At 40.7% G+C, this 57671-nt stretch carries 56 protein-coding genes (2 of these 56 running past the window's edge); 20 read left to right on the top strand and 36 right to left on the bottom strand.

Annotated elements, in window-relative coordinates; translation table 11 throughout:
• The 5 genes from CPS94_RS10150 to CPS94_RS10130 form a co-directional block, all read right to left on the bottom strand.
• On the bottom strand, positions 1-627 hold the 5' portion of the coding sequence (locus tag CPS94_RS10150; protein ID WP_112194174.1) for an NADPH-dependent oxidoreductase. The gene continues 129 nt to the left of window position 1, outside the view; only the first 627 of its 756 coding nucleotides appear in the window; the start codon lies at positions 625-627; its stop codon lies beyond the left edge, outside the window.
• 144 nt (positions 628-771) lie between these two features.
• Complete coding sequence (locus CPS94_RS10145; protein ID WP_112194165.1) at positions 772-2016, bottom strand: glutamate-5-semialdehyde dehydrogenase; 1245 nt, start codon at positions 2014-2016, stop codon at positions 772-774.
• Entirely contained in the window at positions 2016-2825 is an 810-nt protein-coding gene (gene proB / locus CPS94_RS10140) for a glutamate 5-kinase (RefSeq protein ID WP_112194163.1), read from the bottom strand. Before proB ends, CPS94_RS10145 begins: the two co-directional genes overlap by 1 nt.
• Positions 2826-2876: 51 nt before the next feature.
• Positions 2877-3737 (bottom strand): alpha/beta hydrolase, encoded by an 861-nt coding sequence (locus CPS94_RS10135; RefSeq protein WP_112194161.1) that lies wholly within the window; start codon positions 3735-3737, stop codon positions 2877-2879.
• Complete coding sequence (locus tag CPS94_RS10130) at positions 3724-5031, bottom strand: PTS transporter subunit EIIC (protein WP_112194159.1); 1308 nt, start codon at positions 5029-5031, stop codon at positions 3724-3726. Before CPS94_RS10130 ends, CPS94_RS10135 begins: the two co-directional genes overlap by 14 nt.
• A gap of 156 nt (positions 5032-5187) precedes the next feature.
• Here CPS94_RS10130 and CPS94_RS10125 point away from each other — a divergent pair, with 156 nt between their 5' ends.
• On the top strand, positions 5188-6501 hold the full coding sequence (locus tag CPS94_RS10125) for an NCS2 family permease (protein WP_112194157.1): 1314 nt from the start codon (positions 5188-5190) through the stop codon (positions 6499-6501).
• A gap of 142 nt (positions 6502-6643) precedes the next feature.
• On the opposite strand, the gene CPS94_RS10120 is transcribed toward CPS94_RS10125, so the two are convergent.
• The 5 genes from CPS94_RS10120 to CPS94_RS10100 form a co-directional block, all read right to left on the bottom strand.
• Positions 6644-7597: an ABC transporter ATP-binding protein gene (locus CPS94_RS10120; RefSeq protein WP_112194155.1), complete on the bottom strand. Its 954-nt coding sequence runs from the start codon at positions 7595-7597 to the stop codon at positions 6644-6646.
• 17 nt (positions 7598-7614) lie between these two features.
• Complete coding sequence (locus CPS94_RS10115; RefSeq protein ID WP_004050815.1) at positions 7615-8703, bottom strand: ABC transporter ATP-binding protein; 1089 nt, start codon at positions 8701-8703, stop codon at positions 7615-7617.
• An 8-nt stretch (positions 8704-8711) separates the two neighbouring features.
• Positions 8712-9737, bottom strand: a complete 1026-nt coding sequence (locus CPS94_RS10110; RefSeq protein WP_004050816.1) for an ABC transporter permease — start codon at positions 9735-9737, stop codon at positions 8712-8714.
• A 5-nt stretch (positions 9738-9742) separates the two neighbouring features.
• Complete coding sequence (gene opp3b, locus CPS94_RS10105) at positions 9743-10672, bottom strand: oligopeptide ABC transporter permease (protein WP_112194153.1); 930 nt, start codon at positions 10670-10672, stop codon at positions 9743-9745.
• Positions 10673-10788: 116 nt separating this feature from the next.
• Positions 10789-12426: a peptide ABC transporter substrate-binding protein gene (locus CPS94_RS10100; RefSeq protein ID WP_004050822.1), complete on the bottom strand. Its 1638-nt coding sequence runs from the start codon at positions 12424-12426 to the stop codon at positions 10789-10791.
• 396 nt (positions 12427-12822) lie between these two features.
• On the opposite strand from CPS94_RS10100, the gene hflX reads away from it, so the two are divergent.
• Positions 12823-14082, top strand: a complete 1260-nt coding sequence (gene hflX / locus CPS94_RS10095) for a GTPase HflX (RefSeq protein WP_112194151.1) — start codon at positions 12823-12825, stop codon at positions 14080-14082.
• Between the two features lie 211 nt (positions 14083-14293).
• Positions 14294-15613, top strand: a complete 1320-nt coding sequence (locus tag CPS94_RS10090; RefSeq protein WP_112194149.1) for an APC family permease — start codon at positions 14294-14296, stop codon at positions 15611-15613.
• 180 nt (positions 15614-15793) lie between these two features.
• Here CPS94_RS10090 and CPS94_RS10085 read toward each other — a convergent pair whose 3' ends face one another.
• The 3 genes from CPS94_RS10085 to CPS94_RS10075 form a co-directional block, all read right to left on the bottom strand.
• Positions 15794-16609: a MurR/RpiR family transcriptional regulator gene (locus tag CPS94_RS10085; protein ID WP_112194147.1), complete on the bottom strand. Its 816-nt coding sequence runs from the start codon at positions 16607-16609 to the stop codon at positions 15794-15796.
• Between the two features lie 75 nt (positions 16610-16684).
• Positions 16685-17377, bottom strand: coding sequence for an N-acetylmannosamine-6-phosphate 2-epimerase (locus CPS94_RS10080; RefSeq protein WP_004050830.1), 693 nt, complete (start codon positions 17375-17377; stop codon positions 16685-16687).
• A 15-nt stretch (positions 17378-17392) separates the two neighbouring features.
• Entirely contained in the window at positions 17393-18265 is an 873-nt protein-coding gene (locus tag CPS94_RS10075) for an N-acetylneuraminate lyase (protein WP_004050832.1), read from the bottom strand.
• Positions 18266-18516: 251 nt separating this feature from the next.
• Here CPS94_RS10075 and CPS94_RS10070 point away from each other — a divergent pair, with 251 nt between their 5' ends.
• From CPS94_RS10070 to CPS94_RS10050, 5 genes are all read left to right on the top strand, one after another.
• Entirely contained in the window at positions 18517-19380 is an 864-nt protein-coding gene (locus CPS94_RS10070) for an ROK family protein (RefSeq protein WP_004050834.1), read from the top strand.
• A gap of 154 nt (positions 19381-19534) precedes the next feature.
• A complete protein-coding gene (locus CPS94_RS10065; protein WP_004050835.1) occupies positions 19535-20272 on the top strand; it encodes a sugar phosphate isomerase/epimerase family protein in 738 nt (245 codons plus the stop codon).
• 11 nt (positions 20273-20283) lie between these two features.
• A complete protein-coding gene (locus tag CPS94_RS10060) occupies positions 20284-21444 on the top strand; it encodes a cation:proton antiporter (RefSeq protein WP_004050836.1) in 1161 nt (386 codons plus the stop codon).
• 25 nt (positions 21445-21469) lie between these two features.
• The gene (locus tag CPS94_RS10055; protein ID WP_004050837.1) at positions 21470-22972 is read left to right on the top strand and encodes a sodium:solute symporter; all 1503 of its coding nucleotides are present in this window, start codon (positions 21470-21472) and stop codon (positions 22970-22972) included.
• Positions 22973-22995: 23 nt separating this feature from the next.
• Positions 22996-23958 (top strand): acetylxylan esterase, encoded by a 963-nt coding sequence (locus CPS94_RS10050; protein ID WP_004050840.1) that lies wholly within the window; start codon positions 22996-22998, stop codon positions 23956-23958.
• Between the two features lie 51 nt (positions 23959-24009).
• Here the strand turns inward: CPS94_RS10050 and CPS94_RS10045 are convergent, their stop codons facing one another.
• The 4 genes from CPS94_RS10045 to CPS94_RS10030 all read right to left on the bottom strand — a co-directional run bounded on the left by CPS94_RS10045 (position 24010) and on the right by CPS94_RS10030 (position 26524).
• Positions 24010-24912 carry a DUF6681 family protein gene (locus CPS94_RS10045; RefSeq protein WP_004050841.1) on the bottom strand — a complete coding sequence of 301 codons (903 nt, stop codon included), beginning with the start codon at positions 24910-24912 and terminating at the stop codon, positions 24010-24012.
• A gap of 11 nt (positions 24913-24923) precedes the next feature.
• Positions 24924-25394: a hypothetical protein gene (locus CPS94_RS10040; protein ID WP_004050842.1), complete on the bottom strand. Its 471-nt coding sequence runs from the start codon at positions 25392-25394 to the stop codon at positions 24924-24926.
• A gap of 79 nt (positions 25395-25473) precedes the next feature.
• On the bottom strand, positions 25474-25896 hold the full coding sequence (locus tag CPS94_RS10035) for a Fur family transcriptional regulator (RefSeq protein WP_004050843.1): 423 nt from the start codon (positions 25894-25896) through the stop codon (positions 25474-25476).
• A gap of 49 nt (positions 25897-25945) precedes the next feature.
• Positions 25946-26524: a guanylate kinase gene (locus CPS94_RS10030; RefSeq protein ID WP_004050844.1), complete on the bottom strand. Its 579-nt coding sequence runs from the start codon at positions 26522-26524 to the stop codon at positions 25946-25948.
• Between the two features lie 153 nt (positions 26525-26677).
• Here CPS94_RS10030 and CPS94_RS11445 point away from each other — a divergent pair, with 153 nt between their 5' ends.
• Entirely contained in the window at positions 26678-26845 is a 168-nt protein-coding gene (locus tag CPS94_RS11445) for a hypothetical protein (RefSeq protein WP_004050845.1), read from the top strand.
• Between the two features lie 133 nt (positions 26846-26978).
• On the top strand, positions 26979-28370 hold the full coding sequence (locus CPS94_RS10025; RefSeq protein ID WP_004050846.1) for an APC family permease: 1392 nt from the start codon (positions 26979-26981) through the stop codon (positions 28368-28370).
• Positions 28371-28426: 56 nt separating this feature from the next.
• On the opposite strand, the gene CPS94_RS10020 is transcribed toward CPS94_RS10025, so the two are convergent.
• On the bottom strand, positions 28427-29602 hold the full coding sequence (locus CPS94_RS10020; protein ID WP_039936402.1) for a cation:proton antiporter: 1176 nt from the start codon (positions 29600-29602) through the stop codon (positions 28427-28429).
• Between the two features lie 180 nt (positions 29603-29782).
• Positions 29783-31402 (bottom strand): peptide ABC transporter substrate-binding protein, encoded by a 1620-nt coding sequence (locus CPS94_RS10015; protein ID WP_112194145.1) that lies wholly within the window; start codon positions 31400-31402, stop codon positions 29783-29785.
• A 175-nt stretch (positions 31403-31577) separates the two neighbouring features.
• Here CPS94_RS10015 and CPS94_RS10010 point away from each other — a divergent pair, with 175 nt between their 5' ends.
• Positions 31578-33989 carry a Xaa-Pro dipeptidyl-peptidase gene (locus CPS94_RS10010; RefSeq protein WP_004050849.1) on the top strand — a complete coding sequence of 804 codons (2412 nt, stop codon included), beginning with the start codon at positions 31578-31580 and terminating at the stop codon, positions 33987-33989.
• Positions 33990-34139: 150 nt separating this feature from the next.
• Here the strand turns inward: CPS94_RS10010 and bsh are convergent, their stop codons facing one another.
• Both bsh and CPS94_RS10000 read right to left on the bottom strand, forming a co-directional pair.
• Positions 34140-35099: a choloylglycine hydrolase gene (gene bsh / locus CPS94_RS10005; RefSeq protein WP_039936405.1), complete on the bottom strand. Its 960-nt coding sequence runs from the start codon at positions 35097-35099 to the stop codon at positions 34140-34142.
• Positions 35100-35269: 170 nt separating this feature from the next.
• Positions 35270-36520: an RNA-guided endonuclease InsQ/TnpB family protein gene (locus CPS94_RS10000; protein WP_004050805.1), complete on the bottom strand. Its 1251-nt coding sequence runs from the start codon at positions 36518-36520 to the stop codon at positions 35270-35272.
• 73 nt (positions 36521-36593) lie between these two features.
• Between CPS94_RS10000 and tnpA (CPS94_RS09995) the strand changes: the two genes are divergently transcribed.
• The 3 genes from tnpA (CPS94_RS09995) to CPS94_RS09985 all read left to right on the top strand — a co-directional run bounded on the left by tnpA (CPS94_RS09995) (position 36594) and on the right by CPS94_RS09985 (position 40271).
• The gene (tnpA, locus tag CPS94_RS09995; protein ID WP_112194143.1) at positions 36594-37073 is read left to right on the top strand and encodes an IS200/IS605 family transposase; all 480 of its coding nucleotides are present in this window, start codon (positions 36594-36596) and stop codon (positions 37071-37073) included.
• A 109-nt stretch (positions 37074-37182) separates the two neighbouring features.
• Positions 37183-38859: an IS1182 family transposase gene (locus CPS94_RS09990; RefSeq protein ID WP_112194141.1), complete on the top strand. Its 1677-nt coding sequence runs from the start codon at positions 37183-37185 to the stop codon at positions 38857-38859.
• 746 nt (positions 38860-39605) lie between these two features.
• Positions 39606-40271 carry a helix-turn-helix domain-containing protein gene (locus tag CPS94_RS09985; protein ID WP_238145352.1) on the top strand — a complete coding sequence of 222 codons (666 nt, stop codon included), beginning with the start codon at positions 39606-39608 and terminating at the stop codon, positions 40269-40271.
• 1 nt (position 40272) lies between these two features.
• Here the strand turns inward: CPS94_RS09985 and CPS94_RS09980 are convergent, their stop codons facing one another.
• Entirely contained in the window at positions 40273-41235 is a 963-nt protein-coding gene (locus tag CPS94_RS09980; RefSeq protein ID WP_004048827.1) for an IS30 family transposase, read from the bottom strand.
• A 50-nt stretch (positions 41236-41285) separates the two neighbouring features.
• On the opposite strand from CPS94_RS09980, the gene CPS94_RS09975 reads away from it, so the two are divergent.
• Positions 41286-42134 carry a hypothetical protein gene (locus CPS94_RS09975; RefSeq protein ID WP_238145350.1) on the top strand — a complete coding sequence of 283 codons (849 nt, stop codon included), beginning with the start codon at positions 41286-41288 and terminating at the stop codon, positions 42132-42134.
• Positions 42135-42186: 52 nt separating this feature from the next.
• On the opposite strand, the gene CPS94_RS09970 is transcribed toward CPS94_RS09975, so the two are convergent.
• Together CPS94_RS09970 and CPS94_RS09965 are read right to left on the bottom strand one after the other, a co-directional pair.
• Positions 42187-42903, bottom strand: a complete 717-nt coding sequence (locus CPS94_RS09970; protein WP_004050853.1) for a GntR family transcriptional regulator — start codon at positions 42901-42903, stop codon at positions 42187-42189.
• Between the two features lie 261 nt (positions 42904-43164).
• Positions 43165-44415, bottom strand: a complete 1251-nt coding sequence (locus CPS94_RS09965; protein WP_112194139.1) for an RNA-guided endonuclease InsQ/TnpB family protein — start codon at positions 44413-44415, stop codon at positions 43165-43167.
• A gap of 73 nt (positions 44416-44488) precedes the next feature.
• Here CPS94_RS09965 and tnpA (CPS94_RS09960) point away from each other — a divergent pair, with 73 nt between their 5' ends.
• Positions 44489-44944 carry an IS200/IS605 family transposase gene (gene tnpA / locus CPS94_RS09960; protein ID WP_004050858.1) on the top strand — a complete coding sequence of 152 codons (456 nt, stop codon included), beginning with the start codon at positions 44489-44491 and terminating at the stop codon, positions 44942-44944.
• Positions 44945-45033: 89 nt separating this feature from the next.
• On the opposite strand, the gene CPS94_RS09955 is transcribed toward tnpA (CPS94_RS09960), so the two are convergent.
• The 11 genes from CPS94_RS09955 to CPS94_RS09905 all read right to left on the bottom strand — a co-directional run bounded on the left by CPS94_RS09955 (position 45034) and on the right by CPS94_RS09905 (position 52822).
• Positions 45034-45429, bottom strand: a complete 396-nt coding sequence (locus CPS94_RS09955; RefSeq protein ID WP_004050859.1) for a fluoride efflux transporter FluC — start codon at positions 45427-45429, stop codon at positions 45034-45036.
• Between the two features lie 19 nt (positions 45430-45448).
• Positions 45449-45832, bottom strand: a complete 384-nt coding sequence (gene crcB, locus CPS94_RS09950; RefSeq protein ID WP_004050860.1) for a fluoride efflux transporter CrcB — start codon at positions 45830-45832, stop codon at positions 45449-45451.
• 20 nt (positions 45833-45852) lie between these two features.
• A complete protein-coding gene (locus CPS94_RS09945; RefSeq protein WP_004050862.1) occupies positions 45853-46698 on the bottom strand; it encodes an urease accessory protein UreD in 846 nt (281 codons plus the stop codon).
• A 10-nt stretch (positions 46699-46708) separates the two neighbouring features.
• Positions 46709-47338: an urease accessory protein UreG gene (gene ureG, locus CPS94_RS09940; protein WP_004050864.1), complete on the bottom strand. Its 630-nt coding sequence runs from the start codon at positions 47336-47338 to the stop codon at positions 46709-46711.
• A 12-nt stretch (positions 47339-47350) separates the two neighbouring features.
• The gene (locus tag CPS94_RS09935; RefSeq protein ID WP_004050865.1) at positions 47351-48064 is read right to left on the bottom strand and encodes an urease accessory protein UreF; all 714 of its coding nucleotides are present in this window, start codon (positions 48062-48064) and stop codon (positions 47351-47353) included.
• The gene (locus CPS94_RS09930; RefSeq protein WP_004050866.1) at positions 48054-48509 is read right to left on the bottom strand and encodes an urease accessory protein UreE; all 456 of its coding nucleotides are present in this window, start codon (positions 48507-48509) and stop codon (positions 48054-48056) included. Before CPS94_RS09930 ends, CPS94_RS09935 begins: the two co-directional genes overlap by 11 nt.
• A gap of 102 nt (positions 48510-48611) precedes the next feature.
• Positions 48612-50333 (bottom strand): urease subunit alpha, encoded by a 1722-nt coding sequence (ureC, locus tag CPS94_RS09925; RefSeq protein WP_004050868.1) that lies wholly within the window; start codon positions 50331-50333, stop codon positions 48612-48614.
• Positions 50334-50349: 16 nt separating this feature from the next.
• Entirely contained in the window at positions 50350-50694 is a 345-nt protein-coding gene (locus CPS94_RS09920) for an urease subunit beta (RefSeq protein ID WP_004050869.1), read from the bottom strand.
• A gap of 20 nt (positions 50695-50714) precedes the next feature.
• Positions 50715-51017: an urease subunit gamma gene (locus tag CPS94_RS09915; RefSeq protein ID WP_004050870.1), complete on the bottom strand. Its 303-nt coding sequence runs from the start codon at positions 51015-51017 to the stop codon at positions 50715-50717.
• A 31-nt stretch (positions 51018-51048) separates the two neighbouring features.
• Entirely contained in the window at positions 51049-51567 is a 519-nt protein-coding gene (locus tag CPS94_RS09910; RefSeq protein WP_112194137.1) for an AmiS/UreI family transporter, read from the bottom strand.
• Between the two features lie 46 nt (positions 51568-51613).
• On the bottom strand, positions 51614-52822 hold the full coding sequence (locus tag CPS94_RS09905) for an ammonium transporter (protein WP_004050872.1): 1209 nt from the start codon (positions 52820-52822) through the stop codon (positions 51614-51616).
• 386 nt (positions 52823-53208) lie between these two features.
• On the opposite strand from CPS94_RS09905, the gene cbiM reads away from it, so the two are divergent.
• Genes cbiM through CPS94_RS09890 form a run of 3 tightly spaced genes read left to right on the top strand, consistent with a single transcriptional unit; the run spans position 53209 to position 55762 of the window.
• Positions 53209-54228 (top strand): cobalt transporter CbiM, encoded by a 1020-nt coding sequence (gene cbiM / locus CPS94_RS09900; RefSeq protein WP_112194135.1) that lies wholly within the window; start codon positions 53209-53211, stop codon positions 54226-54228.
• On the top strand, positions 54218-55015 hold the full coding sequence (locus CPS94_RS09895) for an energy-coupling factor transporter transmembrane component T (RefSeq protein ID WP_162626444.1): 798 nt from the start codon (positions 54218-54220) through the stop codon (positions 55013-55015). Before cbiM ends, CPS94_RS09895 begins: the two co-directional genes overlap by 11 nt.
• A 21-nt stretch (positions 55016-55036) precedes the next feature.
• Positions 55037-55762 carry an energy-coupling factor ABC transporter ATP-binding protein gene (locus CPS94_RS09890; RefSeq protein WP_112194131.1) on the top strand — a complete coding sequence of 242 codons (726 nt, stop codon included), beginning with the start codon at positions 55037-55039 and terminating at the stop codon, positions 55760-55762.
• 70 nt (positions 55763-55832) lie between these two features.
• Here the strand turns inward: CPS94_RS09890 and CPS94_RS09885 are convergent, their stop codons facing one another.
• Positions 55833-56705, bottom strand: a complete 873-nt coding sequence (locus CPS94_RS09885; protein ID WP_004050877.1) for an ROK family protein — start codon at positions 56703-56705, stop codon at positions 55833-55835.
• Positions 56706-56973: 268 nt separating this feature from the next.
• On the opposite strand from CPS94_RS09885, the gene CPS94_RS09880 reads away from it, so the two are divergent.
• A protein-coding gene (locus CPS94_RS09880) for an MATE family efflux transporter (protein ID WP_112194129.1) crosses the window boundary here: on the top strand, positions 56974-57671 show its 5' portion. The gene runs 625 nt beyond the window's last position; the window shows 698 of its 1323 coding nt (coding positions 1-698); its start codon is at positions 56974-56976; its stop codon lies beyond the right edge, outside the window.

Genomic DNA, 57671 nt, shown 5'->3' with positions numbered 1-57671 from the left:
ATCATAGTATTGATGGACTAATTTATCGTAGTCTTTAAACTCAGCCAAGGAAAAATCAGCGGGATATTTGTCATCAAAGACTGTAAATTCTAGGGGCAAACGTGGCTTTAATTGGGGACTTTGAGCCGGATGACCTAGCTGGAGTCCTAATATCGGATAGGTCAATTGGGGCAACTCTAGCACTGTAACTAGTTTTTTAGGTTCGTTATTGATGCTGCCTAAAACGACTCCACCTAAGCCCATACTTTCGGCGGCTAACAGCGCATTTTGTACGGCTAAAACCGTGTCATTGACTGCTTGAAAAAAGAGATCAGCCGTCTGTAAACGAGCAATATCTTGGCCCAAGTGCTGTCTGATCTTAGCATTACGATTTAGATCAGCTAAAAAGATCAACAACTCACCATTTCCTCCAACATAATCTTGTTTGGCGATCTCACTTATCGCCTTGCGCTTTGCTTCATCGGTGATCCGTAAAATACTGAACTGTTGTAGAAATTGGCTAGTCGATGTATGTCTTGCCGCTTCATAGATCGCGGTCAGTTGTTCTTTAGCGATCGGTTTTTTTGCAAAAGCTCGAATACTTCGATGGTTCAATTGCGTTGCTAGCGTTTCATTAGTAATTTTCATCCACTCCACCTGCTTACTTTTGGTAATTAAAACGTACTATAACACTTTTGCAAGCGAAATACAAACACACACCTGAAACTAGCAAATAAGCCAGCCCCTACCACAATGCAAAATATAGGCTGGCTTTATTTTGGCGCTAAACCTCTATCTTATTTGTCCTTGTCCACTGATCACGTACTTGGTTGTTGTTAAAGCTTCTAAGCCCATCGGTCCACGCGCATGTAATTTTTGCGTCGAGATGCCGATCTCAGCTCCAAAGCCAAAGACAAACCCATCGGTAAAACGCGTTGATGCATTGATATAAACACTTGAAGCATCAACTTCATTTACAAATCGTTGCCCATTTGCATAGCTATCAGTCACGATCGCTTCTGAATGCTTTGTATTGTGCGCGTTGATATGCACGATCGCTTCTGTCAAAGTATCAACGACTTTTACCGCTAAAATATAGTCATTATACTCTGTATCCCAGTCGCGTTCACTTGCTGGAATGGCTGCATCCCCCAAGATCTCACAAGTGCGCGCATCCCCACGTAACTCGACATTGTACTTAGCCAAAGTATCTGCGAGCTTAGGTAAGAACTCTTCTGCCACATCGGCATGGACAACTAAAGTCTCAGCCGCATTGCATACAGATGGCCGTTGACACTTAGCGTTGACTACGATTTTTTCAGCCATCGCTAGGTCTGCTTGACTATCTACATAAACATGACAATTGCCCGCTCCCGTTTCGATCACTGGCACAGTTGCTTTTTGAACGACGGTTTGGATCAAACGCGCCGAGCCACGTGGGATCAAGACATCTAAATAGCCATTTAGTTGCATAAACTTTTCAGCAGTTTTATGCGAGGTTTCTGTGATGATCTGGATCGCTTCTTTAGCGATATCATTTTCAATTAGGACCTGTTGTAATACTTCAGTTAATTTGATGTTTGTCGCTAAAGCTTCCTTACCTCCACGCAAGATCACCGCATTCCCAGCTTTAAAGCACAAGCCAGCTGCATCGACCGTCACATTTGGTCGCGCCTCATAGATCATTCCCACAACACCTAAAGGAACTCTCCGTTGCACGATCTGAAGTCCATTTTGATTGATCCAACCCTTATCGATATTTCCGATCGGATCGGGCAAAGCTGCGACTTGCTTTAAGCCCTCAGCAATATCTTTGATCCGCGCTTCATCTAAAGTCAAACGATCGACAAAGCTAGCCTTCATCTCAGTTGCTTTGGCTAGATCGACCTGGTTAGCTGTAATGATCGTTGCTGCATTATCCACTAAAGCTTGCGCCATTGCTTTTAAGATCATATTTTTTTGTTCGGTGCTCATCTGTGCTAATTTAAAGGCCGCATTTCTTGCGGCAATGCCCATTTTTTCCAAATCAAGTGCCATTATTTTTCCTCCTTTACAAATAGCGTCCCTAAAGGCTCGCCTTTGATAAGCTCAAAAATGATCGCTGGATCTTGTCCGTTAGCTAAGATCATCATCTTGTCATTTTCAAGCATTCTTTTGGCTGCTTTCAACTTGGTCATCATTCCACCAGTTCCAAATTTAGAACCTTTGCCACCAGCCGCTTCTAAAGTTGTCTCATCGATCTTTGTGATCCGCTCAAAGAGTTTAGCATCGGCATATTTGTGCGGATTCTTATCGAAGAAACCATCAATATCAGATAACATCACCAAAAGATCAGCATCCACGATCGAAGACACGATCGCTGACAGTTGGTCGTTATCACCAAACTTAGTATGATGATCCATCTCATCGACAGCAACCGTATCATTTTCATTAACGATCGGGATCACACCCCACTCCAATAAGCTATTGAACGTATTCAAAGCATTTTGGCGACTCAAAGGGTATTCTAAAACGTCATGCGTTAACAAGATCTGTCCGATCCGTTGACCGTAAAGTGAGAAGCGTTGTTGATACACTGACATCAAACCACTTTGTCCGATCGCTGCTAACGCCTGTTGAGCTGGGATCGATTCGGGTCGTTCGTGTAAGCCCACTTGTCCCATACCGACACCGATCGCCCCAGAAGAGACTAAGACGACTTGTTTACCATCATTGACAAGACCGGTCAAGACGTAACACAATTGGTCAATAGCATGGAAATTGACTTTACCGTTGGGGTGGATCAAAGTGCTCGTCCCCACTTTAACTACGATCCTTTTTGCATCAAGCTGGCGTTTTTTGGCCATGTTTTTTCCTCCAAAATAAAAATTCCTAATTTAATTATACTATATTTTGTGCTAACTGTTTTCTTTTAACTTCCTAGTCTTTTGAGTTTGATCTTGTTCCAAAACATAACGATTGATCAACTCGACGATCTGATCATTTTGGGGTAAGTCAGAATGCTGGGCATCTTTACCAGTCACTGTGATCTGAGTAAAATGCTTCACGACCCCTTGATAGATGTATTTACCCGCTTCAACACTTCGCTCGGGAACTAACCCATCAGAGTCATAAGTCTCCGTTCCCGCGACTACATAGACTAAAAGATCGCTCGGGAGCTTCTTACGATTCTTGATAAAATCCGCTAACATTTGCGTTTTTCGTTGTAGCGAAGTTTCCGAGAAGTTATATGGCGTTCCGACTGTCATCAAGACCTTGGCTTGAATATCATAATTAGGCAGGTAATTTTCTAAAAAGGCTGTATAGATCAAGCCACCATTTGAATGCCCAAACGCTTTGAAGTTATTGAACTCATATTGCTCACTCAACTGCTCAAAAGCTTTATCAAACATTTTGGCCTGCTTTAAGATATTGCTGTAACCATCTTTATTATTCTCAAAACCGACTACGATAAATGGCTCATTATCTTTGGCATTGATCTTGCCTGAATACTTAATCGTGCCATCGTTATAGACTTTGACTTTCAACAAACTGTGCTTTTTTTGGCTTCGACTATTGATCTTTTTGATCAGGGCGTCAAACCGATTTTCGGTAGCCGAACTTCCTGGGATCATGATCACAGGTGAAAGACGCGAATTATGCCACCGTGCCAGATCTTTAACATTTTGCCGCGTCCAAATAAATGAGGGGATCGCTAGCCCCAAAAGGATCAAAAATATCAGTAAGGTCATCCCCATACCACGCTTATTGATCTGCATCTACTTCACCTGCTCTCTTACGTTCATTATCCAAAGCCCCTGCGATCTTCTCTGCAAATCTGACAAAAGGTAGATATAGTAATATATCACAAAGTAACAATCCAAAAGTAAAGATCAAGACGCCCCAAGAACCATTCGTCCCGATAAAAGCGTATAAAACACCTGGTGTTGTCATCAAAACCGGATAGACTGCTGGTGGAACTAAACCACTCAATAACGCTAAAGCTCCAATTACCATATTAAATAGTGGAATAACTAAAAATGGTAACAGATAAAACGGATTGAACAGTAGTGGTAGCCCGATCATAAACGCTGCATTAGTATTGAACATGCTCGGTAAAACGGTCCAACTAGCTAGTTTACGCGTATTTTGACGTTTAGCCACCAGAAATATCGCTAAGATCAATCCCAAAGTTGCCCCCGTTCCACCTAAAGCACCATAACTAAAATATAGCGTATTAGCATTGAACTTCTCAGGTACTTTCGCTAGCTCATTATGACTCAAAGCATAACTCAAATTTTTGAGCGCACTTTGGTCACTATCAAAGGTATTGTTAGTGTACGGGCCACTAAGTCCTAACCAAGACAGCAATAGAGTTATACTAGCAAAAAACATTACCGCCCAAAAACCACTTTGCTTAGTCGCTTGACTCTGAAGCCAACTACCAGCGCCTTCAAAGATCTGATATTTGAACAAAAGGCCTAATAAAATATTGCAAACCACCGCAAATAATAGGGCCACAGTCAATGGTAATAGACTTTTAAATGAGCGGGCTAACAGTTCTTGCCCATGTTCTGCCTTTTTATTTGCTTGTTTACTCAAATATTTAAACACCAGTCCCACACCATAACCGACTGCTAACCCCAAAATCAACCCGGAAAAACCCAACAAATCGAGGCGAAAGTTGAACTGACTGCTATTTCCCAACGATCGCTGATAACAGATAGCTAAAAAGACTAAAAATCCAGTCAGGCTGGCTAATTGTTCGTCACGCTTAAAAAAGCGAGCAGTATACTTCGCTGAAGTTCCCGCAGCCAACAAAGCGATCACACCAGCAGTCAGCATATAAACACTGCCAAACAACTGATTAGCTGCTCGATAATGCGGTAACCATTTATCGATCAAGATCAGATTTCCTAGATAGCCATCGGGATGCAGTAAAGAAAATTCGATCACTTGTGCAAAGCTTCCCAATAGAATAAATGGAAATAACACTGCAAACGTGCGCTGAATTATTCTAAAAAAAGACCATTTGCGAATTCTTAGACCTAAGGCAATAATTCTTTGTTCCATCGCTTTTCCCCCAAAAGTTCATGCTTTGTTCTAGTATAGCTTAATTTACGATGCTTTAACATATGTAGCAGACAAATGAAATCTTGCTTTTTTTAGTAATTACGGTATATTAGATAACGTTGCTTTAAATCAATTTGTATTGTGAGGTATTTTTCAGTGAAAACTGCATTAGATAATTATTTTGATCTGACTGGTCTTAAAACTAACGTAAAACGTGAGATCCTTGCTGGTTTTACGACCTTCATCTCAATGGCATATATTTTATTCGTCAATCCTGAGATCTTAGGCGCTTCTGGTATGGACAAAGGGGCGGTCTTTACCGCAACGGCTCTAGCTAGTGCGATCGGTTGTTTATTGATGGGGCTTTTAGCCAAGTATCCGATCGCTACCGCCCCAAGCCTTGGGATCAATGCCTTCTTTGCTTATTCAGTTTGTATCGGGATGAATATTCCCTGGCAAACCACTTTAGCAGGAGTTTTTGTGGCTTCGGTGATCTTTTTACTCATCACTGTTTTTAAATTACGTGAATTGATCATTGATGCCATTCCAGCTGATCTAAAAGCAGCGATCTCAGCTGGGATCGGCTTGTTTATCGCCTTTATCGGCCTCCAGGGCGGTGGGCTGATCGTTGCTAACAAATCTACGCTCGTTGGCTTAGGCAGCTTTTCTGGCTCAACTTGGGTCACTATCTTTGGCTTGATCGTCGTTTCGATCCTAATGGTTATGCGAGTTCCCGGGGCTATCTTTATCGGGATGGTCCTTTCTGCGATCTTTGGTATCGCAACGGGCAATATTCAAATGCCCCATGCTTTGGTAGCACCTGCACCAAGCATGGATCAAACTTTCTTAGTTGCGCTATCACATCTAAAAGATATCAATACCCTGCAAATGTGGGTCGTAGTGCTCACTTTCTTATTGGTCACCTTCTTTGATACGGCTGGAACTTTGATCGCCTTAGCGCAACAAGCTGGCTTCTTACAAAATAACAAGATGCCTAGGGTCGGGAAAGCTTTGATGTCAGATTCGACCGCCATGCTCTTTGGTTCACTTTTTGGAACTTCTCCAGTGGGGGCTTATGTTGAATCTTCTGCTGGGATAGCAGTTGGGGGGCGTTCTGGTCTGACCGCTGTTACGACTGGGATCTGCTTTATCTTAGGGCTATTCTTCTCACCGCTTTTGACAGTGGCAACTTCACAAGTTACCGCTCCAGCTTTGATCATCGTTGGTGTTTTGATGGCTCAAAGCATGGCGCAAGTAACTTGGACTAAACTTGAGATCGCGATCCCAGCCTTCTTGATCGTCGCTGGGATGCCACTTACTTACAGCATTTCAGACGGCTTAGCCTTGGGGTTCATCGCTTACCCGATCACGATGATCGCAGCGCGTAAGGGTAAAGAAGTCCCAGCTTTGATGTATGTTTTATTCTTTGTCTTTGTGATCTTCTTTTGGGTCTTAAACATCGAAAAATAACCAAATAGACACCCATTTTCGGGTATCTATTTTATATCACGCGGCATTCTTGTCTGGGTGTTTACCAATATGCAACACCAATAAATAAAGCGGATCTTCTCATGATGCAAAACCATCATGGAAAGATCCGCTTTATTTACTTTTATTTTTCGTAACTGGCAGCTTTAGCTTGATACATTGCGATCTCATCTTCAGAACAACGAACATAATGTCCTGGCGTGATCTCATGTAACTTGCGCGGCTTGCCTTTCTTATCATCTTCGATCGAAGCATCGTATTCTTTTTGCTTACGATTGCGTTCAAATTCTGGATCTGGCTCAGGTACAGCTGAGATCAAACTAGCTGTGTAATCATGCAAAGGTTTGTTATACACATCATCTGCCGGGCCCACTTCCAGCAAACGACCATAATGCATAACACCGATCCGATCTGAAATGTACTTCACCATGGAAAGGTCATGCGCGATAAAAAGATAAGTCAGACCTTTTTCTTCTTGCAATTCCTTCAATAAGTTGACGACCTGCGCTTGGATCGAAACGTCCAACGCTGAGATCGGTTCATCGGCGATGATAAACCGCGGTTCGACCGCTAAAGCACGTGCGATCCCGATCCGTTGCCGTTGCCCACCTGAGAATTCGTGGGGATAACGGCTAGCGTGATCTTTGTTCAAGCCAACTGTTTCTAAGAGTTCTTCAACTTTAGCCCGGCGTTCTTCTTTATTTTTAGCTAGACCATGGATATCAAGCCCTTCAGCGATGATATCTTCAACTGTCATCCGGGGATTCAAAGAAGCATATGGATCTTGAAAGATCATTTGCATTTCACGGCAAAATTCAAGGTGATCTTTACGCGAGGTCAACTTGCTGACATCTTTACCGTCAAAGAGGATCTGACCGTCTGTTGGTTCATACAAATGGATCACGCTTCGACCAGTCGTGGTCTTACCTGAACCCGATTCACCAACTAAGCCAAACGTTTCCCCTTCAAAAATGTGGAAACTAACATCATCAACGGCTTTGACCATGCTAGGTTTACCCACGCCGAAGTATTGTTTTAAGTGCTTGACTTCAAGCAATTTTTTGCGTTTTTCTGGCATGTTAAATTCCTCCTGGTCTATTCAACATCTGCATGCTTCATCGCTTCTGCACGCCGATTTTTTGCAACTTCTTCTTGTTCTTGGATCTCACGCCAGATCTTTGCTCGGCGTATGATCTCTGCTGGTGGCTCGATCTGTGGTGCATCTGGATGCAAAAGCCAAGTCGCAGCATAATGCGTATTTGACACCTTAAAGAATGGTGGTTGCTTTTGAGCGTCGATCTGCATCGCATACGGATTACGGGCTGCAAATGGATCACCCTTTGGCGGATCTAAGAGATCTGGTGGTGTCCCTGGGATCGCTTCAAGTTTAGTACTTGAAAGGGTTGGCATCGAGTTTAGCAAGCCCCAAGTATATGGGTGCTTTGGATTGTAGAAGATCTCATCGACAGTCCCATATTCAACGATCTGTCCCGCATACATTACGGCGACCCGATCAGCCATCCCAGCAACAACACCTAAGTCGTGCGTGATAAAGATGATCGAAGTCTCGATCTTTTCTTGCAATTCTTTCATCAAGTTCAAGATCTGAGCTTGGATCGTTACGTCCAAAGCAGTCGTTGGTTCGTCAGCGATCAAGATCTCAGGATAACATACCAAAGCGATCGCGATCACGATCCGTTGCCGTTGCCCACCTGAGAATTGGTGCGGATAGTTATTGAAGCGTTTTTCAGCATTGGTGATCCCAACTAATTTCAAGATCTCTAGTGCTTGTGCCATTGCTTTTTTCTTATCCATGTTCTTATGGACCATCAAAGGTTCTGCAATTTGCCGTCCGATCTTCATGGTCGGATCAAGGGAAGTCATCGGATCTTGGAAGATCATTGCGATATCTTTTCCACGGATCTTTTGCATCTCTTTGTCAGATTTCTTCAAAAGATCTTGTCCTTGGAACATGATCGAACCACCAACTACTTCGGCATTACTTGCTAACAAGCCCATAATACTCTTAGTTGTGACCGATTTACCTGAACCGGATTCACCTACGATGGCTAACGTTTCACCTTTATTCAAATGAAAACTCACATCGCGAATGGCTTTAACATCACCCGCATAGGTATGGAAATTGATTTTAAGGTTTTTAACATCTAAAATTCGTTCAGCCATACTACAACCTACCTTCTAGTTTTTGGATCAAATGCATCGCGCAGACCGTCACCTAACAAGTTAAATGAGATCATCAACACACACAAGACGATCGCTGGATACCACATCTGATATGGTAAGAATTGGAAATTCTTTTGTCCTTCATTCAATAATACCCCAAGAGAAGTTTCTGGGGCTGAGATCCCGATCCCGATAAAGCTTAAGAAAGCTTCAAAGAAGATCGCAGCTGGGATCGTGTACATCGTTTGGATGATGATGATACTTGATAAGTTTGGTACCAAGTGTTTCCAGGCGATCTTAGTCGGAGATTGCCCCAACGTCCGCGCTGCTAACACATACTCTTGGCTCTTTAACTGGAGCGTCTCAGCTCGGATCATCCGTGCCATCGTCGTCCAACTAGAGATCGCGATCGCTAAAATGATCGATCCGATACCTGGTTTAAAGACCAACAACATCAAAACAACGATCACTAAACTTGGGATAGAAGAGATAACTTCGATGATCCGTTGCATCACGTTATCGGTCCTGCCCCCCTTCCAACCGGATACGATCCCATATGTGACCCCGATCGTTAAGTCAAAGAACGTCGCAACTAAAGCAACGATCAAGGAGATCTTTGTTCCATAAACAACACGTTGTGCTAAAGAACGGCCTAAATAATCAGTTCCCATGACAAAGTATTTATCTTTTGCCACACCAGCTTGAGCATATTTATCGACCCAAACATCGCCAACTTTAGCCTTACCGTTAAAGCCATTAATGTTCACCCCAGGGATCTTAGACGGTAAATTAGCATATTGTGGTTGCGATTTTACTAACGTATCGCGGTTGATAAATGGGGTCGACCCAAAGGAAACGACAATCATGATCAAGACGATAAAAAGCGAGATAACGGCGCCTTTATTCTTCTTTAAACGGCGCCAAGCATCTTGGGTGAATGTCAAGGAAGGCGCAGCGATCTTTTCAGCATCAAGCTCTTCTTTTACTTCTAAAGCTTGAAAATCTTTTGGTTGTAATTTCATCTTTTCTTCCATAAAGCTTAGCCCTCATTTCCAGCAAGTCTGATCCGCGGATCGATGATGCCGTAGATGATATCTGTCAATAAGATAACAGCCACTAGTCCCGCAGAATATAGCATTGTAACACCCATGATAGTTGGATAATCGTTAGTCAAGATCGATTTAACGAACTGCTCTCCGATACCAGGGATCGAGAAGATATTTTCGATGACCATCGAACCTGTCATCAACGCAACTGTATATGGTCCGATCAAAGTTACTAATGGGATCAAACTGTTACGTAAAGCGTGATGGTAAACGATCTGGAACTTGCTTAGTCCTTTAGCCTTGGCAAGCTCGATATAGTCGGAATTTAGCACATCGACCATCCCAGTTCGCATAAACCTAGATGTTTCAGCCAACGGTCCCACACCTAAGGCGATCGTTGGTAAAACTGTATAGGCAAAGCCACCCCAATCAGCGATTGGGAACCAACCGAGTTTCAAAGCGATGTAATATTGGAGTAAAACAGCCAACACGAAGTTCGGGACTGATTTACCAATGATCGATAGGATCGTAACGCCAGTATCGACCCAAGTGTTACGGTTGATCGCAGCGATCGAACCAAAGATAACACCAAAGAAGACCCCAAAGATCATTGCTTGGATCCCTAATTGAGCTGAGGCCCCGATCCGACTTGAGATCAAGTACGACACTGGTTGGTTACTGAATTGAAATGAGGTACCTAGATCCCCATGTAACATTCCACCAATGTAGAGCAGATATTGCATCCAGATCGGTTTATCTAGACCGTATTGTTGGTTCATGATCGCGATCTGTTCGGGTGACATTTTTTCTTGGTTTGAATATGGCGTCCCGGGCATGAGTTTCATCAAAAAGAAAGTGATGGTCGCTACTAAAAAGAGCGTCAACGCCATATAGAAAACCCTTTTTAACAGGTATTTCTTCATATTTTATATCCTCTCGTTTCTGAGATGTCTTTTTGCTAAACAACGCAGGATAAATATCCTGCGTTGTTCGATATTTTAAATTATTTTAAGTCTGAAACTTTTCAACGTCAACTAAATTAGTTGCCTGAAATGTAAGTTTCTTTAAAGTTATAGTTTACACCGGCACCGTTGTAGATGATATTCTTAACAGATGGTTTGACCATCCATGGTTGTGAACGTTGATAGATCGGCGCAACCCCTTGATCTTCCATCAAGATCTTTTCTGCTTTGACCATGTCATCCCAACGCTTAGCAGGATCATTTACGTCAGCATTCTTAGAAGCATCGATCAAGCGATCATATTCTTCATTTTTCCACTTACCATCATTTTGGGCGTTATCAGATGTCATCAACTCAAGGAAGGAGATCGGATCAGCGAAATCAGCACTCCAAGCTGTCATTACAACATCAAAGTCACCGGAATCAGAGCGTGCTAAACGTGTCTTGAATGGTACGTTTGAAACTGTGATCTTGACTTTATCAGTCCCAAATGTTTCTGTCATGGCACTTTGCAAGAATTCAGTCGTCTTCTTACCAGCATCGGTATCATCACTTAAGATCTGGAATTCAAGTTTATCACGGCCTAATTCTTTTAAGCCTTCATCAAAGAGCTTCTTAGCTTCTTTTTCGTTGTAATCAACGGCACTCTTGACTTCAGAAACGGTAGCAAAATCTTTACCGTCACGTTCAGCAAGACCACTAGCCACAAAGCCCTTAGCCGGCACAGACGCACCTGCTAAAACTTGCTTGACATATTGTTCACGGTCAACTGACTTAGCGAGGGCTTGACGGATCTTTTTGTTTTGGAATTCAGCTTTTGTTTGGTTGAATTGTAGGTAGAAGACTGCTGGTTCTTTTCTTTCTAAGTAACCAGTTTTACCCTTGAGCTGCTTAGCTTGTTCAGCCCCTAAAGCTGTAGCATCGATCTTACCTGATTGGTAGAGGTTATATGCTGTTTGGTCTTGTTTATTAACTGTGTAGTTGATCGCATCAAGCTTAACTTTCTTCTTATCCCAGTACTTGTCATTCTTAGCCAATGTCCACTTGAGGTTAGAACCTGTCCAGCCTTCAAGTTTAAATGGTCCATTGTAGACCATTGCCTTTGAATTTGTTCCGTACTTATCACCATATTTTTCGACCACTTTTTGGTTTTGTGGGAAGAAAGCTGGGAAGCCCATCAATAACTTGAAGTAAGGAACTGTTTTTTCAAGTTTAACGACTAACTTATGATCGCCTTCAGCCTTGACCCCTAATTCAGTAACTGGTTTTTCGCCATCCGTGATCGCTTTGGCATTTTCGATCCCGTCAAATAAGAAAGCGTATTGGGAAGCCGTCTTAGGATCAACTGTTCTTTGCCAAGAATACACAAAGTCTTTTGCAGTAACGTTGTCGCCGTTTGACCACTTAGCATCTTTACGTAGCTCAAATGTATATGTCATCCCATCATCTGAGACCGTTGTTTTTTTAGCGACCCCTGGTTCGACTTTCGAATTTTTCCCTAAACGATACAAACCTTCCATCGCATTGTTCAACTGATCAAAACTAACATGATCTGTCGCTTTGGAGAGATCCATCGTTGGTAACTCTGATTTTTCGCTCCAGTTAAGTACTTGCTTGCCGCTAGCACTATCATTTGAGCTCTTGCCACAAGCGGCAAGGAAAACAGCTGACAACGCCACAACGGCGCCCGCTTTGGCTAATTTAGCTAATTTCATAGATTCACAACTCCTTAATAATTGCTTAATGCCTCTAAATTACATCCTACTTTAATAACTTTTGACTTAAATAATATATGATATTAATATTAAAATCAAGCATTTATTCTAATTCAAAACGTATAAATATATATATATATAAAATTATATTTTATTCAAAAAAGTTGATATATCAACGAGTTTCCCCTTTATTTTGGCTAATTTTTGTCTAAATTTTTTTTTGTAATTCGGAAATATTTTCGTTTAGCCCTAAATTGGCAGCAGAATAATTCGGAATGTGCAATTAACTAAAACTGAATTCAAAAAAGTATTTTCTCATTTAGATCTTGAACCAACTAATTTACTAGGACAGTGGTATAATTTTAGTAATATCACTTGATAAAGGGGGAACTTTATATGACACCAGTTATCATTGCGGGTATCGAAAATGAACAAGAAAATTTTGATTATGCGATGGCAGAACTCGCTTCTCTAGCCGAGGCTGCCAATATGGAAGTCACCCGCCAGTTCAAACAAAAACTTGAACGCCCGATCGCAGCTACCTATCTAGGCAAAGGTAAAGCCGAAGAGATCAAAACAGCCGGTGCGGTGACCGACAGTCAGATCTTGATCTTAAACGACGAATTGACTCCCACGCAGATCCGAAACTTAGAAAATATCACTGAAATGCGCATTTTAGATCGTACAGCCTTGATCTTAGAGATCTTTGCAGCGCGAGCCAAGACTAAAGAGGCCAAGCTCCAAGTTCAAGTGGCTAAACTACAATACCAATTACCCCGTTTGCATACTGGACTTGCCGATAAGCTCGACCAGCAGACCGCTGGAAATGCTGGTGGTGGCTATACCAACCGTGGGGCGGGGGAAACTAAGCGCGAATTGAATCGCCGAGTGATCGAAAAAAAGATCAGTGCTTTAAATAAAGAACTCAAAACGATCGACAAAGAACATCAGACCCGCCGCAAACAACGGCAACGCTCGGAGATCAAGACGGCCGCATTAGTCGGTTACACCAATGCTGGTAAATCGACTACCTTAAACGGACTTCTCCGGCTATTTGGTGAAACAAAAAACAAAGAAGTCTTTGAAAAAAATATGCTCTTTGCTACTTTAGACACATCGGTCCGTCGGCTCCATTTTGCTGACAACAAAGAGATCTTGTTAAGTGATACGGTCGGTTTTGTCTCCAAGCTGCCACATCAGTTGATCAAAGCCTTTCGCACAACTTTAGCCGAAGCTGCCAACGCTGATCTCTTAGTCCAAGTCGTTGATCTTTCCGATGAGCACTATCAAGCGATGATCGAAACGACCGAAAAAACTTTGACCGAGATCGGTGTAACTGACATCCCGATGCTTTATGTTTTCAACAAAGCCGATAAACTTGCTGTCAGCTACCCTAGCTTAGCCGGCAAAGAATTGACCTTCAGTGCTCAAGATGATGAATCGTTAAAAGTGCTAGCTGAACTATTGAAGCAAGAGCTCTTCAAAGACTATCAGATCCATGAATATCTCATCCCATATGCCAAAGGAAACATCGTTGAAGAACTCAATCAAAAGGCAACCGTGCTTGAAACTGAGTATCTCGCTGATGGTACTAAGATCAAAGCTGAAGTCGCTCCGGCTTTGGCGGGTCGTTTAACTAAATATCAACTCAACTAAAAAATAGACGCATTTCTTCTTTATATAAAAGCAAGAATGCGCCTATTTTTCATAAATATGATCGAATATAGCAAATTTTATCTGCATCAGACTTCCTTATAATTTGTCACTGATTTTGCTTAAAAATCATATGAAATTCTAAAATAAACTTTCTTTAAAATCTAAAATATGCTAACTTTTATCTTAGATATTATAAAAAGGTTGGTAATTTATGGAAAAAAATGAGCAAGTTCACTTAGATCGTTCGATCGATCTATTTTCCGCGTTAGCTTTAGTGATCGGGACCGTTATCGGCTCTGGGATCTTCTTTAAACAAGCTTCTGTTTTAAGTTACTCACATTCAACGACCCTGGCTTTACTTGCTTGGTTCTTTGGAGGCGTTTTGACTTTGACCAGTGGGTTGACGATCGCCGAGATCGGCTCGCAAATGCCACAAACTGGTGGCTTATATATTTACATGCACAATCTCTACGGTAAAGTCTGGGGCTTTTTATCCGGCTGGATGCAGATCACCGTTTATGGACCGGCTGTTATTGCTGCGTTAGGTTCTTACTTAGCGATCTTATTACAAGCCTTCTTTGGCTTTCCCGCTAGCTACACACCGTTTATCGGGGTCTTATCGGTTATTTTGATCTCTGGTTTTAACTTCTTATCTAACCGTTATGGTTCTGCTTTACAGATCGTCACGACACTTTGTAAGTTAGTTCCGATCGCTGCGATCATCATCTTTGGTTTGCTCTTTGGTGATCAAAATGCAGTGGGTCAAGTTTTAGCTGAACGATCAGCTAGTGTGGCGGGCAATTTTGGGGTCGCGATTTTAGCAACATTATTTGCTTATGACGGTTGGATCTTGATCGCTAATATGGGTGGTGAGATCAAAAATCCACAAAAGATCCTACCGTTAGCGATCGTTTTAGGCTTATCAGCAGTATTGGTCATCTATGTTTTAGTTTCCTACAGTATTTTTAAAACGATGCCGGCTGATATGATCGCTCACTATGGTGAAAATGCTACTCCACACTTTGCGGAAATGGCATTTGGCAAGATCGGTGGTAAGATCTTAAACATTGGAATCATCATTTCGATCGTTGGCTGTATGAATGGTAAAGTCATGACCATCCCTCGGATCATGTATGCGATGGCTAAAAACAATGAGTTACCATTTTCAAAGCAATTAGCCTATCTCAACAAAAAGATGCACACCCCAATGGTCTCGATCTCTGTGGTCGCAATTATCGCTTCAGCAATGATCTTGACTGTGGATGCTGATCGTTTGACCGAGATCTGTATATTTACGATCTATTGTTTCTACGTGATGACCTTCTTTGGTATCTTCAAATTGCGTAAAACAACGCCAAGCTCAAAGCGCCCATTTTCAACGCCACTTTATCCTTTAACACCGATCGTAGCGATCTTAGGTGCTGCTTTTGTCTTAGTCAGCGAATTATTTTCTGACTTAAGTGGCGTCGTGATCTCCTTAGTGATCGTTTTATGTGGTCTACCGATCTATTATTATAAGAATAGAGTGTAAGGCAAAGCGAGTAATGACGTATGAATAACGGAAAACCAAACATAATGCGGGGTTGGCATTGGGTTTGGTTTTTTGTTATTCACTAGGCATTGCTTTGTTGCACACGTTTTGATAGAGTGTAGTTTACCCAAATAGCCTAAGAGCTCCGTTTGTGTAGTTGCCAACGGGACTCTTAGGCTATTAGTGTTTGTCAAATTTATTATTGGTGATCAATTCGATCGTTTGATCCATTTTAGTACGGTGATCTTTTTCATCTAAGAGAAGTGTCGTGATGATATCCACAATATAAGTCATCGCAAATTGTGAATTAATGAAGCGCGCGTTATCCACAAAATTACTATTCTTGACTAAAAGCGCAAGATCACTTAATTGGTATAACGGACTATCCTCGATCCCGGTGATCGCGATCAAGGTCGCCCCTTTCTTTTGTCCAGCTTTAGCAGCTCTATTGACCTCGGCCGTGTTCCCAGTTGCGGAAAGCGCCAAGATCACGTCATCTTTTTCCACGATCCCACTACTGATATACATACTATGGCTTTCAGTCATACCAAAAGCCGCGATCCCCATTCGGATCAAGCGTTGGGTCAATTCTTTAGCCGTATACCCTGAACTACCTAACCCAAAAATATAGATCCGACGACATGTGCTGATCTTATTTACGATCTCTAACAAGACCTTTTCATCGATCCGTTGGCGAGTCTGGGTCAAAACTTCTTCATAAAAACGTTGGACTTGCATCGCCAACTTTGATTCACTTTCTTTAGATTCAAGTTGTTCATCACTGACAAGGCGTAATTTAAAATCATAAAAATTAGCACAATCAAGTCGTTTGACTAAACGCGTGATCGTAGCATTGCTCGTTCCCGCTAACTTAGCTAATTCATTGATGCTCAAACGTTGGATCTTTTTGGGCTCCTGGATAGCCTGTAAAGCAACTTTGCGCTCCTGACGTGGTAAGCTAGGATAGATTTTTTCCAACTCATTTAAAATATTCATACTCCTGATCCTTCATAAAAAATAAATAGTTCACTGACTATAGCATATCACATCAGCAAACTACTTATTAACTATTTATTCATTGATCGCTTGAACAAATCGACTAGCGATCTCTAAGGGGCGGGTGATCGCTCCACCGACTACGACTGCATGACAGCCTAATTCTAAACATCGCTTAGCTTTCGCAGGAGTATCGACTTTTCCTTCTGCGATCACTGGTGCATCAGATAACGCCAAGACCTCCTTGAGATAAGCAAAATCGTTATCCGCTAAATTTTTACCCGCTGTTTCAGGCGTATAACCATGCATCGTAGTTCCGACAATATCAAAGCCTAATTCATTGGCCAACTTCACATCTTCTAAAGTCGCGGTGTCAGCCATCAACAATGTCTCAGGAAATTCGTTGCGCATTTGGTCTACAATGTCTGCAATTTGTTCGCCATTTGGGCGCTTTCGACGTGTTAAGTCACAGGCCACGGCTTGAGCGCCAGTAGCTGCAACCGCACGCATTTCCTTTAAAGTTGGGGTAATATAGACGGAGGAATCGGGATAATCGACTTTGCTCAAGCCAATTATCGGTAATTCAACTTCATCTTGGATTGCCTGAATATCGACGACAGAATTAGCTCTGATCCCAGCAGCACCTGCCAGCTGAGCCGCTAAAGCCATTCGTGACATGATAAACGAACTATGCAAAGGTTCGTTTGGCAATGCTTGACAAGATACGATCAACTTACCCTTGACTTGTTCTAAAAAGTTCTCTCCCATGATCCTCACCTCGATTTACTTGAAATATTTTTCGTAGATCCGTTTTGCACCGGCTTTGACTTCAGGCGTAGCTTTAGCCATTGGTTCACGGGTATAACCAGCGTGAACACCCAATTCTTCAAAGACCAATTTCAATGTTGCATAGATCCCGTTGTTCAAAAGATCTGTGATCAGGTCGTTACTTTCATGTTGTAATTGGCGGGCTTTAGCAATATCACCTGCTTCAAAAGCTGCGATCTCAGCTTTTGCCTTTTTAGCATTGATATTAAAGGTCGAACCGATCGCACCATCAACATCCAATGCTAAAGCTGGCAATAACATTTCATCAAAGCCTGACAAGATCAATTTATCTGGGAAACGTTCACGTAAACGTTCTAACAAATAAAAGTCAGCATTCGTATACTTGACACCAATGATCTTTTCATTTTCAAAAAGTTTAGCAAAATTATCCAACGAAAGTGCGACCCCTGTTAGTGCCGGGATCGAATAAACGACTAATTTGGTATCTACATCTTTGACGATCTCATCATAGTAATGCTTGATCTCATCAAAATTGAAGTTATAGTAAAATGGTGTAACAGCTGAGATCGTCTTATAACCTAGCTCTGTCACAAATTTAGCTAGTTCTTTAGCTTCGTGTAAGTTAGGTGAGCCGACTTGGGCGATCAGATCGATATCTGAGCCCTTAGCTTCATCCATTGCGATCTCAAACACGCGCTTCTTTTCAGCTGTTCCGAGCATGAAGTTCTCACCCGTGCTCCCACCTACATATAACCCATCAAGTTGATTGACGTCAATATTGTAGCGCACCATTTCGCGTGTGCCTTGCTCATCAATGTTTCCGTTTTCATCAAAAGCCGTCATTAGGGCCGCATATAATTTTTTCATAGGAAAGTTCCTCCAATTGTTTATTATGTAATAGAAATCCAGATAATTCAACCGACGCCTACAGCATAAACTATGATAAAAATTATTTCAAGTTTAAAAAACGGTAATTATTTTCATTTATTACAAATAACCTTACCTAGATAAGCGTTTACACGGAAATAAAATTTTTTTCTAGTTTTTGATTTGAGAAAATTATTTTCTAATGCTATCATGAAAACGCAAACATAATCTTACGAAAGAAGTGACGTCTTATGCCAAATAAACCACTGCTTGCATTTGATGTTGGTGGCACAACGATCAAATATGCACTGCTCACACCTGAACTTACGCTAGAACAAACCGGTAGTGTGCCGACTAATAAAAATAAAGATGGTCAGATCTTAAAGACCTTACTTGAACTCAGTCAAAAGTTCAACCATGAATATGAACTTGCGGGGATCGGCATCAGTACCGCTGGGATCGTGGCCTCAGATGGTAGTATCCAATATGCCGGCCCAACGATCCTCGATTATCAAGGGACCCCGATCAAAGCACGACTCGAAGAAACAACGGGGCTGTCAGTTTTTGTCGTCAATGATGTGGATGCCGCCCTTTTAGGTGAAGCAGTCCTCGGAGCAGCTAAAAATGCCAAAAGCGCTTATTGTGTAGCTCTAGGAACTGGGATCGGCGGGGCATATTTAGCCAATGGCCAGCTTACTTCTGGAGCACACGGGACAGCCAATTCGCTTGGCTACACGCTCTTTTGCCCTAAAACCCAGACTAATTTTGAACAACGCGCGTCGACTCTTAGTCTAGAGGCTAAACTTGCGCCATTTAATATCAGTGTCAAGGAAGGTTTTGAACTCGCCAAAGCAGGCCAAGAACCTTATCTATCGTTACTTAAAGCTTGGGCTAAAGAGGTCGCTCAAGGCTTGAGCAATATTTTACTGCTCTTTGATCCTGAGGTCCTAGTGATCGGGGGCGCTGTTTGTCAGCAAAAAGACTATTTATTACAACTCCTAAATGAACAATTAGCTTTGCTCCTCCCACCAGGGCTTTGTCAGACCAAATTAAAAGTCGCTACTTTAGCGGATAAAGCACAACTTTACGGTGCTGTCTATCCATTTATAAAATAAAACGTTTACATTAGTTTCTAGTTATGCTATGATCTGTGTGTAATAGAAATCCGACAATTCAAAATAAATAATTCAACCGTACTGATAAAGGCTTACTTCAAGTCCTTTTTAGTGCGGTTTTTGTCTTTTTTACCAACTTAGCGAGGTGGATAAAATGCAAGTCTCACTTAACACAGCTGTCTTTTTACCCCAGTTAGAACGCTCTAAAAGTCAGTTAGCCTGCCTTTTAGCCGTTGATGCTTGGCCAATCGACAATATCGAAGTGCGGGGCGAATTCTTTGCTCCGGCGACCAAAGTACGGGAATTAGAACAAATTGCAAAACTCTGTCAAAAAAACGATTGGGAGCTCTACTATTCAGTTCCTGAAGAATTATTCTTAGGTGATCATTTCGCACCCAAGTTAAAACAACAGCTAGCTCTAGCTGAAAAGGTCGGGATCAAAAATCTTAAATACAGCTTTGGTCACATCGATCTATTGTTCAGTGACGCTAAGCTAAAGCAACTCCACGATCTCTTGGCTAACAGCCCCGTCAACGTGACGATCGAAAATCAGCCCAATGCTAACGGTAAGCTCAGTGCGATCACCCAAGATCTAGCGTTTGATCGTACCGAAAAACTACCTCTAGGCTATACCTTTGATTCAGGCAACTGGTATTGGATCGATGAGGATCCTACAAAAGCTTTCTTGGCTCTACGCGACCAGATCAGTGTCTTTCACCTAAAAGATATCCATGCCAAACAGACCGTTCTCTTAGGTAAAGGCGATACAGATTGGCAACCGATGCTAAAAGCGCTTAAAACAGATGTCCCCGTTTTCTTGGAATATGGGACTGCTGACCTAGACGAACTGGCTGGTCAAGTCGAATTGGTAAATCGCTTATTGGAAAACTGAGGTGATCTTAGATGTCTTATCTGCTCCAATTAGTCATCATCTTATTACTTACCAAACTCGGAGCTCATCTATCAAACATCTTCAACTTTCCTAGTGTGATCGGTGAGTTGTTGGTCGGAGTCCTAGCTGGTCCAGCAGTCTTGAACCTCCTAGCCCCCAATACTTTTACCCACTACTTTGCTGAACTTGGAGTGATCGTATTGATGTTTATCGCTGGGCTGGAAGGTGATCTCAAGGCTTTGCTCCACTATTGGAAGCCTTCCTTGACTGTGGCGATCTTAGGGGTGATCGTCCCGACGGCAAGTGCCTTTTTGTTGTGCTATTACGTTTTTGGCTTTAGTGCTAAGACGGCGATATTTTTAGGACTGATCTTAAGCGCTACTTCAGTCAGTATCACTGTTCAAGTCTTACGCGAGATGCAACGTTTAAACAGTCCCGAAGGCTCCATGATCTTAGGCGCTGCAGTGGCTGATGATATTATCTGTGTTATTTTGCTGGGGATCTGTGTCTCACTTTTTGGGACCACAGCAACTTCACCACGATCGATCTCCTTGATGCTTGGCTTGATGTTATTGTTCTTTGTTCTTGCTCTTAGCTTAGGTAAATGGTTCGTTCCTAAGTTTTTAGCTGTTTTTAGTCGGTTAAATGCAAGTGAAAATGAAACGACCGCAGCTTTGGTCCTTTGTTTTGGTTTTGCTTTTTTAGCAGTCAGTCTGGGGATGAGCGATGTTTTAGGAGCTTATTTTGCCGGTTTGGCGATCTCCGAGACCAACTTTAAAGAACGACTCGCTTTAAAGATCGAACCGATCGGCTATGCGGTCTTTATCCCCGTCTTTTTTGTCAGCATCGGGTTAAATATCAGTTTTGTTGGCATGAGTAAAGATATCTTATTTATCACATGTTTGATCATCATTGCTATCTTGGGCAAACAGATCGGTTGTGGTTTGGGAGCAAGATGTTTTGGCCTATCTACCAACGCTGCAAACATTGTTGGCGCGGGGATGGTCTCACGTGGCGAAATGGCGCTGGTCGTTACTAACGTTGCCTTAAGCACCCATCTGATCGATCAAAATCACTATACGGCAATGATCGTCGTTACCGTCATTACAACTTTGATCGCACCACTGTTATTGAAATATTACATTCAAAGATCCACACAATTAGAAGTTTAAATTCAAATACGAGGTGAATTTTATTATGGAAAAAGTAGGTTTTGGACTGACAAACTGGATCGTCGTTATCTTATATTTAGTCGGAATGTTACTAGTTGGCGCATACTTTACCAAACGTTCAAGTAAAGATACCGATGCTTTCTTCAAAGCTGGCGGTAAGATCCCGGCTTGGGCAGCTGGGATCAGTATCTTTGCGACCACACTTAGCTCGATCACTTTCATGTCGGTGCCTGAGCGGGCCTTTCTCTCAGACTGGTCATATGCGATCGGATCATTAGTTATCATCCCGATCATCCCGATCTTAAATCATTATTATGTCCCTTTCTTTCGCAAGTTAAAAGTCACGACCGCTTATGAATATCTTGAAGCGCGCTTTAGTCCGCTGATCCGTGCCTTAAGTAGTTTGCTATTCATTATTTATCATATCGGACGGGTCGCGGTGGTAACTTACCTACCTGTATTAGCGGTCGCTTCAGTGACTGATATCGATCCTTTACTCGTTGCAGCCTGTGTTGGGATAATGTGTATCATTTATACCTTCCTTGGTGGGATCGAAGGGGTCATCTGGAGCGACGTGATCCAAGCCTTCGTTTTGATCGGTGGGGCTTTGCTCATCATCTTTATCGGGGTCTTCTCGATCGATGGTGGCTTTGCGACTGTTGCCCATACCGCCGCTAGCAACCACAAGATCCTCTCCAGTGCTGACTTTAAGATCAATGATCTAGCAGCTTTTGTTCCATTGATCTTTGTTGGTCAGTTCGTCAATAGTCTGTATCAATACACTGGTAGTCAAGACGTTGTCCAACGCTACCAAACCACTAAATCTTTGAAAGATACGATCAAATCACTTTGGACAACTGGTTTTCTTGGCATTTTGACGATCCCCTTGTTCTTTGGAATGGGAACGATCCTCTACACCTTCTACCAAAATGCTGCTAGCTTACCAAAAGATTTCAACACCAGTGCGATCGTACCTTACTTTGTCATCACACAACTTCCAGCTGGGATCGCAGGTTTTGTTATCGCCGGGATCTTTGCGGCGGCACAATCAACGATCGCCTCAAGTTTGAACTCGATCTCTGCTTGCTTTGTAACTGACTTTAAACAACGCTTCTTTAACAATAAATTCAAGGGGATGTCAGACGTTACTTTAGCCCGTTTGGTGATCATCATCGCTGGTGTCATCAGTACTACGATCACAGTTTACTTCACGATGGGTAACACTTCCGATACTTGGAACGTCTTCTTGACTGTTTCTGGGCTCTTCGGGGTCCCTGTGGCTGGGCTCTTTGCACTAGGGATCTTCACCAAACGGGCCAATGCACGCGGAGTCTTGATCGGATTTGCTTTAAGTGTGCTTTTGGCCTTCTACGTTGATTCTTTGCATATCTCTTCTCTTTTAGTAGCAACTGTTTCCTTCACTGCCGCTGTTGTTTTAGGCTACCTAGCTAGTCTACTTTTCCCAGGAAATAACAAAGATAACCAAGGTTTAACGATCTACACGCTCAAGGATAAAGTAAAAAATTAAAGTGAGAGGAATTTAAATTTATAATGAAAGATACGATGAGTTTAGTTGCAATGCAAAATTATCAGGGGTCCTTCCCCACGCCTAATGATTTTCATGAATTTTGGGATCAACAATTAGCCTCACTTAAGATCCCCACTAAAAAATTGACCCCACTTGCCTTCAAGATCCCTCAAGTTGAATGTTATAGTTTAACTTTTCCGGGAACAAACCACGGTCAAGTCTATGCTAAATGCCTTTTCCCTAAAAGTGAAAAACCCGTGCCAACGATCTTTTATTTCCACGGTTATATGGGACGATCTCCTGATTGGGCAACTTTGTTAAGTTTAACGGCAGGTAAAGCTGGTGTCGTAGCTATGGATGTCAGAGGTCAAGCAGGGCGTTCACTTGATCACGCCACTTTTGATGGGACCACCGTCAAAGGCCAAGTCATTCGAGGGGCGACAAAAGGACCGAAACACCTTTTCTTCAAGGATATCTACTTAGATGTCTATAGTTTGATCGAGCTCGTTGCCCAGTTACCTCAAGTCGATGAAACTAAACTCTATAGCTATGGCAGTTCACAAGGCGGGGCGTTGGCGTTAGTCGCTTCTGCGTTAAATCAGCGCATTCAACAAACGATCGCGATCTATCCTTTTTTAGGTGACTTTAAGCGGGTTTTAGAGCTGGGCAACCACAGTGAAGCCTATGATGAGCTTTTCCGTTACTTTAAGTTCTCCGATCCTTTCCATAAGACCGAAACTAAACTCATGGAAACTTTGGCCTATATCGATATCAAAAATCTTGCCCAACGGATCCAATGTCCTGTCAAAATGATCACCGGGCTTGAAGATGAAGTTTGTTTCCCCTCAACGCAATTTGCGATCTACAATCAGATCACAGCACCAAAAGAACATTTGATCTTACCAGAGTATGGCCATGAAGATATTTATGTTGGGGTCAACGATCAAGTCTTTAACTGGTTATTTGAAACACAGATCACTGACTAGTAAATAAAGAAGACTCACTGTGATGCAAATACGCATCATAGTGAGTCTTCTTTATTTATCGCGCCGACGTCGTAAAGTTTTATCAACAGCATTGACTCTTTTTACTTGTTCGATGTCTTCTCTGATCTCAGAGCCTAAACGGGACAATTCCTCTTCTTTAGGACGATATGCGACCTGGATCTCTAGTTTATACGGTTCATCTTTTTGCATCATCGTTGACCGGCCCGCAAACTTATATGGACCACCTGTCAAAGCGACAGCTGCTAAAGAAAGGCGATAACGTTTCAAGGCTTCGATCCCTCGTAGTAGCCCTACTTGGGTCACTTCGCCGAGTTCTTGGCGTTCGATCTGATTGACGCCACCATAGACTAACAATTTACCATTGACCTCACGCAACTCGTAATATGGTAAGGCTACCGGTTCATTTAGTGCAAAGAAACGATCACCACTTTTAGCCTTTTTAAAAAGCTCTTTATCTTTACCACCAAAATCAAGCTGGAGATACCCGACCTGCTCTAATTGAGCCACGACCTTTTGTAAATTCTCACGTTGCTTATGGTTTGTTCGCAATGTTGATGGCAAAAACTCTTCATCTTTGAAGATCCCATTAGTCTGCATAAAACCTGGGGCTACTCCAGCATTTTCTGCGGCACGTGTATCAGGGATCTTGACGCCCAACATTTTTTCAACTTTAGGCGAGATATCGAGCTTTGAGACCCGATCTTCCGTAAAGAAGTACAAAATATTGAGATATGTGAAATACAGTAACGCTAAGAAAGCTAAGATAAACAGCAGACCACGAACGATAAAACCATTCGCAAAAAAGCGGTAAGCAACATAAAGCAAATAGAAATTACCTACACCCCCAACGACCGTATAGATCCGATTTTTGAGCGTAGCATTCATATTAAAATAACCAATATAACTATTGATCATCCCTAAAATACTAAACACATTCTTACCCCCTATTGCGCATTATTATCCTGCGTTGTATTGTTATCATTTGGTTGCGTATTATTTTGTACGCCATCTTGTTTGGTCGACTCACGTTCAGTTTGGTCAGTTTTTGCACTAGAGCTACTACTTTGACGCGTGGCCGAACTTTGTGCTTGACTATCATCTTGTGTCGTATCGTCTTCAACACTGCTTGAGGTCTTATTTGCTGAGCTTGTTGTCTCCTCATCATCCGTCGTTGAAGTTGAACTGACTTTATCTGAGCTTGAACTCTTATCCTCGTCATCACGCTCGCTACTACTTGCTCGCTCACTATCTATAGAACTTGAGATCGAGCTAACACTGCTGGAGGAAACTTTTTCAACGGCTTTTCCTTCAGAAGTATGAGTCACTTTGTTGACCGCCACATTGGTAGCCCCCAAGGCCAAAACGATCGACAGGATCGCAAATGGTGTCAACAAAGGCGGTGTACGATATGCCATTTTATTACCCCCAATTTTTTTCTTACTACTCTAATCCTACTACATCTGTGGACCTAGCTGTTTAAAGATTTGCTAAATTTTATTGTAACTTAGCACATTTTGGACAAAGACCATAGAGCTCGAATCGGTGGCCTTCGATCACACAGCCTTCCAATTGATCTTGAAAGATCGCCAAAGGACACATCTTGACCTCACGTACTCGCCCACAATTTTGACAGATGAAGTGATGATGGTGTAACCGATCAAAATCACATTGATATTTAACACAGGCACCTGTAGGCTTATTCTTGGTCTCAATGATGCCTAATTCACTAAAATCTTTTAGATTCCGGTAAACCGTATTATAACTCATCCCTGGATAAAGCTGTTTCATATGCTCAGTCACTTGGGTAATACTGACATATTGTTCTTTAAAACCACATAAGTACTCTAACAAGCTACGTCTTTGCTTGGTGATCCGATAATGGTGGCTTTGCAACACTCTGAGTGCTTCATTGATCAAGCCTATCCCCCTAAAGAATAATTATTACTATTTACTATGATACCATGCTTTACGTTAAAATATCAGCTACGAGTTGTTCGAGTTTAACATAGGTCTGCTGGAGTTCTGCATTTTGCAGTACATTGGCCTTAGCACGCAATTGTGCCGGTAACTTCGCATCTCGTTTAGCTTCCTTACTTGCCAGTCGTTGCTTGATCTTAGCTTTTTTGTCACCGCGCGCATACAAACGCTTGACTTGCACTGCTTTAGAAGGTAATTCTAAAAAAATCACCGTCAGTAACTTTGCTGGCAATTTATCTAAATAAGTCAAAACACCCTGGGTATCTAAAACGATCACAGCCCGCTTAGTTTGGTTTAAAGCACGCTCAAGGCCTTCAAATGAAGAGCCATAATAATTATCATCGTAAGTAACATACTCTAGATAGTGTTTATCAAAGAACGTTTCTTTTGTTTCAAAATAATAATCGCTACCATCTTGCTCACCGTTTCGCTTGGGACGTGTTGTGTGAGTCACCACTTTAGTAAATCCTAAATTTTTGGTCAAATACGTTTGGACCGTCGTCTTGCCACTACCAGGAGCACCACAAATAATAAATAAATTTCCGTCTAATGTTTTCAAAAAAATCACCTATTACTCTATCTTAAACTAAACTTGATCCTTTTTTCTTGCAAAATAAAAGCATCCATTATAAAATTGTAAGCGTTGACAGATGTTGCATCTATTTTTTTAGATACAACATTGCTGTCAACTTTATTCTATACTTAATGGAGGGGTATTACTATGGAATTTGGCGAATTTTCAAAAGCAAACTACTCGATTTCCCTGGATACGAAAAGCCAACTTTTCAGTGCCCGCTCAAATGATAACCCTAAATTTGAAGCAACGGGCGTGACGATTCAAGATGCACTCTCTGAATTGTCGAAATTAGACGCTAAGATCCGCTTATAATCGTAGTTAATTAAAATATTCAACCTTGAGGCCACAATTGATCGTGGCCTCTTTTTATTAAAAACTAATTGACATTTAATAATACAACCCTTATTATAAAGTAATTAATATTATGCAAAGAGGTATCTTATCTATGAGTATTAAGGAACGCGTCTTCAAAAAAGAAAGTTTAGATCGTTATTTAGCTGAAGACGGCAAGTTTAACAAAACGCTTAGTGCTAAAGATCTTATCTCCATGGGGATCGGAGCCGTGATCGGTACGGGGATCTTCATCTTGCCTGGAACTGTTGCCGCCCTTCATAGTGGGCCAGCGATCACGATCTCCTTTGTGATCGCAGCGCTCGTTTGTTCGACGGCTGCAATGTGTTACGCTGAATTTTCTTCTGCTTTACCGATCGCCGGCAGTGCCTATTCGTTTGGTAATGTCGTCTTCGGTGAGATCGTCGGTTGGTTTTTAGGCTGGGCTTTGATCTTAGAGTATATGCTGTCTGTTGCTGCGGTCTCAACTGGTTTTTCCGCCTATTTCAATTCTTTATTAGCTGGTTTTGGGATCCACTTACCTAAAGCGATCACGGGACCCTTTGATCCAGCCAATGGGACTTTTATCAATCTGCCAGCTGTGTTGATCGTTTTATTTATTGCTTACGTGCTTTCACGGGGCTTACGGACTTCAATGACGATCAATTCGATCGTGGTTGTCATCAAGATCGCGATCATCATCTTATTCCTATTAGTTGGAATGTTTTATGTCAAACCCGCAAACTGGGATCCATTCATGCCTTTTGGTACTAAAGGTGTCCTAGTTGGGGCAGCTCAAGTCTTTTTTGCTTATCTGGGCTTTGATGTGGTCGCTTCTTCGGCAGCTGAAGTCAAAGAACCCGCTAAAAATATGCCTCGTGGGATCATCGGAACGTTGGCGATCTGCACGTTACTTTACATCTTAGTTTCGATCGTCTTGACCGGGATGATCTCTTATACTAAGTTAAACGTCGCTGACCCAGTTTCCTTTGCGCTTTATGCTGTTAAACAAAATTGGGTCGCAGGAATCATCTCAGTCAGCGCTTTGGCGGGAATGTTCACGATGATGGTAACGATGGTCTATAGCTCTTCACGTTTGATCTACTCGATCGGGCGTGATGGCCTTTTGCCTAAGTTCTTAGGTCAGATCAATGAAAAGACTAAAACACCAGAAAAAAGTATGTTGATCGTTACCGTGATCATTGCCTTGACCGGTGGCTTTTTCTCCCTCAACCAATTGACAAACTTAGTCAATATCGGGACATTGTTGGCCTTTATGTTCGTCTCACTTGGGGTCTTACCATTGCGTAAGCGAAAAGATATCCCAAATAAAGATGGTTTCAAAGTACCATTTTATCCTGTCTTACCGATCATCTCGGCTATCTTGTGTGCTGTGATGTTAGCGCAACTTTCTTTGGAAACTTGGACTGCTGCATTCGTCTGGTTTGCAGTCGGAATGGTCATCTACTTTAGCTACGGGATCAAACACAGTAAGATCAACGAATAAGCGCCATATGCATAAAAAATGGACTCATTACATCGTTGTAGTGAGTCCATTTTTTATTATCCTTTAGCTGTTTTCTTTTGGCGCATGATCGCTTGTTTTAACATGAATGGCGCAATGATCGTTGTCAAAATGATCACGATGATCACACCTGAATAGTATTCACTCGTCAAAAGTTTGGCACTGTACCCTACTTGCGCAATGATCAATGCCATTTCACCCCGTGAGACCATCCCGGCCCCAATGATATCAGCCGAATGCCAATCCATTCCTAAAGCTTTGGCTCCAGCACCACAGCCGATCCATTTGGTCAACAAAGCCAAGATCGTCAACGGAATGATAAATACGAGATCTGATAAGAAACCCTCAAAGGTCATATGCAAACCGATGCTGACAAAAAACATCGGAATAAACACGGCATAGCCGATCGGTTCCACACTTTCTTCAACTTCACGCTTATAACCAGTTTGAGCTACTGCGACCCCAGCGAAAAATGAACCAACGACGCCACTTAAACCAACTAATTCAGCCAAATAAGCCATTCCTAAGCAGATCACTAAGGACATCAAGATGACTGAAGCCGAAACTGACATCTTTTCACCGATCCGCATCAAAGTTGGGGTCACCCACTTGAAGACCACATAGATCCCTATAAAATACAAGACTTGTAACGTGATCCCTAAAGCTAGATTAGACTGAACATGACCACCGCTACTCTTAGCCACATCACTGAAGATGCTGACTAACACACTTAAAATGATAACAGCTAAAATATCATCGATCACGGCCGCTCCCAAGATCGTTGTCCCTTCCTTTGAGTCAAGGCGACGTAATTCTTTAAGGACTTCAACAGAGATGCTGACTGAGGTCGCTGCAAATGTGACCCCTAAAAAGATCGCTTGCTCATTATTAAAATCAAAGAAACGCCCTAAAATATAGACCAAAGCTACTGGGACCATGATCCCACAAACCGCTACTGACATCGATGGTTTGAAATACTTCTTGAGTAAGCCAAGATCACTTTCGAGCCCTGCCATAAACATCAACAAGATAACGCCGATCTCGGAAAAAGTATGCACAAAATCATTTTCAACGACCCAGCCTAAAACTGCTGGGCCTAAGATGATACCAACTAATAATTGCCCAATTACAGCTGGCATACCGATCCGGCGACTAAAATGTCCAGCTAAAGCCGTTGACAACAGCACCAGACACAGGATTCCTAAATGTTCCATTATTATTTTCCCTTCCCCTCTTAAAGCTACTAATAGCTATAGTTACAGCATATTCAATAAAATTAATTATAACTAAAATTTAACCCTCTATCTACTAAAATACTTATACAACAATTAGAAAAAAAGCCGATATGATTATTACATCGGCTATTTTTTCAAATTATTAAATTTACCTAAACACTATTTGAGTTCAACATCGCGGTACAATAACACTGTCCCGTATGGTGAAATGTTCAAGCCCTTGACCCGTGAGCTTAAGAGATAGGTCATAGCCCCTTGATAAACAGGTGCCGTATAGGTGTCATCTTTGATCAAATGCTTTTCAGCATCGATCAAAGCCTCCCAACGTTTGGCCGGTTGACTTGCATATTCGCCCGCAGCCTGATCAAGATCGTTCCAGAATTCTTGATTTTGATAATCAGTATTCAGGTGATATTGACCCCCATCGCTGATAAAGTTGACTGGATCAGCATAGTCAGGTTGCCATGTTCCATAAACTACATCGTAATCGTAAGCCGTTGTGGCTGCTAACCGCGATTTAAGTGGAATTGCACGTAAATTGACCTTTAACCCTGGTAAGTTTTGCTCCAATTGACTTTGGAGATAATTTCCGACTTGTTTAGCTTCATTTGTGTCCGAAGTCAAAACTTCTAGCGTCAATTCATTTTGACCCAATTCTTTTTTAGCTTGTTCCCATTCACTTTGAGCAACCTTTTTATCATATGGTAATAAGTCTCCAGCTTGTTTGCGGTATTCTTTACCCGTTTCGGAGTTATATGCAAAATCAGCTGGTACGATCCCGTTCAATGGTGTACCCGCATTCAAGACATTTTTCACCAATAACTTCTTATCAAAGCCTTGCGCGATCGCCTTTCTGGCATGCACATTACCTGTAATATCGCGTTTCGTATTGAAGCCTAAATAACCGATCAATGGGATCTTCTTAGAATGATAACCCGGGTTATTAGCATATTGTTTAGCAAATTCATTGCCTAAGATCGTGTAATCTAATTTATTTGTTTGGAATAATTTTCCTGCTGTTGACGTATCTTTGACCACTTGGATGTCAGCACGTTTCAATTTTACATTCTTTTTATCCCAATAATTATTGTTTTTTACATAGCTCCAAGTATCATTGGTTCCTTTCCAACCACTAACAACAAATGGTCCATTATAGACAGTTTTGTCAGAAGTTGTTCCATATTTATCACCATATTTAGTAACAACTTTTTCATTTTTAGGGAAGAATGGTGCGCCTGTCAAAAGCTCATCCAAGTAGCTGATCGGTGCTTCAAGTTCAACCTGCAAAGTTTGATCATCTAAAGCTTTGACACCTAATTGATCTGGTTGCATTTCACCCTTACGGATCGCTTGCGCATTTTTGATCGGATCTAACCGTTGTGAGTTTGGCGAAGCTGTCGCAGGCGCGATCAAATTTTGCCAAGCATATACATAATCTTTTGCCGTTACAAGAGCACCGTTTGACCACTTAGCATCCTTACGCAACTTAAAAGTATACACGTCTTTTGCCTCATTATGTGAAACACTTTGAGCGCCAGCCAAGACTGGTTTACCCTTGCTATCAAAGCGATATAAGCCTTCAAAAGCGTTGTCCATCGCTTCTAAACTGATCATATCACTATATTTAGCTGTATTTAAAGTTGCCATTTGATCACTGACAGCAGCTTTCATGGCTTGTGGATCTGAATTACTTTTACTATTCTTACTGTTGCTACAACCAGCTAAGATACCGCCAGCTAATAAGATCCCTACAAATGCCATGAGATTTCGTTTCTTCATCTTGAATTCATCTCCCTTATCTAAAGTATTTAACAATACAATTTTGCACTATTTGATCGTATTTAGCAATAATTTTTACTCACAAATAGGAAATGTTTTTTCGAGTATCACCACTAGTATTTCTATGAGTAAACGACTATAATTGACACATCAACTCTACAAGGGGGCTTTTAGCATGAAGATCAACCAATTTGCCCATCTAGTTGCCGATGCTAAAACTAAAGCACGTGAACTCAATCAGATCGGCTTTTTAAACTGTGATGTACAACATAACGATGATTTAAACCATATCTGGATCCAATTTATCCTTGCTTGTTTGCCACATTTAAAGACGCCCGCAGCAAAGAAAGCGTACTTGAGCGATCTTTTGGCCACACCAACACTTGATGTCGTCGAATTCAAACAAAGCCAAACAGTGGATTTAAAAACTTTTTATTTGGTAGCACTGCAATTGCTTGATTTTGAAGCTGAGACTGATTTTGATATCAACGATCCACTTAGTTCAATGGATAAACTTGGACTTTACCATGCACAACAACTTAATGATCGCACCGACCTGATCAATGCGCTATATGATCTGCTCTGCACCCAGACTAAGCACGGACAGACTCTACTTGATCGCTTAGCTGCCTTGGGCTATTTCACAAAATTCTATGAGCTACCTGCGATCAAAAAGCCTCTATTCTTTAACGGCAAGGCGCAACCGATCTTTGATACTGACAAGCTGATCCGAGAAGTCGTCTATGTCGAAGCCGCTGTCGATTCTGATCACGATGGTAAATTGGATCTGTTAAAAGTTGAGATCATTCGGCCTAAAGATACAGAGCACGGCCTCAAAGTGCCTGTTTTATATACGGCTAGCCCCTACAATCAAGGGACTAATGATTCTTTAGGTGCCAAAATGTTACATCCAGCGACCGCGAAATTAACACATAAAACGCCGACTACGACCAGCTATACTGATATAAAATTCGAAGCCAAAGCACCAAACTTACCTCCTAAGCGTGAAGTCGCCGGACGTTCAACACGAGCTGAAGAGACCTTTGATCGTGAATTGAGCTACACTTTAAATGACTACTTCTTGGCACGTGGTTTTGGCGTCGTCTATGCTGCAGGGATCGGAACGCGCGATTCAGAAGGCTTTCGTACTTGTGGCTCGCAAGAAGAAACTAGCTCAACGACTGCCATCATCGAGTGGTTGACAGGAAAACGTCGTGCCTTCACCAATCGCAGTGAAAATATCGAGATCAAGGCCTGGTGGTGCAATAAAAAGGTTGCAATGACTGGAAAATCCTATCTCGGAACTTTAGCCACGGCCGCTGCAACTACTGGGATTGAAGGCTTAGAAACGATCATTTCCGAAGCAGCAATCTCTAGCTGGTATGATTATTATCGTGATGGCGGACTAGTTGTTTCACCCGATGGCTATGTTGGCGAAGACGCCGATGTTTTAGCCCAAGAATGCTTTAGTCGACGTAAAGATCTGGCACAATACCAAAAAATTGCTACCAAATGGCAAAAGCAATTGGACTTGCTCTTTGCTGGTCAAGACCGCCAGACTGGAAATTATAATCGCTTTTGGGATGAACGTAACTATCTAAATAACGTCGCTAACATCAAATGCGATGTTGTCTTAGTACATGGTTTGAATGACTGGAACGTTAAACCGCGGAATGTCTTTAATCTCTATCAAGCCCTCCAAGAGCTACCGGTCAAGACCAAATTGATCTTACATCAAGGACAACACATTTATATCAATAATTTTCAGTCACTTGATTTTACCGATATGATGAATCTTTGGTTGTCACATAAACTCTATGGGATCGATAATCAAGCGACTACTGTTTTGCCTGACGTTTTGATCCAAGATAACGTTGAGCCTGATACTTGGAAAACTTATTCTACTTGGCAAGCACTGACTACAACTAAACTTTGGCTGACACAAGCAGGAAAGCTAGCTGATACTTCTGATACAGGGACTTTAAGCTTTAACGATCAACTGACACCTAAGGCTTTCGCTAAATATCAAGTAGAGCTTGACCTTTGGAAAAATGATCTTGTTAGTTCTGAGGCTTCACCGCTTGAAAAAGCCCGCTTAAAATTCCAAACAGCTCCTTTAAAGCAGCCATTGATCATCAGTGGTGCACCTAAACTCAGTGTGAATATGGCTTGCTCAGCTGATCACGGTCTACTCAGTTTTATGCTCGTTGATCTTGGTAAAGCTAAACGTCTAAATGAGACGCCTACTGTCCTTGAACCTAAGGGGATCTTGGCGGGCTATAATTGGCGCGAAAATGATCTCGTTGAGTTTACGCTAGGAAAAGCTACGCCCTTTAAACTCATCAGTAAAGGCCATATCAATTTGCAAAATCGTACCGAACTTTGGCGAAATGATGAGCTTTTAGCTGATAAATTCTATCAACTTGAAGTAACACTACAGCCAACACATTATCAGTTACCTGCTGGTCGGCGCCTAGGACTGATCGTCTATGCTACCGACATGTTTGGTACGCTACGGGGAAACGAAGATATCAGTTATATCTTAGACCTAGCAAAATGTTATTTAGAACTTCCTCAAGCCAACTAAAAAAGAGACTGTGACATAAGTAAAAAGATATCTTCGATCCTAAACATTGGAATTGAAGATATCTTTTTTTATCCTGAAAATACTAATTTTTAAAACTTTACAGGGCCAAGTAACAACTAAACAATGAATACCGATCCTTAGCGGTAGTTTTTAGTTAGCGTAATTGAAATGTTGTGTTTGACTCAATGGATAAAGGGTGAAACGATCACTTTCTAAATCAACTTTATGCATATCTAAAGCTGTGATCTGACTATCTTCATACGTCTTATAATATAAGATCCCTTTATCTTTGTTATAACAAGCAGAATAAATCGTATATTCATACTTTCCTTCGCTCACTTCACAACAGCCTCGTTGTTGTTCGATCGCACTTAAGATATGGAAACCTTGACTAACACTTGAACTTTCATCTGGTTCACAAACCGAATGTGCTTTAACAAAAGCTGCTTTGACAAAACGTGAGCTCGAAGTCAAATCACCTGGAAGACCTAAAGTTCCCATTCCACGGCTGTATGCTGGTAACTCGAACGTCGGATCAAAAGTATTTTCGGGTGTTTTAGCTGATAAACCTCGATAATTGTTCAAATTAAAGAGTTGCTTATCAAACGTTGGATTATTAGTCATCACATCAACTGGATCATCATATACTTTCATCCCGTCAGCTAAAGTTTCGACCACGATCGTATTATCTTCACTGTCACTGATGATCCAGTGCAATGGAGATAAAGGTAGATCAGCCCTAAATGCTTCATTGACCAAGTTGGTCTTAGTCAACATTTGCTTAGCTTCAGCCACATTTTTACATTGACCTAAAATATATGGGATAAATTCAAATGGTGTCACATTATCCATCTCAGGATCAAAGTCATAAAAAACGGCATTGCCTTCAAAGTTCAAGCCCGCCATCGCTAAGCCATGCTCGTTGACAGCATCATAAAGAAGAGGCGTGTCGTCAAAAACAGACGTCAAGCCGACCATGGCATAGTGTTTGCTCAAAGCCGGTAATTTTCGCAATTCAAAAACATAATTCCGTGGGATAATAACAGCTTTTTCACCATAAGAGAACTCATAGTCAAAATTTCTCCCCAAATAGTGATCCTTTGTTGTCAACCACCACTGACTAAAGTCAGTGGCTTGTGAGCCGAAAATCCTTACAGATTTCGAACCACAATTTGCGTAGATAGGGACAACTTATTTGACCAACCGAAATTGTAATCAAACAGCGGTCGTCTAATTACCAACGCCTTTTATGTCCCCAGGTTGCCATAGGGACAGATAAGCTAAGCTAGTTTAGCTATTCCCTTATCAAGAATATTTTTAGCTGCGTTCCAGTCACGAATATGGTGAATACCACAGTTAGGACAAGTCCATTTTCGGTCATCTAACGTTAGTTTGTCCGTCCCATTAGTGCCCATCACAAAGCCACAATCGCAACATGTTTGGGTAGTGTTTCTTGGATTGATTGTGATAAATTGACGCCCATAAAGCTTTGCTTTATAAGCCAACATGCCAAGAAATGTTCGCCAACCAACGTCAGAAATACTAAGTGCTAAAGCATGATTTTTAAGCATATTCTTGCTACGCAACTCTTCGGCTACTACTAAATCGTGGTTCTTGATTAATGCAGTAGAGATTTGTTGGAGAAAATTATGTCTTTGGTTCATTACTTTGGCATGAAGTTTGGCAACTAGCAAGCGTTGCTTTTGGTAATTTTTACTATCGCGTAAAGAACGATGTTCTTTTTTTGCACGTTGTTGCCGTCTAGATAAAATGCGCTGTTCTTTGGCTAATTTACCTTTAATAGTGCGATAATATCGTGGATTAGGAACTATGTTACCTCCACTGTCGGTTAAGAAGTTATCAGTATTAAGATCAATTCCAACATGCCCATGAGTAGCTTTGGCCACTTTAACAAAAGATTCATCTGAAGCTAACTGCATTGATAAGAAGAAGCGATCCGCTGAATCTTTAGTCAACGTCACAGTACCAATTCTAGTCTCGCATATTCTTTTCAAAAGCCGTGCTTGCGAACCGGCAACACGTAACAGTCCGATTTTAGGGACTTTGACATGGCTATTATCTAGAAAACAGACTGTACCGTTAGTTAGCAACGCAGTCTTTTGCCCTGGGTATTGACAATTGGTTTGATAACGCCAGCGATAATTCTTTCGATGAAACTTAGGAACACCAGCGGTGTGAACCTTCCGAAAAGCATTCCAAGCTTTCCGATAGTTCTGAATGGCATTAGCTTTCGTCAAACTATCAATTCGTTTATCTTCTAAGAATTGATAGTGATTAGACATTTGCTTAGCGTTTTGGCGCATAGTTAGTTGCTTAATACGATCCCGAACTATGTCAATCGGTAGCTTAACTCTGCGAAGCTGCATCAGTTCCTTATTGATCGCAACCATTTCGTTATAGATAAAGCGACTAGCGTCACTGTTGATTTTAATCAACTGCTTTTGTTGGTCACTAGGATAGCAGCGCATTTTTAGGCCATAATGATATTTCATTTTCGCCATTGATTTCATTTGATTTCACCTCCCTTATTGATATAATAACATTATATCATGATGTCAATGTATTAACAAAGGAGACCATATTATGACTAAAGAAAAAATCAAAGAGGCCATTTATACTCGTCGTTATATCTATAATTTCCATTACCATTTGATCTGGGTAACTAAATATCGCAATCAGACTTTTACAACCGAGGCCTTATCTAACGAAATGAAAACTATCTTGCAGCAAGTTGCAGATAACAATGACATCGTAATCGAAAAGATGGAAGTCATGCCGGATCACATTCATATGCTGATCAGTTTTCCGCCAAGCAAAGCGCCGGCTAGTGCCATTAAGGCGCTCAAAGGACGTAGTGCCTATATTTTTTTACAAAATCATCCAGAAATACGACGTAGCCAATATTGGGGCGGTCATCTTTGGTCGCCAAGTTACTATATGAGTACATTGGGCAATATGAGCAAAGAAGTTGTAGAGAAATATATCAATGACCAAAAATATACAGAAACAAACAAAAGAGGCTGTGACATAAGTCTCCAAAAAACGGTCGTAAATGGACTTTAAAAATTGTTCATTTACGACCGTTTTTGTATACTATAAATAAAAAAGGACATCAGAACCCCCCCTGATGCCCTATAGTCTACCCCTCTCAAAAAAGAAAGGAGATAAACCCATGCACAGTAATTGTAACATAAATCAACTCAGTTTGAACATGGCGACCTTCTATGAACCTGAAAAAAATCATCAAGCACACTACATACACCATTTAGTCGAATCTATTGATTTTGATGACTCTTATACCTTTGGGCGTCCTTTCGAATATGAACCTCGGGTCTTACTCAAGTTAGTTCTTTTGGCATATAGTTATGGTATTTTTTCTTGTCGAAAGATCGAACGTTTTGCTCGGGAAAACGTTGTTGCCATGTGGTTGACTCAGGAAGCCCAACCTACTTATCGTACTATTGCTCGCTTTGTTGTCTCTGATACTATTGAGATGATGCTAAAAAGTTCGTTTTCTGAATTTAGAGAATATTTGCGAAAAAATGGGCTCATTGATGAGGCTGTGTTTATTGATGGTACTAAGATTCTTGCTAACGCAAATAAATACTCGTTTGTTTGGAAGAAAAATACTATTCGCTATGATGATTTAAATCGACAAAAAGCTAAAAAGTTATTAAAAGAGATCAAAGAATCGATCGTCAATATTGATTTTGCTGATGATCTGACTGTTGATCAACTTGATGAGATATGTGCCCGATTGGAACAACGAATTGAATATTTGAATGAAAAGGTCGAAGAGACTAAGAAGATCTCCCCTAATCCTGCGAAGCAGGAACGACGGACGGCCAAGAAATACTTAAAACAAACACGCGAGCGTAAACAGAAAAACTCTAAATATGCTGAACAGTTTGCCATCGTTGGCGAGCGAAACAGCTATTCTAAAACTGACAATGACGCCACTTTTATGCGTATGAAAGAAGATCCAATGAAAAATGGTCAAACCAAACCTGGCTATAATCTCCAAGTCGCTGCTAATAATCAATTTGCTTTGGACTACACCCTCGCACCTAATCCAACTGATATGCGTACTTTGATCCCATTTTTAGAAAAGATGGATGCAGATGTTATCCAAGGTCCGATAGTTGCTGATGCTGGTTATGGATCTGAACCTAACTATGAATTTATCGAAGATAAATTCGGAGTGTTTGATTACCTTATTCCATATAATACGATGTTAAAGGAAGAAACCAAACGTTGGAGATCAGATGAGCGCAAAGTGATGAATTGGCATTATAACGCTGAAGATGATTACTATATAGATCCAAAGAATGTTCGTTTTAACTTTAAACGCTATGCATATCGCCATGATACATATGGTTATAAACGAAATTTTAAAGTATATGAAGCTGAAAAATTCGATGAAGATCGTAAAGAAAATCCAAATGCATTGACCAAAAAAGGAAATGTCAGAAAGATCTATATCAATCCACAATGGGAATATTTCAAGGGAAAAGTAAAAACAAACCTTTCAAATACTGAAAAAAATAAGATCTATCGTAGAAGAAAGTATGAGATCGAACCTATTTTCGGTAATTTGAAGGCTTATTTGGGTTTTACTCGATTTACCGTACGAAGTAAGAAAAAGGTAAATCGACAAATGGGGATAGCGTTAATGGCATTGAACATGTGGAAAATGTCCACTAGTAGTTCAAAAATATCACCAAATAATAAAAACAAAAAGAAGACCATTCGAATTTTTCAAAATTTTCAAAAAATTCGAATGGTCTTCTTTAAAGATAGAGACTTATGTCACAGCCTCTCAATAGTGGCCTATCCATCCCATGACTAAAGTCACGGGATTTCCAGCTAGGCGTCATTAAAGGTGGGACGTAATTTAGGTCCTTTACTGTAAAAATACCATCACTTAACGTGGCTAGCGAATAGCGCTCACTAAGCATCGCTTGGATACGTTGGATCAATAAAGTTTTGCCAACACCTACTGGTCCACAAATGCCTAGTACCAAAGTTTTATTCTTAGTCATTGCTTGCCCCCATGTTAGATAACGGTTTAGCAATTTGGATTTAGCCAACTATCACCGTCTTTATGAGGATATACATTGATACTTGCACCATGCAATAACAATTAAACGTACAATAGTTAACGTAAATTATCAAATCAGCCAGACACTCTCATGCCTTACAAGTAATAATCTACGCCATAACACCGCCTAAAAATATTCTTTGTTTTTATTTGATCTCAAAAAAACGTGTTTTTCCTTAAAGATCAAACCTTTTCTTTACTCAAAAATTTAGCTCCACCGTTCAAAACTGTTCATTTTCGATAGTTCATCCCCCGTTTAAAATCAAATCAAGCTAAAAAAACGCCAATTTATATAAATAAAAAAAATTTCTTGTTTCATTATTAGTTATCAAAAAATAACTATAAAATTATAGGATGAAATATTTTTTTAACAAACAATCCTTGATCGTGCGCAACTTTGAAGCAATATTGCCAAAATTACTAAAATTATTATATAATTTCATTTGTTAACTTTTTTATAATAACTTAATATTTATTTTTGGAGGCGATCTGCTATGCATAATGAACAACTCTTTGATCATAAGAGTCTACAGATTTATTCTTTATTACTACTGCTACATTTATATAATAATCACCTCCGTAAATCCGAACTCTGTCAAGCACTCAAGATCACTTCTCCGACCTTAAGTCAGCTGACTGAACAGATCAATGGCTTTGATCCCCAGTTATTGACCGTAACACGCCATGAGATCATTTTGAATCTCCCTTATAACAGCCAAGCAGTTCAAAGTTTAAATAAACAGATCTTATCTTCATCATTACGCTTTCAACTCCTAGATCTTTATTTTAAACATTCAACGTTGACCCGGGAAGAAACCGCGCGCTCCTTAAATATCAGTTTGACTTCTACCAATAAATTGATCGGCGAATGTAACGAACTTTTACGCGAATTCAACTTAGAGATCAAGCAAAATATGTTGCGTGGCACTGGATCACAGTTCTTTTATTTTTATTTTAATTTTTACTGGAACACTCATGCTAAAGGCACAGTTCTAAGAAAATTCATTATTTCTGACCATGGTTTCAAAGCATATGCCAAAGAAAAACTCGGGTCTCAGTTGAGCATCATTCAAAATGATCAGATCAGTCTATGGCTATCTTTACTCAGTAATAAGCATGAATTGATCCGAACTTATTTTAGTCCTGAATTGTCAAATTAAGTTAGAAAAAAACTACATGCTCATTTGTAATGTACTTCATGAATACTTCTAGTGGGGTTTTGTAGTTTAAACTTTTACGTGGAATATTGTTTCTATAGCTAGCTACTTGTTGGACATAGTCAGTGGGGAGATCACTGAGATTCATATCTTTTCCTAGTCCGTCTTTCCTAAGTAATCCATTCGTATGTTCATTTAGTGCACGTTGGTTAGGAGCACCTACATCGGCAAAGTAGGTACTGATATCATGCTTATTAGCGATATCTTTCCACTTAGAAAATTCCTTACCATTATCAAAAGTGATCGATTTAAAGAGTCCTTTAGGAGTAACAGAAAGTAAAGCATCAAGTTTCTCAAAGATAGCTTTATCCGTCTTATGGCGTGTATTCAAAATGATGACAGCCTTAGACTTTCGTTCAACTAATGTCATTACTGCACCACGATGTTTTTTACCTTGGATCGTATCAGCTTCAAGATGTCCAAATTCATTATGGTAGTTGGGATAGTCCTGATGCCGCTCTGAAAGAGCCCGACCTAGTCGTCCAGCTTTTCCACGGCGTTCAACGTAACCATTTGGATGTCTTTTTCCTTTCATTGGGAGCGAGGTCACATCTAAAACGTTAGAACGCTTGAAGATGCGATAAAGCGTACGCATTGAGCAACTGATATGTTTTTCATTACGTCCGATGATCGTATCAGGAGTCCAACCTAGACTAACTTTTTCCTTGATGTACTCAAGCTCATCATTAGGTAATACGATGAGTTTACGGCCGGATTTAGATTTATTAGCCCGATAGTTTTCATAGTATTCAGAGATCGAATTCCCAGCATCTAAAAAACGATATACTCGATAAATAGTTTCAGCACTACGTTTTAAGGTTTTAGCTACAATATAGGCTTTAACACCTTGATTCCAAAAATTTTGTATGAAGGACAGTTCGCTTATGGTAAGATGATTATAGGTCATTTGTGATTTTCCTTTACTTTTGTTTGTTGGTACTCAAAAGTCTATCACAAATGGCTTTTTATTTTTCTAACTTAATTTTACAAACTGCGAGTAACCAAAAGGCAAGTACGCTATTTTTTGAAGTTAAAGTGACACCACTTTATCAAGATTTAACAAATTATTTCAAGCAAAATTGGAGCTTTTTAGATCATGACTTAGTTGAATACTACAGCTATTTGACGTTTATTTTTTTAAACACCCATAATATCATCAGCTATCCAGTCACTGAGATAAATTCATTGTTTAAACATTCAAAATGTCAACAATTACTTGAACAGATCACGACGATCTTGACAAATAGCTATAATTTCAATAATGATTTCAATGCCTTACGTAGCAGTCTTTATTTTACGATCAATAAACTTTTATTGCTTGACGGTTACTATTACTCAAATAATATCCTTAGCCTTGAAGTCAAAAAGAAAGCCTCGCAACCCTTTGAAGAAAAAGTTATCGCTGAGATCTTAAATATCCCGCTAGTACAAAGTTTTAAACTCAATCCTTATAAATTACAAGCGATCCGTGATAAGCTTAGAATGATAATCTATCCTCATAAAAGCATGAAGCGCCGTTGTATCAGCATCGGAGTTATCTCACAGCTTCCGATCGAAACGCGCTATGCGTACATCACTGAGATCCAAAATATTTTAAGTAAAGGACACAATATCTCAGTCAATGATTATCTTGAACAAGCCCACTATGATCTGGTGATCGCTGCCTTTAATTCCCAAGATCTAGCTGGCCTTAAAGCTCCGGTCCTATATTTAGATGACCTAGAAGTTCCCAATAATGTAAAATTGCTCGAAGATACTGTCTCCCAGCTTGAAAGCGAAATGTATCAACCTTTACTTTTAAACTAATAAATGACCTCCACTAGCGTTTAAAGCGACGACATTTGGAGGTCATTTTAGTTTAATTTTTGCGGTCAAAGATCGTATACGCGTGTTTTCCATTATAAGGATGACGACTGATCGAGTATTCAAAGGGGCGCCCATCTTGTAAGTAAACGACTTGCTCGACTTGCAAGATCGGATCAGTTTCAGCAGATGCTAAATACTTAATATCATTTTTGGAAGCTTTTTCGGCAGAGATCTTACGAAAGGCGCCGCCGATCTCTAAATGAATTTCTTTAGTCAAATAAGCATAGATCGAACCAAAGAGAACTTCTTGACTTAAGTTAGGTACTAAGCTGATCGGCATAAAGGTATGCTCTAAAGCATACGGTTCATCATCAACAAAACGCAAACGTAAGATCTCATAGACTGGTTCATTTTGCTTCAATTCTAAACGTTCCTTGATCTCAGACGTCGGAAAAGTCACATCAAAAACGATCGGTTCACTTTTGACCCGCGCTTTACTGAATTGACTGCTCAAGCCCCTATAACTATCTACTGGTAAGGCATCTTTTTGCGCTAGAGCATTCTTTTTTACAAAAGTCCCCGCTCCTCTTTTAGAATAGATGAAGCCCTCGATCGCTAACATATCTAGAGCTTTTTTGACCGTCATCCGACTAGTTTTAAAATCACGTGCCAGTGTGTTCTGATCTGGGATCATACTACCAGCAGGGTACTTCCCGTCAATGATCTGCTTTTTGATCGTTTCTAAGATCTGTTTATATTTTGGCTCCATCTTATTTCCCCCACACTCCTGTATTGTATTTACTTTAAGAATATAGTAGCAATACTTTTAGCGTAATGCAAAGGTAAAACTAGACTGTCAACCACCACTGACTAAAGTCAGTGGCTTGTGAGCCGAAAATCCTTACAGATTTCGAACCACAATTTGCGTAGATAGGGACAACTTATTTGACCAACCGAAATTGTAATCAAACAGCGGTCGTCTAATTACCAACGCCTTTTATGTCCCCAGGTTGCCATAGGGACAGATAAGCTAAGCTAGTTTAGCTATTCCCTTATCAAGAATATTTTTAGCTGCGTTCCAGTCACGAATATGGTGAATACCACAGTTAGGACAAGTCCATTTTCGGTCATCTAACGTTAGTTTGTCCGTCCCATTAGTGCCCATCACAAAGCCACAATCGCAACATGTTTGGGTAGTGTTTCTTGGATTGATTGTGATAAATTGACGCCCATAAAGCTTTGCTTTATAAGCCAACATGCCAAGAAATGTTCGCCAACCAACGTCAGAAATACTAAGTGCTAAAGCATGATTTTTAAGCATATTCTTGCTACGCAACTCTTCGGCTACTACTAAATCGTGGTTCTTGATTAATGCAGTAGAGATTTGTTGGAGAAAATTATGTCTTTGGTTCATTACTTTGGCATGAAGTTTGGCAACTAGCAAGCGTTGCTTTTGGTAATTTTTACTATCGCGTAAAGAACGATGTTCTTTTTTTGCACGTTGTTGCCGTCTAGATAAAATGCGCTGTTCTTTGGCTAATTTACCTTTAATAGTGCGATAATATCGTGGATTAGGAACTATGTTACCTCCACTGTCGGTTAAGAAGTTATCAGTATTAAGATCAATTCCAACATGCCCATGAGTAGCTTTGGCCACTTTAACAAAAGATTCATCTGAAGCTAACTGCATTGATAAGAAGAAGCGATCCGCTGAATCTTTAGTCAACGTCACAGTACCAATTCTAGTCTCGCATATTCTTTTCAAAAGCCGTGCTTGCGAACCGGCAACACGTAACAGTCCGATTTTAGGGACTTTGACATGGCTATTATCTAGAAAACAGACTGTACCGTTAGTTAGCAACGCAGTCTTTTGCCCTGAGTATTGACAATTGGTTTGATAACGCCAGCGATAATTCTTTCGATGAAACTTAGGAACACCAGCGGTGTGAACCTTCCGAAAAGCATTCCAAGCTTTCCGATAGTTCTGAATAGCATTAGCTTTCGTCAAACTATCAATTCGTTTATCTTCTAAGAATTGATAGTGATTAGACATTTGCTTAGCGTTTTGGCGCATAGTTAGTTGCTTAATACGATCCCGAACTATGTCAATCGGTAGCTTAACTCTGCGAAGCTGCATCAGTTCCTTATTGATCGCAACCATTTCGTTATAGATAAAGCGACTAGCGTCACTGTTGATTTTAATCAACTGCTTTTGTTGGTCACTAGGATAGCAGCGCATTTTTAGGCCATAATGATATTTCATTTTTGCCATTGATTTCATTTGATTTCACCTCCCTTATTGATATAATAACATTATATCATGATGTCAATGTATTAACAAAGGAGAACATATTATGACTAAAGAAAAAATCAAAGAGGCCATTTATACTCGTCGTTATATCTATAATTTCCATTACCATTTGATCTGGGTAACTAAATATCGCAATCAGACTTTTACAACCGAGGCCTTATCTAACGAAATGAAAGCTATCTTGCAGCAAGTTGCAGATAATAATGACATCGTAATCGAAAAGATGGAAGTCATGCCGGATCACATTCATATGCTGATCAGTTTTCCGCCAAGCAAAGCGCCGGCTAGTGCCATTAAGGCGCTCAAAGGACGTAGTGCCTATATTTTTTTACAAAATCATCCAGAAATACGACGTAGCCAATATTGGGGCGGTCATCTTTGGTCGCCAAGTTACTATATGAGTACATTGGGCAATATGAGCAAAGAAGTTGTAGAGAAATATATCAATGACCAAAAATATACAGAAACAAACAAAAAGCCCCATAAAGGGGCTCAATAGTGGCCTATCCATCCCATGACTAAAGTCACGGGATTTCCGGCTAGGCGTCATTAAAAAATAACACCCATTAAAATGAGTGTTATCTTTGATCAATTTGCAAAATCACTAAATTTTGTTTTTAAAATTACTTTTAGGCCTAAATAAACAGCTAATAGCCCTAGCAACATATTAAGCACGATGTATAACAACCCCACTGCCACCTGTGAAGCATCAAATAAATTGACGATCCCATCAGCAAACGAAGAAAAAGTTGTTAAACCACCACAAAAGCCGGTTGAGGCCAATTTACCAAATTCAGCTGAAAGCGTCTTTTTAAATAAACCAGCTGAGATCAACCCGATCAAAAAACAGCCACTGACATTAACGACTAAAATAGCGAAAGCCTCTGAAACACTAGGTCCGATCAAGGTCTCACAAACATAACGCAAGGCACCACCAAAAAAGCAACCACAGCCAACAAGCAATAATTCTGTTGATTTTTTCATTTTTCCACCTGATCCTTATCTAAAATAGCTTTCCAAGGGCTAAGCCTAAATAGACACAAGCTAAGCACAACACAACACTGCCACACCAATAAAGTACCGCATGTCCTGTTTTACCTTGTTTGAAGTACTTGAGATTTTCTAATGAAAAGGTCGAAAAAGTCGTTAAACCACCACAAAAGCCACCGGCAAGCAATGTGTTAGCCATTTGTGAAAGTTCCCCCTTTGCCACCAAAGCAGCAAAGATCCCGATCAAAAGCGAGCCTAGTAAGTTGGCGGCCAATGTACCATAAGGAAGATACGCCTTAGCATGATTGAACCAATCAGAAAACAAACTCCGTAGACAACCACCAAAAAAAGCGCCTAGTCCAGCTGCACCAAATCCTAACCAAAAAGTTCCTGTCACAATCGTTCACTCTTTTCCAATTAATTATACGCCCGATCATTTTTCCGAAGTTTCAAAGGAGCGTAGCCTTTGAATTCTTCACGGTAAAATTCGATAAATTGATTTTGGATCTGGCGATTAGTATAACCGTCATATCCTAAGATCCGTAAGACCGCTCCATTTTCTTCCAATAACGAGATCCCAAATGAAACATCAGCTTCAGGAAGTTTGATCACCTCACGGGCCTTTTTCACAAAATCTTGGTCGATATTTTTATCGATCAAAACAACTGAGTTAAAGTTAGTATAACCTTCAAAATACCCTAATTCAGCTAGTTCATCGACTTGAGGCGTACACAACAAGTAATCATTATATACTAATTTGCCCGCAACTTTGATCTTCGTTCGCATCCCAACATCCCGATACTGAAAAGGTTTTTCGTCTGGGGACCAGCCACTAGTCAAACCATCGGTCAAGATCAACGAAGCATCTTCAGCTAGCTCAAGGTCCATGAACTGGCGATAATAAGCATTCTTATATGGGATAACTTCATCCATGTAATACTCTAAAAAGGCACCATGTCCGAGTTTGATCTGTGTTTCTTGACATGTTTGACGCAAATTATCACACTTATACACATAATTTGGTGTCTGTGTTGTCAAAACTGCATGGGCATTATCTTCAAGTGTGATCTTGACTTGATACTGCTCACCTTCTGTAAAACCACCACCAGTAGAGATCAAGAAATAGTAAGGCAATTGATTTTCGGTCGTCGGTATAACCGAGGAAATACGTGAATTTCCCTTATGATATAATTTCTGTGCGATCGTGCGGCCATTGCGCGGTAAAAAGCGCATCTCGATCACACCATCATATTTCTTATCCATCTGTATTCCTCTAATTCTTGACTTCTTCTAGATCTTCTAATAGACAATTCTTTTTGATCCAAGCGATGACATCTTGTAGACCTTCATCTTTTTTCAAGTTAGTAAACAAGAAGGTACCATCACTTCTAAACATTTCTGAATCGCTCTTCATCCGCTCGAGATCAGCGCCGACATATTTAGCTAGATCGATCTTATTGATGATGAATAGGTCAGACTTGATCATCCCTTGACCAGCTTTACGTGGGATCTTTTCACCTTCAGCCACATCAATGATATAGATCGAAAAATCGACCAATTCTGGACTAAATGTAGCTGCTAAGTTATCGCCACCACTTTCAACAAAGATGATATCTAGCTCATCATCAAAACGTTCTTCTAATTCATCGATCGCAGCCAAGTTCATTGAAGCATCTTCACGAATAGCAGTATGTGGACAACCACCGGTCTCAACCCCAATGATCCGATCTTCATCTAAAACTGAATTTTTGACCATAAATTCTGCGTCTTCTTTGGTGTAAATATCATTTGTGATGACTGCCATACTATAATCATCATGCATTGCCCGTGTTAACCGTTCGATCAACATCGTCTTACCTGAACCAACAGGACCACCAACACCGATTCTAATTGCTTTTTTCATTTTCTGATCCCCCTAGGACATAAATAATCTTGAGCCTTGTGTTTCATGTTTGATCTGAGCTAATTCAAGTCCCGGAACATTAGCTCCTAAATACGATCCATCTAATTTTTCAACTTCTGGATAAAGTTTTCCTAAAAGTTTGATAATATTGTTCAATACCACTTGTCCATCCCGTTGTCCTAATGGAATTGCGCGAACAGCATTTTGGACCATCGTTGAACCAATACTATAACCATACATCAAAAAAGTCTCCATTAATGGCATCTTCTGATAGTGTGCAAAAATCGTAAAGACGATCGCTGGATTACCTGCAAGTTCACCAGCTTTGATCTTTTTTTCATAAATGTCTAGCGGTTTTATCTCACCGTACATTTGCTTGATCAAAGCTAGCATTTGCTTAGCGATCAACTTTTGACCATTGCGCGTCTCCAATGCCAAAGTTGAATGGGTAATAATTTCGTCATATTCCCACAATTTTTCCATCTGACCAGCTTTTAAAGCTCGCCAACACAATACAGTCAATAAACCTTCGCCGTATTTAAATTGCGATTTGAAATAATTTTCAAACCATTGTTGAAATTCGGGTGTGTGCTTGATTTTGCGATCATGTAGATAGTTTTCCATCCCAAAAGAGTGGTTAAAAGTTCCGATTGGGAAAGTGGAATCACAAATTTGAAAAACCTCTAAATAATCCAAAAGTGTGCTTAATCGTGGCCTATTTTCCATTTGTCAGATCCACATAGCGCAATGGTTCAGCTAATTGCGCCTTTTCTACTGTATATTCAACTTGTTTTTGATCTAAAGTCTTAACCACAACAGGATCAAACAACAAAGTGATCTTTCCAGCTTCGACTTGAACTGGTTTATGCAAATTACCAAGCATATGTGCGAGCACACCCATTTCATCAATATCTTTAGGTACGATTTTAATGATCTCATCTGGAATCACGCTTAAAACTAGCAAGCGATGGTGCCCGATCTTGAAAGCTGAGCCATTTTCTAAGCCTTCGCTATCTTCAGCTAACCGGATCCCATAATCATTACCATGATCAGAGGTCACACGTAAAATACGTTTCATCAGGTCATCGCTTTTGACCATACAAGTCTCAATGTGATATTGTTCTAAATCATTGATATCCTCAACGTTAGCAAACACTTCTGTTAAAATCATGTTAAATTCCTCCATTATTACCCAAACAAAGGTCAAGACGCGTCTTGGCCTTTGCTTTAAATCATATTTAAATCTATCCCGATAACTTGAAAAAACTAAATTTTAGAAGAGGTAGTAACGTTGTGCCAATGATGCAGTCTTGATCGGATCACAAGTGATCAATTCACCATCGATCGTAACATCAAAGGTATGTGGATCAACTTTGATCGTGCTTGGCACATAGTTGTTTAACTTCATATCACGTTTTGTCAAATTACGTGTATTGTGAACCGGCAAGACGATCTTATCTAAGCCCAATTCTTCTTTGATACCATGGTCATAAGCATATTTCGAAACAAAAGTAATATTTGTTGAGCCAACAGCTTTACCAAAGGCACCATATAGGTCACGCATCATTCTTGGTTCTGGTGTTGGCAAACTTGAGCTTGCATCACCCATAACACCGTAAGTGATCATGCCACCTTTTAAGACCATCTTTGGTTTGGTCCCAAATTTAGCTGGTTCCCAAATAACTAAGTCAGCAAATTTACCAACTTCAACTGAACCGATATAATCAGCTACCCCATTAACGATCGCTGGGTTGATCGTGTATTTAGCAACATAACGTTTGATCCGGTTGTTATCGTTATATTCACTATCGCCTTCAAGACTACCACGTTGCGCTTTCATCTTGTCAGCTAATTGCCAACAACGCATAGCAACTTCACCAACACGCCCCATTGCCATAGCATCTGAGGTCATGACACTCAAAGCACCCATGTCATGTAAAACATCTTCAGCAGCGATCGTTTGTTTTCTGACCCGAGATTCAGCAAAGGCCACGTCTTCAGGAACTTTAGGATCAAGGTTATGACAAACCATGACCATGTCAAACAATTCATCGATCTCATTGTCTGTATAAGGGTTCGTTGGGTTAGTCGAAGATGGCAAAACGTTCTTTTGACCAGCAACGACCATGATGTCAGGCGCATGTCCACCACCAGCACCTTCTGTGTGGAACGTATGCACCGTACGACCCTTGAAGGCATCGATCGTATTATCGACAAATCCACCTTCGTTCAATGAGTCAGTGTGCACTGCAAATTGAACATCATATTTGTCAGCTGCTTTTAAGGAATTATCGATCCCAGCTGCTGTAGCACCCCAGTCTTCGTGGGTCTTGATCGCACAAGCACCGGCTTCGATCTGTTCGCCGATCGTTTCAGGCACATCACCAGCGCCTTTAGCCATGATACCTAAGTTGATCGGCATTGAATCAGTTGCTTCAAGCATTCGGTGAATATGATAAGCACCTGGAGCACAGGTTGCAGAGTTTGAACCATCTGCTGGACCAGTACCACCACCAAATAAAGTTGTGATCCCATTATCTAACGCTGCATGCGTCAAACCAGGTGATAAGTAGTGGACGTGTAAGTCGATCCCACCAGCTGTGACGATCATACCTTCACCTGAGATCGCTTCAGTACTTGCACCGACAACAAAGTCAACGTTGTCCATATTATCTGGGTTACCACCCTTACCGATGGCTAAGATCTTACCATCTCTGATCCCAATATCAGCTTTGATGACGCCAGTATAGTCGATGATCGTTGCGCCTGAAATGATCGTATCAGCAACCAAAGGATTATCTTTACGCATTTCAGTTGCGTTGACACCCATACCATCACGTAAAACTTTACCGCCACCAAATTTGCTTTCTTGGCCGTGGACTGTTAGGTCTTTTTCGATCGCTGCATAAAGGTTGGTATCACCTAAACGCACGCTATCGCCCACAGTTGGACCAAACATTTGGGAATATTGTTTTCTATCCATTTTGAAACTCATTGCTATCCCTCTTTTCTTAGCTTAACTTGTGATGTAAACCACGGTTATCGTTATCTAAGTAACCATCTACTTTATCATTGAAACCAAAGACACGGCGCTTGCCACCCATGTCGATCAATGATACCGTTCGTTTTTCGCCTGGTTCAAAGCGGATAGCTGTCCCCGCTGGGATATCTAAGCGTTTGCCCCATGCTTTGTCGCGATCAAATTGTAACCCACGTTCATTTGCTTCATAAAAATGGAAGTGAGAACCAACTTGAACTGCACGGTCACCGACATTTTTAACTTCGACTTTGATAGCTTCGTAACCTTCATTACATAATACCGGTTCTTTAGCTAAATTATATTCTCCTGGAACCATTTTAAAGTCCTCCTCACTTTTTATTGGATCGGGTCGTGGATCGTTACCAACTTTGTCCCATCAGTGAAAGTTGCTTCCACTTGGATCATTGGGATCATTTCTGGTACACCTTCCATGACATCTTCTCTGGTCAACACTTGACGACCTTCATCCATCAATTCTGAGACCGTCTTACCAGCACGTGCACCTTCTAACACGAAACTTGTGATCAAAGCCACACTTTCAGGGTGATTCAATTTGATCCCCTTATCTTTTCTATTTTGGGCGATCATTCCAGCTAAGCTGATGATCATCTTTTCACGTTCACGTTCTGTTAATTGCATAACTTTTACACCTCTCTTTAGCGCTAATCAATTACTTAGGCCAGACACCTGTCAGCATCATAAAGCCTGGGATCCAAGCTGTGATGATCCCTTCGATCACCCCGAGCCAACCGACAAAGCTGCCTAAGTTTTTCTTCAATACAGTTTCGATAAATCCAGTTAACCAAAGGATGCCCCAAAGCCACCAGATAATACCATACCAACTGTTCCCACCATACCCTTGGAAACATAAGAGTCCAGCAGGGATCGTGTTGATCGCTACAAATAAACTGTACCAACCATACAAACGTTGATCAAAGTCAAAAATCGTATTTATTGCCGTATATAGGTATGTAAATGCGAATAAGAGACCTGTTGCGCTTGCATAATACCAACTATAAGCCGCATTTTGTGCAACTCCGATCGAAATGGCGATAATGTTTAAGATCAGTCCCAGACCACCTGTGAAAATATTCATCACAACTAATGACTTATCCTGGATCTTTGTAAGGCGACAAATACCGTTGCTCATCAAGACCATTCCGACATAAAGTAAGATCACACCTAGCATTTTTGTATTCACCTCCTCTCACTGGAAGCTACTCTAAAAATACCGCTTAATTTTTATCATAAGCTGTTTCTTCAAGCAACGTCTTGTCTAAGCCTTCTTCGATCTGTTTTTGGGTCGGCTTGATCTGTGTCACTGCACCTAAGATCTTGAGCAAGACATAGGTCAATACAAAGGCATAGATCGCTGTCAAAACGACTCCACCAACTTGAACTAATAATTGATGGAAACTAGCTCCAACACCATTGACCGTCTTATCAGCTAACAGACCGATCAAGATCGTCCCAGTAAAACCACCGACGCCGTGAACGCCCCAAACATCGAGCGCATCGTCCCAGCCTTTCTTTTGCCGGAAACCAACAGCTAAGTTACAGATGATACCAGCTACGATACCAACAATGATGGCTGAACTTGGTGCGATATAACCAGCACAAGGTGTGATCGTTGCTAGACCAGCAACAGAACCAGTCATCACGTCGACAAAATTGATCTTGCCCCGTAAGATCTTAGCCATGATCAACCAAGCGATCATCCCACTAGCCAAGCCAACTAAGGTATTCGTAAAGGCTTTAGTTGCCAAAGCGCCAGCAGATAAAGCCCCACCGGAGTTAAAGCCAAACCAACCGAACCACAAAAGTCCAGTCCCGATCGCTGCAGCCATCAAGTTGTTTGGATGCATCCCTTGCTTAGCGACTTTGCGTTTACCTAAAACAAAGATACTTGCTAAGGCTGCAAAACCAGCGGTCGTATGGATAACTGTCCCACCAGCAAAGTCAACAAAACCCCACTTGGATAGGAAGCCTTCACCCCAGACCCAGTGACAAACTGGGATATAAACCAAGATCGTCCAGCAGATCAAAAGTAAGATATAACCCTTTAGATTCAAACGTTCCGCAAATGCTCCCGTCATCAAAGGTACAGTGATCACGCAAAACATCAATTGGAACAAGAAGAACAAGGCAAATGGGATCGAAGCAGCATGAACTGCATTTGGTACTAAGCCAACATGTGCTAGACCAAAGTAATCTGTAAAGCGACCGATCACCCCATGGATGTCCTTTCCAAAAGCTAAACCAAAACCACCAAACATCCAGATCAAGGTCACGATCCCCATTGAAATGAATGATTCCATCATAATAAACAAAATACTACGCTTGCGTGCTAGGCCACCATAAAAGAAAGCTAGACCTGGCGTCATCAAGCAGACCATTGCGGTACAAAGCATCATAAATGCTGTATCGCCACTATTAATAGACATATGTGTTCCTCCATCAAAATTGCTCAAGGATAAATTCCTTGTTATTAAATTTACTCTTAAATCATTTAGCTATCTTGCTTAACTTTTTACTTAAAAATAAAAAAAAGCGCTAAAAGTTATTCTATCAAGGAATTTTTATCCTAAAAAAATGCGTTTTTCGGCTTTTCTTTTGCAAATTCCCCTCAAAGTAAGCACTTTTCTTGCCAAATATCGGGTAAAAAAACACAAAATTATGCTTTGAAGTTATACATAAAAGATTTTTTCACTATCCATCGCCCTTTATAATGAGCATATATTCAGAAAATGATGTTTCCCATATATAGGGGTAACTGTGATCATAAATTATCTGAATATGGGGAAAATATTTAGAAAAGAGGATGTATATCATGCATATTCCTGATAATTATTTAAGCCCTGCAACTTGCGGGGTAATGTTTGCTGCTGCCACACCTGTACTGGCTATCTCACTTTCAAAAACTAAACAACAACTGAGCAAGAACCGTGAACTTGCGCCAATGCTCGGGATCTGTGCTTCACTTTCATTTTTAGTTATGATGTTCAATGTTCCGATCCCTGGTGGGACGACCGCCCATGCTGTTGGAGCAACCTTACTAGCAATTTTAGTGGGACCGTACGCCGCGAGTGTGGCAGTGACTGTCGCCTTATTACTACAGGCATTTTTATTTGGTGATGGTGGTCTTTTAGCATTAGGAGCAAATATTTTTAATATGGCTGTTGTAATGCCCTTTGTCGGCTATGGGATCTATTCACTTTTACGTAAATATGGCCATGAAAAGCTCGGGGTGATCCTTGGCTCTTATCTCGGGCTCAACGCTGCGGCATTATTAGCGGGGATCGAGTTAGGCCTCCAACCGATCATAGCCGTCAATGCCAGTGGTCAACCACTCTATAATCCTTATCCTCTGACGATCTCTATTCCAGCCATGTTATTTGCTCATTTATTAGTAGCTGGTGTTGTTGAAGCTTTCTTTACCTATGCCGTTTACGCATTTGTCAAAAAAGTTGCTCCTGCTGAGCTTTACACACCTAGTCGGGCTACTTCAAAGGAGGCTTCCAAAATGGCACTTGGTTTTAAATATTTTTACTATTTGATCGGTGCCATGATAGTCTTATCACCACTAGGATTACTAGCCAGTGGTACTGCTTGGGGGGAATGGGATCCAAGTGAGTTACTCAGCAACATGCATAATGAACATTTAGGTTCTACTTTACCAACTGGGATGGCACATGGTATGAACTTTAATGCACTCTTTGGTGACTACACTGTTCCTGGGACTACGATCTCTTTAGGTTACATTTTGAGTGCGATCACCGCTGTTTTGGTCTTCTTAGTATTAGGTAAGATCTTAATGGCTGTAGGTAAGAGCAATGAACATGCAAACTAACACTGAATTGCCACTTTGGCTACAGACAAAGAATCAGACTAATTTAAATTTTGAAAAGAAGCATGATTTTGTTGGGATCAATATTACGTCATTGGGTAAATTGCTTCATTTCTTTACCAATATCACACCCGTCTATCGTGTTAAAACTTCACCTTGGCTTCGTGTTTGTACCTTGTTGATAACTTCACTATTGGTCTTATTATCGCGCAATTTGATCTTTTTATGGGCTTGTCTTTTGATCATCTTAGGTGAATTGGCACTTTTCCCGGGAAATGCGATTTTGGGAATCTTCAAGAAATACCTAAAATTGATCATTTTTACAGCGATCTTTATTTTGCCTAGTTTATTTTTGAGCCAAAAAGCTGATCTGGCACTGTTTTTTATGCGGATCAGCACGCTTCTACTATCTCTAGCGTATTTTTCTGGCACAACAACATGGCAACAGTTTATTCTTGCGCTCAAACAATTACATTTTCCCAATGTTTTGATCTTGACGCTTGATATTACTGTAAAATACTGCTATCTAGCAGGGATCTATCTGCAAGAATCACTGTATAGCATTCGCTTTAAAACTTTGGGGCAAAAAGCGTCTTTCCAACTGCTGGGTAATTTGATAGGCGAACTGTATCTCTCATTGAAGAGTCGCATGAATGATCTTTATCAAGCGATGGTCCTACGTGGATATAAGCTTACAAATAAGAATCATTTATATCCTAAATTCACACGCGCAGATCTTTTCCCCTTGATAAAATTAGGCCTTATTTGTTTATTATTTTGGTGGTTTTAAGTACTAAAGAAAGGAATTTGTATGCTCGATTTAAAAAACGCATTTTATAGTTATGAAGGTCAACTTGCCTTAAACGATGTTTCTTTAGAAGTCAAAACCGGTGAAACTTTGGTCATCATGGGTCCAAATGGTTCAGGCAAATCGACTTTATTAAAGATCTTAACTGGTTTTTTCCCGCTAAAAGGTGGTAGCTATCAATTCAAAGATCTAAATGTCGACAAAACTTTTTTAGATGATCCTAAACAAGCGGCTAAACTTTATGAACAGATCGGTTTTGTTTTCCAAGATAGTGATGTGCAACTCTTCAATATGAGCGTGCGCGAAGAATTAGCTTTTGGTCCGCAACAGTTAGGCTTGCCACCAGCTGAAGTTGAACAACGGGTCGCTGATTGTCTAAAATTACTTGCGATCGAACGACTAGCTGATCGGGTTCCATATCATCTATCTGGTGGTGAAAAAAAACTTGTCGCGATCGGTAGCGTCTTAACGATGAATCCCGAAGTTTTCGTATTAGATGAGCCCTTCAATGGCTTATCTCCGTACTATCGCACTTTGATCGTTGAGTTATTAGCTAAATTAAACCAAAGTGGCAAAACGATCATCTTATCCAGTCACCACTTTGGGCAGATCAAAGATATCTGTGATCGGGTCGCTTTATTTTCAGAACAACATCAGATCCAAAAGATAATGACCAAAGCTGAGATCTTGAATGATCCAACAGAACTAGCCCATTTAAGTGTCTTATGATCGCAAATAAGGGTCCTACTACGATACAGATCTGCATCGTAGTAGGACCCTTATTAAACATACGGTCGTCTTATTTAGTTTCAGCTTCTTTAGCTAAAAGCAAACAACCTGTGATCCCAGCATCATCGCCTAGATCAACATGTACGATATAATCATCTAGCTCTGGTGTTTGAACGTAATCATTCAACTGTTTTGCAAAAGATTCTCTGATCATTGGGAAGAGTTGTTCTTGTTTAGAAACACCACCACCGAAAATGATCTTTTCAGGAGAAAGTGTCAATGTTAGATCTACACAAGCTTGTGCCAAGTAATAGGCCACGATCTCCCAAGCTTTGTCATCTTTAGGGATCTCATAAGCTTTGATCCCACCTTGACGGGCTTCGATCGCTGGACCAGCAGCCAAGCCTTCTAAACAATCGTGGTGGAATGGACAATGACCTTCATAGTGGTCTTCTGGATGCCGGCGCATTACGATATGACCGATCTCAGGATGACCATAGCCTTCGATAACTTTGCCATTGATCACAACACCGCCACCAATACCAGTTCCGACGGTCAAGTAGACACAGCTATCTTTACCCTTAGCTGCCCCACGTTTCAATTCACCATAAGCAGCTCCATTAACGTCTGTTGTCCAAGCATAGTCAACATCAAAACGCTTCTTCATTTCCCCCAAGAAATCATAATCTTTCCAACCTGGCTTAGGTGTGTTGGTGATATAACCATAAGTTTCTGATTTACGATTAACATCGATCGGCCCAAAAGAAGCGATCCCGATCGAAACAACATCGTGTTTTTCAAAGAATTTAAAGACATCTGCCATCGTTTCTGCAGGAACAGTCGTTGGGATCGAAACACGTTCTAAAATATTTAGATCTTCATCAGCCACAGCACAAACAAATTTTGTTCCACCAGCTTCAATAGCTCCATATAATTTACTCACTATAACATTACCTCCAAAATAGTAATCGTTTTCTTATAACTATCTTATCGCAAAGTAAGCGTTATGAAAAGAGAAAAAAGCAAAATATGTTAAACGTTTAACAGAAATTTAGTAAGACTAGCTTTTTTGATTTAACTTTGCTAAACTCGTAATGTTGAAATCGAAATAAGGGACGCAAAATCGCCGGGTTTTGCAAAAAATAACATCTTAGAACTTTCTGACAGGCGATCACGATTGATAGAGGAAAGTTTGGTTTAGGAGGAATTTTTTGCAAACATCTACAGCTAAGATCAAACGAGAAGTCGGGCAATACATCATTCGTAATATCCTTGCTTCTTCTGGGCTTTCGCTCTATGTTTTAGTCGATACCGTCTTTATTGCAGTCGCTGGTGGTACTTTAGGGTTAGCTGCCTTGAATATTTCACTGCCAATGTTTAATTTTTTCAATTCTTTGGGACTTTTATTTGGGATCGGTGGCTCAACGATCTATTCGATCCACAAAATCAACGAACCAAATAAAGTAACGACGCTTTTTGGAAAATTGTTGCTTTTTTGCCTTGGACTTGGTAGTTTATTAGCACTTTTGTTAAACATCTTTCCGACCCAAGTTTTGACGCTTCTGGGTGCCGATCAGCAAACGATGGGAGTTGCTTTGGGGTATTTTCGGATCATCGCTTTAGGTGCGCCATTTTTTATGTGTAATTACGTCTGTGTAAACTTTATTCGTAACGATGGTAACCCTCAGCTGACGATGATCGCAACTTTAACAGCTACTTTAGTCGTGGTCTTTTTAGACTGGCTGTTGATCTTTGTCTTCCAATTACACATGATAGGTGCTGCGATCGCGACGATCTTTTCACCTTTGACGAGTATGGCGATCTTGACTTTTCATCGTAAATATCCCAAGCGACAATTGCAATTAAAGTTTGCTTTGCCTGAGCTAAAATTATTAAAGCAAGCAGCTAG

It is taken from the genome of Ligilactobacillus murinus (assembly GCF_003288115.1).
GTDB classification, from domain to species: Bacteria; Bacillota; Bacilli; order Lactobacillales; family Lactobacillaceae; genus Ligilactobacillus; species Ligilactobacillus murinus.
This window is presented reverse-complemented; position numbering and strand designations above follow the sequence as displayed.

What these genes read in the sequence shown, in the direction of transcription:
- CPS94_RS10145 (WP_112194165.1), bottom strand. Translation starts at nt 2,016, where the DNA reads ATGGCACTTGATTTGGAAAAAATGGGCATTGCCGCAAGAAATGCGGCC.
- proB (WP_112194163.1), bottom strand. Translation starts at nt 2,825, where the DNA reads ATGGCCAAAAAACGCCAGCTTGATGCAAAAAGGATCGTAGTTAAAGTG.
- CPS94_RS10135 (WP_112194161.1), bottom strand. Translation starts at nt 3,737, where the DNA reads ATGCAGATCAATAAGCGTGGTATGGGGATGACCTTACTGATATTTTTG.
- CPS94_RS10130 (WP_112194159.1), bottom strand. Translation starts at nt 5,031, where the DNA reads ATGGAACAAAGAATTATTGCCTTAGGTCTAAGAATTCGCAAATGGTCT.
- CPS94_RS10120 (WP_112194155.1), bottom strand. Translation starts at nt 7,597, where the DNA reads ATGCCAGAAAAACGCAAAAAATTGCTTGAAGTCAAGCACTTAAAACAA.
- CPS94_RS10115 (WP_004050815.1), bottom strand. Translation starts at nt 8,703, where the DNA reads ATGGCTGAACGAATTTTAGATGTTAAAAACCTTAAAATCAATTTCCAT.
- CPS94_RS10110 (WP_004050816.1), bottom strand. Translation starts at nt 9,737, where the DNA reads ATGGAAGAAAAGATGAAATTACAACCAAAAGATTTTCAAGCTTTAGAA.
- opp3b (WP_112194153.1), bottom strand. Translation starts at nt 10,672, where the DNA reads ATGAAGAAATACCTGTTAAAAAGGGTTTTCTATATGGCGTTGACGCTC.
- CPS94_RS10100 (WP_004050822.1), bottom strand. Translation starts at nt 12,426, where the DNA reads ATGAAATTAGCTAAATTAGCCAAAGCGGGCGCCGTTGTGGCGTTGTCA.
- hflX (WP_112194151.1), top strand. Translation starts at nt 12,823, where the DNA reads ATGACACCAGTTATCATTGCGGGTATCGAAAATGAACAAGAAAATTTT.
- CPS94_RS10090 (WP_112194149.1), top strand. Translation starts at nt 14,294, where the DNA reads ATGGAAAAAAATGAGCAAGTTCACTTAGATCGTTCGATCGATCTATTT.
- CPS94_RS10085 (WP_112194147.1), bottom strand. Translation starts at nt 16,609, where the DNA reads ATGAATATTTTAAATGAGTTGGAAAAAATCTATCCTAGCTTACCACGT.
- CPS94_RS10080 (WP_004050830.1), bottom strand. Translation starts at nt 17,377, where the DNA reads ATGGGAGAGAACTTTTTAGAACAAGTCAAGGGTAAGTTGATCGTATCT.
- CPS94_RS10075 (WP_004050832.1), bottom strand. Translation starts at nt 18,265, where the DNA reads ATGAAAAAATTATATGCGGCCCTAATGACGGCTTTTGATGAAAACGGA.
- CPS94_RS10070 (WP_004050834.1), top strand. Translation starts at nt 18,517, where the DNA reads ATGCCAAATAAACCACTGCTTGCATTTGATGTTGGTGGCACAACGATC.
- CPS94_RS10065 (WP_004050835.1), top strand. Translation starts at nt 19,535, where the DNA reads ATGCAAGTCTCACTTAACACAGCTGTCTTTTTACCCCAGTTAGAACGC.
- CPS94_RS10060 (WP_004050836.1), top strand. Translation starts at nt 20,284, where the DNA reads ATGTCTTATCTGCTCCAATTAGTCATCATCTTATTACTTACCAAACTC.
- CPS94_RS10055 (WP_004050837.1), top strand. Translation starts at nt 21,470, where the DNA reads ATGGAAAAAGTAGGTTTTGGACTGACAAACTGGATCGTCGTTATCTTA.
- CPS94_RS10050 (WP_004050840.1), top strand. Translation starts at nt 22,996, where the DNA reads ATGAAAGATACGATGAGTTTAGTTGCAATGCAAAATTATCAGGGGTCC.
- CPS94_RS10040 (WP_004050842.1), bottom strand. Translation starts at nt 25,394, where the DNA reads ATGGCATATCGTACACCGCCTTTGTTGACACCATTTGCGATCCTGTCG.
- CPS94_RS11445 (WP_004050845.1), top strand. Translation starts at nt 26,678, where the DNA reads ATGGAATTTGGCGAATTTTCAAAAGCAAACTACTCGATTTCCCTGGAT.
- CPS94_RS10025 (WP_004050846.1), top strand. Translation starts at nt 26,979, where the DNA reads ATGAGTATTAAGGAACGCGTCTTCAAAAAAGAAAGTTTAGATCGTTAT.
- CPS94_RS10020 (WP_039936402.1), bottom strand. Translation starts at nt 29,602, where the DNA reads ATGGAACATTTAGGAATCCTGTGTCTGGTGCTGTTGTCAACGGCTTTA.
- CPS94_RS10015 (WP_112194145.1), bottom strand. Translation starts at nt 31,402, where the DNA reads ATGAAGAAACGAAATCTCATGGCATTTGTAGGGATCTTATTAGCTGGC.
- CPS94_RS10010 (WP_004050849.1), top strand. Translation starts at nt 31,578, where the DNA reads ATGAAGATCAACCAATTTGCCCATCTAGTTGCCGATGCTAAAACTAAA.
- CPS94_RS10000 (WP_004050805.1), bottom strand. Translation starts at nt 36,520, where the DNA reads ATGAAATCAATGGCGAAAATGAAATATCATTATGGCCTAAAAATGCGC.
- tnpA (WP_112194143.1), top strand. Translation starts at nt 36,594, where the DNA reads ATGACTAAAGAAAAAATCAAAGAGGCCATTTATACTCGTCGTTATATC.
- CPS94_RS09990 (WP_112194141.1), top strand. Translation starts at nt 37,183, where the DNA reads ATGCACAGTAATTGTAACATAAATCAACTCAGTTTGAACATGGCGACC.
- CPS94_RS09985 (WP_238145352.1), top strand. Translation starts at nt 39,606, where the DNA reads ATGCATAATGAACAACTCTTTGATCATAAGAGTCTACAGATTTATTCT.
- CPS94_RS09980 (WP_004048827.1), bottom strand. Translation starts at nt 41,235, where the DNA reads ATGACCTATAATCATCTTACCATAAGCGAACTGTCCTTCATACAAAAT.
- CPS94_RS09975 (WP_238145350.1), top strand. Translation starts at nt 41,286, where the DNA reads ATGGCTTTTTATTTTTCTAACTTAATTTTACAAACTGCGAGTAACCAA.
- CPS94_RS09970 (WP_004050853.1), bottom strand. Translation starts at nt 42,903, where the DNA reads ATGGAGCCAAAATATAAACAGATCTTAGAAACGATCAAAAAGCAGATC.
- CPS94_RS09965 (WP_112194139.1), bottom strand. Translation starts at nt 44,415, where the DNA reads ATGAAATCAATGGCAAAAATGAAATATCATTATGGCCTAAAAATGCGC.
- tnpA (WP_004050858.1), top strand. Translation starts at nt 44,489, where the DNA reads ATGACTAAAGAAAAAATCAAAGAGGCCATTTATACTCGTCGTTATATC.
- CPS94_RS09955 (WP_004050859.1), bottom strand. Translation starts at nt 45,429, where the DNA reads ATGAAAAAATCAACAGAATTATTGCTTGTTGGCTGTGGTTGCTTTTTT.
- CPS94_RS09945 (WP_004050862.1), bottom strand. Translation starts at nt 46,698, where the DNA reads ATGGATAAGAAATATGATGGTGTGATCGAGATGCGCTTTTTACCGCGC.
- ureG (WP_004050864.1), bottom strand. Translation starts at nt 47,338, where the DNA reads ATGAAAAAAGCAATTAGAATCGGTGTTGGTGGTCCTGTTGGTTCAGGT.
- CPS94_RS09935 (WP_004050865.1), bottom strand. Translation starts at nt 48,064, where the DNA reads ATGGAAAATAGGCCACGATTAAGCACACTTTTGGATTATTTAGAGGTT.
- CPS94_RS09930 (WP_004050866.1), bottom strand. Translation starts at nt 48,509, where the DNA reads ATGATTTTAACAGAAGTGTTTGCTAACGTTGAGGATATCAATGATTTA.
- ureC (WP_004050868.1), bottom strand. Translation starts at nt 50,333, where the DNA reads ATGAGTTTCAAAATGGATAGAAAACAATATTCCCAAATGTTTGGTCCA.
- CPS94_RS09920 (WP_004050869.1), bottom strand. Translation starts at nt 50,694, where the DNA reads ATGGTTCCAGGAGAATATAATTTAGCTAAAGAACCGGTATTATGTAAT.
- CPS94_RS09915 (WP_004050870.1), bottom strand. Translation starts at nt 51,017, where the DNA reads ATGCAATTAACAGAACGTGAACGTGAAAAGATGATCATCAGCTTAGCT.
- CPS94_RS09910 (WP_112194137.1), bottom strand. Translation starts at nt 51,567, where the DNA reads ATGCTAGGTGTGATCTTACTTTATGTCGGAATGGTCTTGATGAGCAAC.
- CPS94_RS09905 (WP_004050872.1), bottom strand. Translation starts at nt 52,822, where the DNA reads ATGTCTATTAATAGTGGCGATACAGCATTTATGATGCTTTGTACCGCA.
- cbiM (WP_112194135.1), top strand. Translation starts at nt 53,209, where the DNA reads ATGCATATTCCTGATAATTATTTAAGCCCTGCAACTTGCGGGGTAATG.
- CPS94_RS09895 (WP_162626444.1), top strand. Translation starts at nt 54,218, where the DNA reads ATGCAAACTAACACTGAATTGCCACTTTGGCTACAGACAAAGAATCAG.
- CPS94_RS09890 (WP_112194131.1), top strand. Translation starts at nt 55,037, where the DNA reads ATGCTCGATTTAAAAAACGCATTTTATAGTTATGAAGGTCAACTTGCC.